Here is a 55,879-nt window from a genome sequence, read left to right as displayed (position 1 = left end):
TACACGGACCCCAGCGGCCTCGACAAGACCACCGTGTCGACCGCCGAGGACCTGGTGAAGCTCGGCCGGGTGGCGATGGAGAACCAGACGTTCAAGGAGATCGCCCGCCAGCCGAAGTACGAGGACGTCAACGGCGACGAGCAGAAGAACTACTTCGGCCTCGTCCCGACGGTCGCCATCGGCATCAAGACCGGCACCACCACGGCCGCGGGCGGCAACATCCTGTTCGCCGCGGAGAAGAAGGTCGGCGGCAAGACCCAGGTGATCATCGGCGCGGCCCTGGCCCAGTTCGGCAAGCCGGGCGTCGCCAACATCGACCAGGTCACGAACGTCGTGAAGGACCTGATCAGCGGCGGCCAGGACGCGCTCACGGCGAAGACCGTGGTGAAGAAGGGCACGGTCGTCGGCCACGTCGACGACGGCCTCGGCGGCGAGACGCCGGTCGTCACCACCAAGGACGTCACGGCCGTCGGCTGGTCAGGGCTGACCGCGAAGCTGGAGCTCACTGACGGCGGCAAGAAGGTCCCGCACACGGCGAAGAAGGGCACGAAGGTCGGCGTCCTGTCCGTGGGCGACGGCACCGACGGCGCCATCAAGGTGCCGGTGGCCCTGGCGAAGGACCTCGCGGAGCCGGGCCTGGGCGCGAAGCTCACGCGGATCGGCTGACGGAGCGCGGGAGCCCAAGCCGAAGGGGTGGGGGCGAGCCTTGAAGGCTCGCCCCCACCCCTTCGCCGTACTCCGGGTCAGTACGTGCGGGTCAGTCCTTGTCGTCCTCGGGCGCGCAGCGCGGCTGCGGGCCCGAGGGGCCGCTGTAGTTCGAGCCGATGCGCACCTCGCCGGGCTTGGTGACGGTCAGGCGGGTGAAGTCGCCGTCCTTGCGCAGGCAGGCGCCCTCGGCCCACAGCCACGGCGAGTAGGCGACGCGGACGATGACGGAGCCGGGCCGCGGCATCCGGACGGTCATGTTGGCGCCGTCGGCGGCGACCAGGGTGCCGGGCTTGTCGACGAGCGGCACCGGGTCCTTGACCCGGTAGATCCGCCAGTTGTCGTCGTGCCAGACCTCCTTGAGGTAGCTCGGCCCGCTGGTCACGAGGTTGTGCTCGCGCTCGGCGGCGCCGTCCGGCACGCTGTCGCCCTTGTAGAGCACCACGAAGCCGACGGCCCACTGGTTCAGCCACTGGCGGTAGGAGGCGGAGGAGAAGGCGCCCTCCTTCACCTCGGAGACCGGGCGGCCCTCGTAGAAGAGGCGGCCGCGCTCGACGTCGGCCTGGCGGTTCCAGCCGCGCGCCATGTTGATGTACGGCGACAGGACGGCGGCCTCGCGGTGGTCGCGGGCCGGGACGACCTCGACGCGGGTGCGGTCGGCACCGAGCCGCTTGAGCTCCTTGACGACGCCGTCGGTCTTCACGGCCCAAGTCGGCACCTTCGTATAGTCCACTATGTCGGAGGTCGTCTTGATCGACACCCAGATGAGGGACAGGGCGACGGCGCTGATGAGCAGGGCGTGCCGCCAGATCAGGGCGGGCCTGCCGTTGGGCTTGAGCAGCGGGCCGCGCGGGAAGTCGCGGTTCAGGACGGCGGCGAGCACTATGGCCGGGGCCGCGAGCTCCGCGAGCCGCTCGACGTTCGTGCCGATCGGCGTGGGGATGATCCAGGTCAGCACGACGCCGACCGCGTACACGGCGGCACCGAGCTTGAGCAGCCGCCAGGCGGGCGGCGCGGCCAGGATGACGACCAGGCAGAGCAGCACCGGCGGGAAGATCCGGACGAACGCCATCGGCTGCTCGCCCTCGAAGGGGAACAGCCAGGTCGTGAGGCCCACGACGGCGAACGGCGGCAGGATCAGGGCGAGCGCCTTGCCCCACTCCCGCGACAGCAGATAGGCGGCGCCCACCACGACGATGAACAGGCCCGCCACCGGGCTGCCCATGGCCGCGAGCGCCGCGCAGGCCACGGCGGCCGCGAGCCTGCCGCGGCCGACCTTCCCCGAGGCGGCGAGGACGGCCCCGACGCCGAAGGCCACGCCCAGCATGAAGGTGGCGCGCCCGCACACCACCTGGCACCACAGGGAGAAGCCGACGATGATCGCGGGCCACAGGGGCCTGCGGATGCCGACGCGCGTGATGAGCGCGACGGCCATCCAGGTCGAGGCGAGGCCCGAGGCCATCGCCACGGTCCGCACGCCGAAGGCCGCCATGAGGTAGGGCGAGATCACGCTGTAGTTGGCGGTGTGCACTCCGCCGTACCAGAAGAGCCCGTACGCCGAGCCCGGGTAGCGCCGGACGAAGCCCGCCCAGGCCTGCTGCGCCGCGAGGTCGCCGCCGCCCGTCGCGAAGACCGTCCACCACAGCGCGTAGAGCGGCAGTAGACCCAGCGTGATCATCAGCGGCAAGCGGTAGCGCCAGTACCAGGGCTCCCTCATGTCACTCCCCTGATGGGTCCGGGAGAGTGTCGGCGGAGACAGTTCGGCAGAGGCCACGGGCGGCGATCCGTTCGGCTGGCGGGGTCAACTCCTTCGGAGTAGACGCTAACCGCTGCGGAATGGTTGGCGGACGGCGACCCCGGGGCCAGGTATCCGCCAGTATGCGACCGATCGCGGACGGTCGCAGTACATCCATGTCAGAAGCGTCCCGGCCTGTGCGGGAGCGGGTGGAGGGGCCTTGTGGAGGGGGTGCCGACGGCCCTGCTATTTGCGCACGTGTATTTGCTCACAAAGGGTGTCCGCGAGGTGCGGGAGGGTGGGCGGCGTGCGGAGGAGGGCGCGGTCAGCGCACGGGATAGGCCACGTCGCACACCTCGTCCTCGGGCCCGGCCGCGTCCCAGTCCGCGAAGTACACCTCCCGGCACGGCCCGGTGCAGACGAGCCCCTCGCGGGTGATCCACTCCTCCACCGTGTCGAACGCGGCGAGGATCTGCGGATAGGCCACCTGCGCCTTGGTGATGCGGACGTACGCCATCCGGTACGCGGGCTCCACCCGGGCGGTGAGGCCCTGGGCCCGGCCCCGCTCCCTGACCCAGGCGCGGGCCGCCTCCAGGTCGGCGACGGGCACGCAGGCCTCGGCGGGCCCGTCGCTCTCCTCGCTGACGGCGGAGTGGTAGATCACGAACGGTGCCCCGGTGATCCCGCCGCACTCCTCGGCGGCGGCCCGTTCCAGGCGGCCGAGCGAGGCGCCGATCCACACCGGCAGCTCGTCGCTGACCAGGTGCCGGGTCTCGCTGAGGACGGGGGTGCCGGGCACCTCGACGATCTTGACCTCGAACGTTCCTGGCAAGGCGGTACTCCTTCCGGACAGGCGGCCGCGGAGGTATCCCACCAGGGTGCGCTGGGCGGCGTGCCGCTCCTCGACGCCCGCCCAGTAGCCGTCGAGCGCCGACGCGGCCCGCTCGCCGTCGAGCCGGACCACCGCCGCGATGTCCGCGAGCGGCATGTCCAGACGCCGCAGGAGCGCGACGGTCCTGGCCTGCTCGACCTGCTCGGGCAGGTAGGAGCGGTAGCCGGTCGCCGCGTCCACGTGCGCGGGCGTGAGCAGGCCCTGCCGGTCGTAGAGCCGCAGCGCCTTCGCCGAGAGCCGGGTGCGGCGGGCGAAGGTGCCGATGCTCAGCAGCCCGGCGGGCCTGCCGGAGCAGGGGCTTTCGGCGTCGTCCGTGCTGGCGGTGCCGTCCGTCCTGGCGGTGCTGACGGTGGGGTCCATGGGGGCCATCCTCGATGACCGTGAACGGGTCAGGGGGTGTCCGGGGCGGGCGCCCCGGCCCCGCCGACTCTGGACCCTGCCCCAGGGGCAAGGTCAATGCCGCGAAGGGCGTCCGTCCAGACGCGCTCGACCAGGGCGTTCCCGTACCGCGACCCCTTGCCGCCGACGCCGGACAGCGGCTGGAGCAGCGGGTCGCCCTTGCGCATCCTAAACAGCGTGACGGCCGTGGACACCTCGGGCGTGTACCCGGCGAACCAGGCGGAGCGCAGCCGGTCCCGGTCGGTGGTGCGGCCCGCCGCGACCGGGCGGCCGCGGGTGCTGGACACCCGGCCCAGGCTGTGGGTCGCCGCCCCGCGCAGCGCGTCGGCGACCTGCCCCGCGACCCGGGAGTCCAGGGCCCGCCGGGTGGGCGGCCGCTCCAGGCCCTCGATCTCCTCGCCGTCCTTCGTCACGGAGGTCACCGAGTACGGGTCGTGCTGGAGCCCGCCGCGCGCCAGCGTGCCGTACGCGCCCGCGAGCCGGATGGCGCTCGGCGTGGAGGTGCCGATGGCGAACATGTCCTCCTTCGGGCCCATGCTGGCGGGCAGCATCCCCGCGTCCACGGCGACCTCCCGCATCCGCTCCCAGCCGACCTGCTTGCCCAGGTGCAGATAGGTGGCGTGGCCGCCCTCGATCAGGGCCTGGCGCGGGGTCATCCCGGTGGCGCCCTTGCCGGTGTCGACGCCGTCCTGGAGGGCGGCGGCCAGGACGAACGGCTTGAACGCCGAGCCCGCGGGGACGCCGGAGGTGTCGGCGTTGTTGCTGAAGTGCCGGGTGGCGTCGGCGCCGCCGTACAGGGCGAGCACGGCCCCGTCCGAGGTCCGCACCGAGGCCGCGCCGATCTCCACACCGCGGTCCTGCTCGCGCCGCTCGGGGGCGAGGTCGCGGCGGGCCACGCCCTGCGCGGCCCGGGCGAGCTGGCGCACCCGGCGCTCGTCGAAGGTGGTGCGGATGCGGTAGCCGCCGCGGGCCAGGTCCTTGTCGGTGAGGCCGGTGCGCTGGCGGACGTATTTGTTGGCGATGTCGACGAGGTACCCGGCCTGCCCGTTGTGGGCGTTGAGGCTGGTGGAGCGCGAGCGCGCGAGCGGCTCGGGGAACGTGCGGTACCGCGCGCGCTCGGCCCTGCTCATCCGCCCGACCTCCACCTGCCGGTCCAGGATCCAGGCCCAGCGCGCCTTCGCCCGGCGGTGGTGGGCCGCGCTCACCGACGGGTCGTACAGCTCGGCGCCCTTCAACAGGGCGGCGAGGAAGGCGCCCTGGCTGGGGTTCAGCTTCCGCGCGGGGATGCCGTAGTAGGCGTGCGCGGCGGCCTCGATGCCGTACGCGCCGCGGCCGAACCAGCTGCTGTTCAAGTACCCCTGGAGGATCTCGTCCTTGCTCTTGCTCCGGTCCACCTTCAGGGAGATGACGAACTCCCTGACCTTGCGCGTCACCGTCTGGTCCTGCGAGAGGTAGGTGTTCTTCACGTACTGCTGCGTGATGGTGGAGCCGCCCTGCGTGTCGCCGCCGCTCGCCATGGACCCCACGGCCCGTAGCAGGCCCTTGGGGGAGACGCCCGAGTCGCTGTAGAAGCTGGCGTTCTCCGCGGCGATGGCGGCGTTGCGGACCGCCACGGGCACCTCGTCCAGCGGGATGTTCTGCCGGTTGACGTCCCCGGTGCTGACCAGCTGCGTGCCGTCGGCCCAGTAGTACACGTTGGCCTCCTGCTGCGCCGCCGCGTTCTCGTCGGGGATGTCGACGGCCGCGTAGACGTAGGCGAAGAGCCCGCCGATGGCGCCGCCGCACAGGCCGAACGCGCTGAGCCACTGCCGCCAGGAGGGCAGCCAGCGGCGCACCCCCCGCCGTCCGCGCCGCGGATAGTCGATGAGCCGACGCCGCCGCCGGTCCTTGGCGCCGCGCGCCGAGTGTGTGCCCATGCTTGAGGAGAAGTGAAAAACCTGTGTGAGGTTGACCGACGAGCTGTCAGCTCTTCGTAACAAGCCGCAGGTCAGGGCGTGTTGGCAGCAAACGGACGAATGGCGTCCGATGGGGCGAGCCGGTTTCTGTGCCCTGCCGCGCGGGCGGGTGGGCGCCGGGTGGGCGCCGGGTCTGGCCAGGCCCCTGCCGGACGCGGGGAGTTACGGTGAGAGTGACGTGACCTCGTCGGACTGAGCCGGACTGAGCCGGACCGAGTCGGGACTGAGCAAGGGGGAGCCGTGGGCGGCGCTGGGGCGGACCGGAGGAGCGGACGGCGGCCGTGGGGCGCCCTGGGCGCGGGCGCCGCGCCCCTGCTCCTGCTCCTCGCGCTGCCGCTCGCGGCGGCCCACCGGCTCCCCGACCGCCTCGCCACGCACTGGAGCGGCGGCTCCGCGCGCCCCGACGGCGCGATGCCGCTGTGGGCGGCGACGCTGTTCCCCGCGCTGAGCTGGACGGTCCTCGCCGGGGGCGCGCTGCTCGCGGGCCGCCGCGCCGACACCTGGCGCGCGGCCGTGCTGCTGCCCGCGGGCGTGGCCCTCGTCGGCGGACAGGCGGCGATCGTCCGGGCCAACGTGGACCACGCCGACTGGCGCGACGCGGAATCGGCGCCCGTGTGGGGCGTGGCCGTGGCGGTGGCCGCCGTGGCGGCAGCGGGCCTGGGCGTGCTGCTCGCTCGCCGTCGGCCGCCGGACGCCCCGGCGCGGGCCGCCGCCCCGCACGCGGAGCTCGCGCCCGGCGAGCCCGTCGACTGGGCGTCCCGCACGTCGAGCCCCTGGATGCACGCGCTCGCCGCGGTCTTCGGCGCGGGGGCGGTGGCCGCGGCCGTGGTGACGGTGGCCGGGCTCACCGACCCGCTGTGGCCGCTGGCCGCGCCCCTCGCCCTGGTCGCCGTCACCTGCCTGGCCTGCGCCTCCGTCGAGGCGGCCGTCACCGACGAGGGCCTGCGGGTCACGTTCGGCCCGCTCGGCTGGCCCGTGCGCCGGTGGGCCCCGCAGGCCATCGAGACCGCGTACGCGGAGCACCGCACGCCCGGCCAGGTCGGCGGCTGGGGCTACCGTCTGAGCGGCCTCGGCACGACGGTGATGTTGCGCGGTGGCGAGTGCCTGGTCGTACGGGCCAAGGGGAAGGCCTTCGCGGTGTCGGTGGACGACGCGGAGCGCGGCGCGGCGCTCCTGAACGCGATGACCGCGCGAACGCACTGAACGCGCTGGGCACGCGCCGTGCGCCGGGCGCGCGCAACCCCTGACGGCACCGCAGGCACCCTTGACAGGGTGCGTACTGCTTCGCCAGGTTTGAGCAGCGTCGGAACGGTTGGAGGACCGTCCGCCGGAGGGGCATGACGCGCACAGCGCCATGGGGGATTTGGGGGGAGGGGTCGCCCGTGCGATCCGTCAGGAAGGCTCCGCGCGCCCCGGGAACCCGGGCCGGGGCCAAGCGAATCCGGGCCGGGGCCGAGGGACTCCGGGCCGGTTCCGCAGGGCCGCCGCCCGCGGCCCGAGGCGCCGCCCCCGCGCGGCACCGCCCCCGCGTCCAGCACGTCGCCCGCGAGGCCGCACCGGCGCAGAAGGGCGGTTGACCGACGTGGACATCGAGATCCACAGACCCGAGAAGCTGACCGACTCCCTGCGCGCGGCCTGGTACCGGGCCATGGACGAGTCGCCCGACTACGCCAACCCCTTCCTGGCCCCGCAGTTCGCGGCGGGCATCGGCGGGCACCGGGGCGGGGCGCGGGTCGCGGTCCTGCGCGAGGCCGGCGAGGCCGTCGGCTTCTTCCCGTACGAGCGCAACGCCGTCGGCGTGGGCCGGGCCGTCGGCCTCGGCCTGTCCGACTGCCAGGCCCTCGTGCACCGCCCCGGAGTCACCTGGAACGCCCAGGAGCTGCTGCGCGCCTGCCGCCTCTCCGCCTTCGAGTTCGACCACCTGGTGGAGGAGCAGAAGCCCTTCGGCCGGTACGTCACGGGGATGTTCGACTCGCCCGTGATCGACCTGAAGGACGGCGACGACGACGTCGGCTACCCCGAGTGGCTGCGCGGCGCGTACCCGGGCATCGCCAAGACGACCCTGAAGAAGGAGCGCCGCCTGGGGCGCGACGCGGGCGAGATGCGCTTCGTCTTCGACGAGCGCGACCCCGCCCCGCTGCGTCAGCTCATGCGCTGGAAGTCCGCCCAGTACCGCAGGACGGGGCGCATGGACCGCTTCGCGCGGCCCTGGATAGTCGACCTGGTGCGGCACTTCTCCCAGGTCAGGGACGAGCACTTCACCGGCGTCCTCTCCGTCCTCTACGCGGGCGACCGCCCGGTGGCCGCGCACTTCGGGCCGCGGTCGCGCACGGTCTTCGCGTGCTGGTTCACCGCGTACGACCCCGACTTCCGCTACTACTCGCCCGGCCTGATCATGCATCTGCGCCTGGCCGAGGCGGCGCGCAGGGACGGGGTGCGGCTCATGGACCTGGGGCGCGGCGACAAGGAGTACAAGGACTGGCTCAAGACCCGCGAGCTGCGCGTCGGCGAGGGCTTCGCGACGCGCCCGCACCCGGTGGCCGCGGCGTACCGCCTGTGGCGCAGACCGGTGCGCGGGCTGCGGAACACGGTCCTGGCCCACCCCCGCCTCCGGGACCCGGCGGACCGCCTCCTGAAGACGGCGGGCGCCCTGCGCACGGGCGCGCCGGACCCCCGGCGAAGCCCCGAACGGAACGCACCCCAGGCACCACAGGCATCTCAAGCACCCCAGGCACCTCCTCAGCGCGACCCCCAACAGGCTCCTCGACGAAAGAGGTGACGATGCCGTACGGCTCACGGCTCGCCGCGACGATGACGCGGCGACTGGGACGCGAATGCGTCTACACGCCCTCGGCACGCCTGGCCCTCTACCTCGCGCTGCGGCGCTGGTGCAGGCCCGGCGCCCGGGTGCTGATGTCACCGGTGAACGACGACGTGATCCTCTTCGTCGTCCTCGCGGCGGGCCTGCGCCCGGTGCAGGCCCCGGTCTCCCCCTGGACGGGGAACATCGACCCGGCCGCCGTACCCGACGCCACCTGGGCATCCGTGGACGCGGTCCTCACCACGAACCTCTACGGCATGCCCGACCGCGTCGTCGAACTCAAGGCGCGCTGCGACGAACTGGGCATCCCGCTCTTCGAGGACGCCGCCCACGCGATCGGCACGCACGTGGACGGCCAGCCCGTCGGCACCTTCGGGAAGGCGGCGGCCTTCAGCCTGTCCAAGCACGTGGCGGGGATGGCGGGCGGATTCCTCGCCGTCGAGGACGCGCGCACCCGCCGTGAGCTCGAAGTGCTCCGCGACGACCTGCTGGTCCCCGGCCGCCTGCGCGAGGACGTGTACACGACCGTGCGTCCCCTCGCGCGTTCGGCCGTCCGCGGACTGCACCTGGTGCGCCCGGTGTGGCGCACCCTCCAGCGCCTCGGCCTCCTCGAACGCGACTCCTTCCGCATGCCCCTGCACGCGCCCCGCCTCTCCGGCTGCGCGCACCGGGCGCCGAACCTGTCCGCGTACGAGCCGTGGGTCCGGGTGGATCTGCACGGCTACCGGGCCCGCCACGGGGCCCTGGTGCGGGGGCAGTTGGAGCTGCGCATGGCCGGGCTCGACGCCGGGCTCACCCGGCGCAGGGCGGGGGTCGCCGAGCTCTCGGGGACCATCTGGGCCACGCCGGAGCTCCGCGCCCGCGCCACCGACGACGGCCCTCCGGCGCTCTTCCGCGCGCCCCTCCTGGTCCGCGACCGCGACGCGCTCGTGGACCGCCTGGTCCGGCGTGGCGTGGTCTGCGGCTACATCTACGACCCGCCGCTCGACGACTACGCGGGCGCCGAGTTCGTCGACCCGTCCCCCGACCCGACGGCCGCCCGCTGGTTCGCCTCCCACGTCCTGCCCGCCGACCCCCTCCTCGCCCACCACATCGCCACGGCCCTCACCAGGGAATCCGCCGCCCCGGCCCGCTACCCGACCCCGACGAGGGCCCGCCCGGCACCCGCGATCAACTGAGCCCCTGGGCGGCGCGGCCACGCGGCGGCTCGGTCCGCCCGACCCGCACCCAGCGCATGCGCGGCGGCTGAGCCACCCCGACGTCCTCGACGAGCTGGTGCCGCAGCTCGCTGGCACACCTGCGGACGGCCTCGGAGTCCGCGGCCGACACGGGGGAGTCCCCGGACTCCCCCGGCCCCGTCCGCAGGGCCTCGAACAACGCGTTCTGCAGGTCGAGATACAGCGCCTTCGCGGCGGGCGTGAGGTACATGCCCCCGGCCCGCTCGCCGAAGTACCAGTCGTGGAACTCCCGGCGGAAGCGCGCGAGATCGGCCCGCGAGGGCTCCTCTCCCCGCGGCCAGTACCGCGGCACGCACCGGGACACGTGGAACAGCTGCTCGTACCGTTCGAGCCGCCGGTCGCGCAGCGTCACGTCGTACGCGTGCTCCAACTGCATCAGCAGACCGGAGCGCGTCGTCACATAGCTCCCGACGGCACCGAGGAGACCGCCGAGGACCACGCCGACCAGCCCGATGACCACCGTCACGCGGACTCCCTTGGGCCGGGGCGAGCGGGGTGGCGCGGCGTCACGCGTCCTCCGGGGCGGCCAGTTCCTGGAGGCGTTCGGCGATGTCGTCCGCCCACTCCTGGGCCCACCGGCGGAGGGCGTCGACGGCCCCGGTGTCGAGGCCGCAGGAGGTGAACTCCCCGTCGTCGATCCACTCCGTGCCGCCCAGGCGGGCGTGGAGGTCGGTGAGGTCGAAGGCGTCGCGGGCGTGCCGACGGCCGAGTTCCTCCAGCTCGACGCGGCTCCAGCGGTCCGCGGCGGCCCGGACGTCGACGAGGTCGCGGGCGAGGCCGCGGTCGGCGAGGGCACGCACCTTGGTGCCGACCGTGTCCTCCAGGGACAGCACGAGGCCGTACGCGCTCAGCACCGGCGGCCGCCAGAAGGCCTCCTTCTGGACGTAGACCTCGCACTCACCCCCGCCGACCGGATCGGCCACGGCCATCCGCGCGGACAGCGGATCCGTCTCCCACCCCCACACGTCCCACCCGCGCCCCTCGATCCCCGTACACACCAGAGCGACGATGCCGTCCATCCCCTCAGGACTCTCGGTGGCGAACTCAAGCCCCCCACCGCACTCCCCGACGAGCCCGTGCGCCCGCACGGCACCCCCACCCGCGAGCACGAGCGGATAACGAGGCTCCCACCTCCAGCACATCCCCGACGAGCCGGAGCCGCGGGTCGGCGGGGCTCATGCGTGGCCTGCCAGCCGCTGCCGCGCGGCGTCGAGCGCGGCGTCCCACGGGTGGTCCGTCGCCGCGTCGGGGGTGAAGGCGTCCTCGCCGTGCAGGACCGTGACCCCTTGCTCCCGCAACTCTCCTATGCTCCGCTCCAGTTGCCGATGGCGGCCGTACGCGGCGCTGACGCACGGCACCGTCACCGTCGGAACACCCTTGCCGATGGCCTCGGCGGCGGTCCCCACCACGAAGTTCTGAGTGAGCCCGAGGGCCCAGGAGTTGATGCTGTTGAAGGTCGCGGGCGCGAAGAGGATCACATCAGCCCCGGGCCAGACGTCCGGCTCACCGGGAAGCGCGTACGCGCTGCGCACCGGGTGCCCGGTCAGCACGGCGAGCCCGTCCAGACTCCCCTCCAGCCACCGCGCCGCCGTCGGCGTCAGGCCGAGGCAGACGTCCCACCCATCGGCCTGCGCCGCCTCGATCACCTTCGCCACATCGAAGAGCGGCGGCGCGGCCGAGCCGAACAAGTACAGAGTCGGAGGGGTCATACACCCATCCCACCCCGACCAACGGATCATGCGCAACAGCCCCCGCGACCGCGGCTCCGGTGACGAGGATCAGCGCAGGCTCCGGGCGAAGTGGGCGGCTGCTGTGTCGGCGGCGAGGGTGACCTGGGGCTCGGCGTCGTAGAAGTCGAACTGCGTGCCCTGCGTCCACAGGATGTCCTTGGGGCCTGCGAGGCCGGAGTGGAAGCGGCGGGCTCCCTGCGGGATGGCGGCGCCCTCGCTGTGGACCAGCAGCGTCGGCTGGTGGATGCGCGGGGCGAGCGCGATGGAGTCGTAGGTGAGCCAGTCGGCCCAGGACATGACGGCGAAGCGGTTGGGCCAGGCGGGGATGGAGCCGCGCTCGGGGTTGAGGTAGAAGTCGATGTCGTACGGCATGGCGGCGCGTTCGTCGGTGGCGGAGACCACCGGAACGTAGTCGACCTCGCCGGTCTCGTCGTAGCGGGCGCGGGCCTCGCGGCCGGTCTTGATCTTCTCGGCGACCGCCGCCGCGCCGCCGTAGGCCTCCTCGACGACGGCGGCGTCGTGCAGCCACGGCGCCACGAGGGCCAGCGAGCGGACCCGGGGGTCGTGGGCGGCGTTGTCGGACATGTACATCGCGGCCGCGCAGATGCCGAGGGCGCCGAGCCGGTCGCCGTCGACCGCCTCGTGGGCGGCCAGGAAGGTCAGCGCGTGGTGGATGTCGCGGACCTTGCGGGCCGGGTCCTCCACGTCGCGCGGTTCGCCCCCGGACTCGCCGAAGCCGGTGAAGTCGAAGGACAGGGCGGCGTAGCCGCGGTCAGCGAGGCGTGCGGCGTACCGGTCGGCCATCAGCTCCTTGACGCTGGTCCAGGTTCCGGCGACGACGACGCCGGGCAGCGGGCCCGTGGCGTCGGCGCCTTGTGGCAGGAAGAGGTTTCCGGTGAGGGGGGCGCCCTCGCTGTCGAAGGTGACCTTGGTGGTGCGCGTCATGCGTACTCCAACGTGGCTGTGGTGATCGGTCCATCGGCGATGCCGAAGCGGTGGCGGGCGCGCGGTTTCCTCAGCGCTCGCCGTCGCTCCAGACCGCGGTCATCACCACGCCCGTGATGCGCCATCCGGCGCCGGTGCGGGCGAGGTCGAAGCGGTAGGTGCCGCCGAGCGTCCACAGGGAGTCGTCGGTCTTGCGGTGGGTGGCCTGGAAGGCCGCGGTGCACACCGCGCTGTCGCCGTCGACGGTGACGAGGTGGTTGCCGAGGAGGTGCTGGGTGGCGGCGTACGCGCCGAGGCCGGTCCGCCAGCCGTCGATGATCTGCGCCGGGGTGAGGGTGACGGGCTCGCCGCCGTTGAGGCTGGTGTAGTCCAGGGTCGCCTTGTCGGCGAACACCTCGGCCAGCTTGTCCCATGCGCGCTGGTCGGCGTACCAGGCCATGCGGGTGCAGGTGTCGATGACATCCAGTCGGTCCATGTGGATCATCATCGCCACGGGCACCGCCGCCCCACCCGGGGGAAACGCTGCACGGTCGGCTGCAGGATCCTGCACCGCGGCCCCTCACAACCAGCCCCGGTCCTTGGCGCGTTCGGCGAGCTGGAAGCGGGACGCGGCGCCCAGGCGGTCCATCAGATCGGCCACGTGCGCGCGGAACTTGCGTACGGAGATGTGGAGCGAGCGGGCCGCCGCCGCGTCGGTGCCGTGCCGGGTGAGGGCGTGCAGGACCTGCTGTTCGATGGGTGAGGGGGAGCGGTCGTCCAGGTCCCGGGCCCGTAACCACATGCCGTCGAAGACCTCCGCGAGCAGGGTGACGAGGCCGGGCTGACGGATGTGGAGGGCACCGGCGTACGGGTCGGCCGCGTCGGCCTGGACGAAGGCGACCTGGCGGTTGACGACGGCCAGGTACCGGACGGGTTCCGTCGTGACGCGGTGGAGGTGGCCCTGGGCGTGCAGCGTGCGCGCGTGGGCCTCCTGTTCGGGGTGGCGCAGGGCAGCGGCCGCGAGCAGGGTGCGGCTGCGCAGTCCTGCGGCAGGTGTACTCCGGTACGGCGTCGGCTCGTACGGGGCCGGGGCGTGGCCGGTGGGCTCGCGGTGGCCGGTGGGCTCGCGGTGGCCGTAGGGCCGCACGCACATGAACTCGCCCGGCTCGTCGGCGAGGAGGGCCCATACCCGGCGATTGACGGCGGCGGCGCTCTCGATGTTCTCGACCACCTGGACCGGTCGGCCGACGCGCTGCTCCTCCGAGAGTTCCACGACCACGTCCCAGGCCAGGGTGAGCCGGGCGAGCTGGAGCCGGGTCTGCTCGATGTGCCGCTGCACCAGCAGACCCACGGCGGCGGCAGGGCTCACGGCGGCCCCCTCGCCGTCCACCAGGCCGAGCTCCCGCAGCCGGGCGAGGGCGGGCCCGTCGGCGGCGGGGTCCGGCGGGGCGTGCGGAGCACGCAGGAGGCGGCGGTAGAGCCGTTCCTGTTCGTCGGTGAGGCCGAGGGTGGACAGGCCGCCGGTCATGCGTCTTCGGGCGTGGGACGGTGCGCCTGGCTGGTGCGCGGCACCGTGGCGGCGCGGGAGATCGAGGTGGTGGCGTTCGTCATGGCTTGCTCTCCTTCACATCTGCCTGGCTGGTGTCTTCACCGCACGGACGGACGGGGCAAGATGTGACATCCGGTCGGTTCCCACGCCAGGACGCGCGCGGTCTGCCGGTGCGCCGCGTCGAGGGGAGCCGCCGTTGTGCTCCGCGCGCCGTTGAGCGGCGCGCCACCGAGGATGCCGGGCCTTCGTCCGGCGTTGTTGCCGTTCCGTCCACGCCTTTCTTGGCGCTGCGTCTACAACTCCCCAGTCAGGGACCGGTGCCGGTGCTCCCTCGGCGACACCCCGTACGCGGCGCGGAAGGCGCGGGTGAAGGCGGAGGCGCGGGGCATGCCCCAGCGGGCGGCGATCTCCCGGATCGGCGTGGTGAGCAGCAACGGGTCCGCCAAGTCACGGTGGGCCAGCTCAAGGCGCCGGGCGCGGATCCAGGCGGCGACCGTCTCTCCGTCGGACTGCCGGGTGAAGACGCGGTGCAGATAGCTGAGCGAGACGCGGTGGGCGTCGGCGATCACGCCCGGCGTCAGCTCCGGGTCGTGCAGGTTCTCCCGGATGAACGCCCGGATCCGCTCCGCCAGGGCCTGTTGACACGCGTCCTCCGGCAGACCGGCCTCGGCGTCAAGCAGCTGGGCGAGCCAGACCGACACCAGGTCCAGTACGACCGTACCCAGGCGGGGCGCGTCGGACGGACGGAGGGACGGGGCCTGCCGCACGAGGCCCGTGAGGAAGTCGGCGAGCACCGCTCCCATGCCCTCCCGCCCCGACAACCCGCGCCCGAGCAGCTCCCGCACCCGGTGCGGCGGCAGCGGGAGCAGCACCTTGGGAAAGTCGACGGCCACGCCCTCGACGCGGTCCTCCGCGCCCCCCGCCGACTCGACCCGCTGCGACGACCGGACGTCGTAGGGCCGCGAGCCGTCCATCACACAGAGACCGCGGGGGCCGACCGTGGACGTCCGGCTCGTACTCCGGTTCAGCGCAAGGCCTCCCTTCAGCATGAGGGTGAGGTGGTAGAGCTCGGAGTCGGACCGACGTGCCATGCTCGCGCTCCTCAGGAAGCGCGTCGACGGGATGGACGTCCGCCATACGGTCACCGGCCCCAGCTCCAAGAGCCGCAGCTCAGCGCGGTAGTCCGCGGCATGCGCGCTGATCACATCGCACCTGCGCGTCCGGACAGCGAGCTCTCGCCAGCAGTCGAACCTGTCCTGCGCGGGCACGTCCTCGCTACGGAACACGGTCTGGATCACTGCCTCACTCCCCCCTCCGCCGAGCACCCGAACGACGGCCGATCATGATCCCTCCCCTCATTGAACCGACGGGAGCGGCGTCATGCGACACCTGAGGGCCGTCGGCGGTGGAGGGGCGGATGCCCACCTGGCTCGTTCAACTCCCGAAGTTATGCATCGACTCGTGCGACACATCTTGTCAACTCTCAAACGGACTCTTACAGTCCAGCGACAACGTGGAGCGCAGGATCGTTCCCGCGCCCCTTCTTTCATCCAAGCAATGGAGCTGCGATGACCCCCCACCTCGCCAGGCCGAGCCGCAGACGCATACTCGGTGCCGCACTGGCCGTGCCCCCCGCGCTGATGCTGGGCGCGCCGAGCGCAAGCGCCGCTTCCTGGGGCTCCCCCGTGACCGTCAACTCCTGGAACAAGATCAACGCCAGGTGGACCGCCAACAACGAGTTGCAGACGTACCGGCCGGACTGCGTCTGGTACGAGGGCAACACGCTGGTGATCAAGGCGTACAACGCCGGGGGCGGGGTCTACCACTCAGGCCGTGTGGAGTCGACGGCGCTGTACGGGTACGGCACGTACAGCTTCACCGCGAACATGCCCAACGGACGGGGACTGCTGCCAGCGGTATGGGCGGCGTACCTGAATCCGTGGCTGCCCGAGTTCGACGCCGCTGAAATCGTGGGACAGAACCCGGGGGTCGTCTACCAGACGTCCCACGACGTCAACAACGTCCAGCAGCAGTTCTCGAAGACGAACCCCTCCGGCTGGACGAACTCGTACCACCGGTATTCGTTCAGCTGGTTCCCGGACCACATCGACTTCGCCGTGGACGGCGCCATCACGGGCACCACCTGGTACCGGGCACCGTCCGGGACGGGCCTGCGCTTCATCGCCAACATCGCGGTCGGCGGCGACTGGCCCGGCAACCCGGACCCCTCCACCTGGGCCACCGCTGACGGCGCACGCTACCTCAGGATCTCCTCCATCACGCACACGCCGTACCACCCGTGAGGTGAACCCGCCTGCTCCGCCCATGAGGAGCTGACGCGATTTCAGCGTACTGGGGTGTCGAAGGGGGCGTCGAAGCGCTTCACTACGGTCACCACCCGGCCGCATCGGATTCCAGAAAGGGCACCGTCATGTCCCGGAAGTCCACCAAGCGAAGCGTCAGAGATGTACTGGTAACCCTGCTGATGGCGATCTCGCCCCTGATCGCGGCGCTCGTACTGACCGGCACCTCGGCCACCACCGCGTCGGCCGCGTCACTGACCGAGGTGACCAACTTCGGCAGCAACCCCGGAAACCTGCGGATGTACGTCTACAAGCCCGACAGCGCTCCGGCACGCCCGGCGGTCCTTGTGGCGGTGCACTACTGCACCGGCACGGGGCCCGCCTTCTACTCCAACACGGAGTTCGCCCGCCTGGCCGACCGGCACGGGTTCATCGTCGTCTACCCGGACGCGAACGTCAGCGGGCAGTGCTTCGACGTCTCCTCGCCCCAGGCGCTCAAGCACGACGGGGGCAGTGACCCCACGAGCATCGCCTCGATGGTCCGATACACCCTGCGGAACATGAACGCCGACCCCGGCCGGGTCTACGTCACCGGTGCCTCGTCCGGCGCGATGACGACGAATGTCCTGCTCGGCGACTACCCCGACCTGTTCAAGGCCGGTGCGGCGTTCGCGGGCGTACCGTTCGGCTGCTTCGCCACCACCGACGGCTCCGGCTGGAACAGCGCCTGCGCCAACGGCCGGATCACCAAGACCCCGCAGGAGTGGGGCGACCTCGTCCGGAACGCCTACCCGGGGTACACCGGCCCCCGGCCGCGGATGCAGCTGTGGCACGGTACCGAGGACGCCACGCTGCGTTACCCGAACTTCGGTGAAGAGATCAAGCAGTGGACCAACGCGCTCGGGGTCAGCCGGACCCCGGTCTCCACCGACTCCCCGCAGTCCGGCTGGACCCGCACCCGATACGGCTCCGCCACCGCGCAGGCACCGGTCGAGGCGATCAGCGTCCAGGGCGTCGGACACACCCTGCCCACCAGCGGCATGGCGGCCCGGGCCATCACCTTCTTCGGCCTCGACCGCTCCGGCGGGGGCACCACGGGTCCGGTCCACGCCACCGGTTCCGGCAAGTGCCTGGACGCGCCCGGCTCTTCACGGACCAACGGCACCCAGACGCAGATCCGGAACTGCAACGGCGGCACCAACCAGGCCCGGACCAGCACGTCGACTAGGCAGCTCACCATCTACGGCGGCGCGAAGCGCCTCGACGCGACCGGCACCGCGGCCGGCGCCAAAGCCGCGATATGGGACTGCAACGGCGGTGCCAACCAGCAGTGGCACCTCGGCTGACACCACGGCCTCACACTGCGCCCGAAGGTCCGCTCGTGCAAACGGCCCCCCGGACGAGGAGTCCCGGGCGCGAGTGGAGCCGTCCCTGGGAAGAGCTGTACGCGTGGTGCTCCCGGCAGGATTCGAACCTGCGACACCTGCTTTAGGAGCGGGATTGGATCCTTGCCGGGAGGACTGGCCGTTCTGTGCGGTGCCGTTTCCCTTGGTCAGAACCGCGCGGCGAGCCACTTGATCCGGATTATGCCGTCGTGTGTCGGGCCGTCCGCTCACGCATCGTCACGCGCTGCCAACTGCTGAGCAGCGCGTGGGTCAGATCTGGCCGAGGTCGATCTCCGCCGGGAAGGGGGGCCGATTGGTCTGGGTCTCCGCGGTCGGACCCGGACGGACCTCGGAGATCACCGCTTGCCGTCATGACAAGCTCACGCAGAAGTTGCGGGCGGCCGGGCTCGGCGCGATCGCCGACCTGAGATTCTTCGGGCTCGACGACAGTGATCCCGGCGCCGACCGCCGCCTGCAAGGCCGCCGGGAACGGCCTCTGACACGAGGGCAGAAGCTGTCCAACAAGGCACTGGCGGTCCGTCCGGGCATTGGGCGATCACGGATTCGCTGGCCTGAAGAACTGCGGCGTCCTGGGCAAGATCCGCACGTAGGCGACCGCGCTGCTGAGGGCAGCAGTTGGTTGTGCAGATCGGCTGCCGACTGATGGGCACCTTCCGTACCATAATCCGGTGACGCAACGGCAAGCGCTACTCATCGGTGTGCCGCAATGTGATGACACGACATTCTCTCCCATCTCGCAGGTGGTGCGGAACGACCTCGAGAAGATGCGGTCGGCACTGACACTGTCTTCCTACTCGGTCGATTCAATCGGTGAGGACACGCTGGATCCGAGCGGGAACCGTATTCGGGCTGCCATAAGGAAGGCCTGTGCTGGAGCCCCGGAGGGCAGTGTGCTGCTCCTCTACTTCTCTGGACACGGCGTCAGCATCGACGGTGTCGACTACCTGGTTCCCAGCGACGCCTTCCGCGAGGGCGGGGAGCTCGTCCTGGACAGCCTTGTGCACGTGATTCCCGACTTGAGCAACTGCCGGGCGAAGCTCGTGGTGTTCTTCGTCGATGCGTGCCGAGACTCTCCGGCCGGCCTCCCTTCGGAAGGGGGCGGGGGAGGTGTGCTCCACTACCCGGCGGGGGGCTCGCAGGTGATGGTGGCGGGATGCGCGCCCGGGCAGGTCTGCCACTACGGCGAGGACGGCAGCTTATTCACGAGAACACTCGCCCGGGTGCTCGACCGACGCCATCCGGCGCGCACACTGTCCGCGGTACTCAATGAGGTTACCAAGGAGATGCGCAGGACTACGGGGCGAGGAGACGACCGCTCCCAGGTTCCAAACGCCTACCCGGTGACGATGTTGCGGGATGCCGCGGACCAGGTGATCTGTGAGGGTGACGAGCTTGTTTCCGCGTGGCGCCGCGTCGCCGCGGACAACCGTCTCTGGGGCCTGACCTCCGGAATCACGGATGAGATACGGGGACATGTGACGGGGATCGCGGAGGACTGTGCGCGCGCACATCTGGAGGTCTCCAACCTGCTCCGTGAGAAGACGGGGATGACTGACCACTGGTTTGACCAGAACTATCCGGCCAGAACCATCGACTTCACCGCGGAAATCCTCACCGAGGGCCCCCCGATCCTGCCGGAAGAGGCAGCGGTGATGATTGCAGCACCCTTCATGCGTGAGGCGGTTCTCGCGGAAGGAGTGCGAAAGGCCGCTGTGATTCGGCCAGGTGACTTCAAGCGTTGCTACGAGCGAGGCAACCGAACAGACCTTGAGCTCACCCACGAGATGTACCCCCAGGTGACCCGTCGGGTCGAGGGACTGACCCGCCGACACGAGACGGAAGCGGCGGAGACCCTCGTCATGTGGCTGGTCCACCGCTGGCTTGATGGCTTCACTGGTCTGTGGAAGCTCCAGCGATCACAGGTCTGTGCTGATCGAGGGGCGTACCTGATCCGCGGGACTGTGGCCGATCTAAGCCAGGGTGAGTGCCGCCGTCTGGTACAGACGTTGATCCGCGCGGTTGCCGCGGGGCCGGCCGATGGACGACTGGAGGAGAGACTCGCTGCGCTGCCGGACGACTGGCGGGGGAGGACTGGAGTTCTATGGCTTGCGGGGACCCTGGCGGCCGATCCACGCCGCCTGCCCGCAGTGATCGCCGATCACATCGGCACCGGCCTTGAGTTGTCCCTTGCCTCGGTCAAGGACGCCGCCGATCTGCTTCGTATGCAGAGACGCAAGGGGGACCTCGATCTGGCACTGATCTGCACTCATCCCGCCCAGCAGGATGCCTTTCAGGCAGTGGCCAAAGCCGGGCAGCATGTCTTGAGTCGTCTGCATGGACTCGGGCGGTTGGGCCCGGTCGCCGACGCACTGCCCTTCCGGATCACTCATGACGGAGTGCGGCCCGACCGTCCGGGCCCGGACGGCACCGCAGTGTACGAGGTGCCCCTCACCCGGTTCCGGCTCTCCGAGGACAAGATCCGCGAACTGCTGATGGGGCGACAACTCTACGACGACCCCGCACTTGCGATCCGTGAGCTCTACCAGAACTCTCTGGACGCCTGCCGATACCGGGATACTCGTCTCGAAGGGCTACGGAGGAAAGGGCGGCGTCCCGCGCCGTGGACTGGAGAGATCGGCTTCCGGCAGGGCTTGGACGACGACCGAGAATACATCGAATGCGAGGACAACGGCGTAGGTATGACCCGGGAAGTGCTGGAGCACGTCTTTTCTCGCGCCGGGGAGAGATTCGTCTACTCGCAGGACTATCGTGCCGAACACGCCGTCTGGCAGGAACTCGATCCACCACTGCGTATGGTCTCCAACAGTCAGTTCGGTGTTGGAGTCTTCAGCTATTTCATGATTGCGGACGAGATTATTCTGTACACGCGCCCCGTGGATCAGCAGGGTATCCCCTCCTCTGAGGGATTTGCAGTCCGGATTGCCAGCAGTGGCAGCCTGATGCAGGTGACTCCCTCGGAAGAAATGCTGCAAGGTGGAACCAAGATCAGGCTCTACCTCACTGGATACGAAGAGTCCGACAAGAAGATCTCCCTTCTGCAGACGCTTCGCCGCCTGCTGTGGATCGCCGACTACAGGGTTGTTGCCGCCGAGCATGACTCGGTCCCGGAGGAATGGCAGCCCCACCAGCTGCGATATCAGGATGATTCGGCTGAATCGCTCAAATTTGATCGTGATCTTTGGTGGGTGTCGGGCGTAGGTGGTCTGGCGGCGGATGGTCTGCGTACCAACGAGAAGATTTATGGGTTGATCTTTAATCTGCGCGACGAGCACCGCCCTCAATTCACCGTCGACCGAAAGAAGCTTCGCACCTGGCATGAAGACTGGGTTTATGGAAAAGTCGATGACTCACTGCCTGCCCTGAACGCATGGCCGGGGTTGACGCTATCCTGGCTGTGGGAAGTTACTGATTCGTCGGCAGAGGTGGCTGAGCGCATTTTTGAACATCTCGTCGAAGCTGGATTCGAGATACCGATTGGTGGCGGCTGGGGCCAGAGTGCCAGTGTTCCACTGGCGGAGGTTGGTTGCGTTCCCCAGGACAAGGAGCTCTTCGACCCAAAGAGCAGAAGCAACTATTTTTTCCCTCGATGGTTCACGATCTGGCGGTCCGGCGCCTGGAAGGGAAGGGCCAGTACTCAGCGAAACTTCCGTCGCATACCTCAGGCGCTGTCTGTCGAGGGTTTTCCCCTGGCCGATCCCATTGACGGAGCTCTCTTGGCCCGGCTTCGTCGCCGATATGGCGAGGACAGCCCCGTTCTGCTCGATGATATTCTCGACGCAACCGCGCATGAGAAGCAGACGGTTGCGGAACTTCTCCGTCGATTGCGAAAATTCGCAATAACGGGTCTGGACTTGCGCCATCTGCACCGCTGCGCCTCTGTCAACCTGACGTTCAAGGAGGAGGACGCCGCGCTTGCCGGGGCGCTTGCGGCATGGGCTCCACCTAGTCTGTCGCCTTCTTCAGGCACTGCTGGGAGTCTGGTCAAGGCATCCGTGCGACTTGACCAGCCGCTGCGCGAGGTCGTGCGCAGGGCGGCCGCGGCAGCGCCCGCAGGATGGGCCGGGCCGTGTGCAGAACTTGGTCAGCTTGGAGACCATATATGCACGGTGGCTGAGATGAGGATTCTGTCAGTTCGACTCGGCACCCTTCCTCCCTGGACGTCTGGGGCGCTGCAGCCCGCCCATATCGCCCACGCAGCGGGTGAACTCGGCCGGGACATCTCGCAGATCCTTGAGATGTGCGAACGATTTTCCCCTCTGGGGGTGAGTGTGGCTGGACGTGAGCTGTACCCGGCGTCGCTCAGCCAGGTGCAGGTGGAGGCGCTGCGGCATCTGGAGGTGGTTGGCAGTGCTCTGACACCCATTCAGCTGATTCATATCGCTGGGCTGGCTGGAACGAGCTATCAAGAAGTTAGGTCGGAACTCGGGGCGCTGGAAGAGTGCGGACTCCTTCGACTGCCGGAGACCAACGGTGTGGAGGATCTGGTGCCCGATGCCGACACCATCGGATTCATCGGCCAAGCGCTGCAGGTCATAGATCCTGGCACAGGCCGACGGGTATTCTTGCACCGCCCCGCTTCTTTGGCAGTGGCGGCGACATTGTCTGGCCGCTATATGCGGCGCGGTGTGACGACCCAGGTGGAAGAACTGACCGTTTTCACAGTCCCGAACGTGGCGATCACCGAACCGGAGCTGGTTTCTCTAGCGTCAATGATTATCGGATCGATTGGAGAAGCCCGAGAGTGCTTCTCCGGGACCTATCCCGAGGCCCAGCTCCCTGAGATCGCTCAAAGCGCCGAGGGGCTCCAACCTTGGTTGCTTCAGGAATATTTGATCACTCCACGCTGGGCCGTGGAACCTGTGGACTGGACCCTCGGTGTCGGGCAGATCATTTCCGGTGCCCTCGACTTCGGGTTCACTGTCGGCGAGTTCCTCAACACCGTCGCCCCCTATCGAGTACTGGGTGCGCCTCTCCCGGAGCTTTCGAAGAAGGACGCCGAGGAGTTGAGCGCTTGGCATCCGGATCTTTACGACCATGAATTGCTCGTAATCCCTCGGGAAACAGCCACCTTCGGTATGCACGACGTCTACTTGACGGAAGTAGACTCCCTGCGCCTGGTGCAAATCGCCGGACGGCTCGGCATGTCACTGCAGGAGACCCACCAGCGGCTCACCCGGATGGCTCCGCTTGGTCTGCGTCTCGTATACGCGGCCGACGCGGTCCCAGAGGGCATCGTGCACTGGCGTGATCTGCTTGCGTTGACTGTCCATCTGGACGGGCAAAAGCCGGAACTCAGGGGTCGCGTGGGCCCGGACCATTTCACACGGGCGGCCGAAGCGACGGGGGAACCAGCCGCAGACGTTCTGAAAAGGGTGCGAGTTTACGCCCGCCTGTTCTCCCTGGACCTCTCGCAGGAGCCTTTTGATGATTGATCACGACGGCGTCACCTTTGCCGAAGTGGAGTTCCCTCTCCAGACAGGCTTCGCTGTGGTGCAAGACGAGGACGGACTCACTGTCGCGGGACTGTGTCCTCAATGCGCGGCCCGCACCGAGATGACGTTCGTGTTCGGCACTCCTCAAGGTGCAAAGGGCCTTTCCCGGCGGGCTCGGCAGACGCAGCTGAGGAGGGTGACGATGTACTGCGAATGCGGCTACTGGCACGGGGACAGGCCTCCCGAGTCACCGGATACGGGATGCGGCGCCTACTGGTCGGTCGACATCGGATGAGTATCGAGCACAAGCGGTGGGCTCAGCGTGCCCAGGAGCTGCGGCTTGAGCAGTTGTCGACCGCACGCAAGCAGGCGGAGGCATGGCGGGCCGGGCTGGCCAGTATGACTGCACTGCTGGGGGTCGTGTTGGTCGTGAAGGGGCGCGAGACCGTGGGTGATCTGGTCCCCTGGGCAAGGGTGACTGTCGCCGTGCTGCTCGTCACGACGTTCGGAGGCCTCCTCGCGGCGACGGTCTTCGCCGTCCGAGCGGCTGCCGGGACCCCCGGCCAGGAAATCCTCTTGACCGGCGAGGGACTTCGCGAATGGACCAGGAATGAGGTCAGGGCCAGCGCGCGGCGGATCTGGTGCGCGGCTCTCCTGACCCTAGCGGCGCTTTCGCTCCTGGTGACCGCTCTCGGCTTCACCTGGTTCGGTCCGGCTTCGGACCCCGCAAAACCGATGGTTCGGGTGGTTACTCGGGGTGAGAGCATGTGCGGTGAACTTGTGGGAACTGCTGGAGATGACGTGGTCGTGAAGGGGGAGATCCTGAGGAAAGCGCCGATTAACTGGATCGTCTCCATCGAGCCCGTGAAGATTTGTAGCCGACCTTGATGGAACATCGGGATGGAACTGTAGCCATGCCCAATGGCGGCGGCGGTGCGCCATGACGGGTCTTCGAAGTTGAGCGGTGTGCGCGTACATTACAGCCGTTGACGGGAGTGCTGGCGCAGCTCTGCGTCTGTGCGGCAACTGCCCGGAGTGGCTCCTGGTCTACGGTCGCCGAGATGGCATGGCCATGTTGCATCGCTTAACTTCGAAGACCCGCTTTTCCAGCCCCAGCACAGACGATGGTGTTCGCCCAAGTGCCGCGCGGCCTTGTGGCGTCGGCGGCCGAACGTACTCAGGTGATGTACGCGATTCACAGTCTGGTGATCATCGATCCCCGGAACTATGAGCAGATCCATGGGAAGCGACGACCACCCCGATGTCGAGGTTCGACAGATCTCCGAGGAGAAGCTGATCCAGTCTCTTGACGGGCGTGTGTCAGAGAAGTCCAACCGGCGTCATGCGACCACGCGCTACGCCCCTTCCCGGTGGTGGTGTGGACGCCGGAGCACACCGGCCTGTTCCTCGACCACATCGCCGAGGACCGCCTGTAAGCGCTGTTCCACCTGATTGCCTTCCGCGGGCTGCGGCGGGGCGAGGCATGCGGGCAGAAGTGGACGGACGCCAATCTGGACGCCGGGCTCATCACCGTCGCCAAGCAACTTGTCGTGAACGGTTGGGAGGTGTACGAGGACGATCCCAAGACCGACGCCGGCGCGCGGACCATCGCGCTGGACCCGGACACGGTACAGGCCCTCAATCGGCACCGCGCCCAGCAGGACAAGGACCGCGAGGAGCGGGTGAGCGCCTGGGCGGAGACCGGACGCGTCTTCACCAAGCAAAGCGGCGAGATGCTCCATCCCGCCAACGTCACACGACAGTTCATCGAGCTGTACGAGGAGATCGGATTTCCGTCGCTCCGCCTCCACGACCTCGGTCATGGTGCTGACGCTCGCCCACGGGGCCGGGGCCGACCTGAAGGACATCCAGGCGATGCTCGGCCACTCCCCGATCACCATCACGACCGATACGTACACGAGTCTGCTCCCCGAGGCCGATCGGGCGATCGCCGAGGCCGCAGCCCGGCTGGTACCGCGCGCACGTGCTACCTCCGAGAACCCCGCTCCCGAAGGGGAGTCCAAGCCTGGCGAAGCGGAGAAGTCCGGCCCAGAGTCCGTGCCGGATTATGCCGTTCCATCAGGCGATATCCGGGACATCAACTCCCTGGCCCGGGACGAGGAGCCCGAGGCCGGGTGGAGCCCTCCCTGGGAAGAAGCCCCAGGGACGGGCGGTATCGCGTTGTGCCCCCGGCAGGATTCGAACCTGCGACACCCGCTTTAGGAGTTTCCCTGATCACGGCACTGACCTGCGTAAATGTCTGCCGTAGTGCATCTGGCCTGGGAAAACTCCTCTCCGTAGTTCTCGCGTGTTCGCGGGGTTTCCCGGCCTCATGTGTGCTGAATGTGTTCGAGATGGGCCTGTCTGGCGAATAGCGTTTGTAGCCGCTGTCTTCACCGGCGGGGTGCCCGACGGCCTACAGGCGTGGTGCTCGCTGGTGCGTGCGTGACCACCTGTGCCAGCGGCCCGTGGTGAGCCGTTCAGTGATCATCAGCAGTGCCAAGTCGCCCACGAGGAGTCCGAGACTTTGGAAGAACGGGACCGTGAATCCGTCACTGTGGAAGAGCAGGGCGGTGGCCAGGCCAAGGACTACGAAGGCGAGGACCAGCGCCAGCTGCAGCAGTCGGACGAACGGTGCTAGTGCAGCCCTCCTGTACGACACCGGCGCGGAGTCTGGCTGCACGTGAACAGTCACATGCTGGTCGCCACCAGCTTGATACACACGCCCCTCGCCCTTGGCTTGGGCGTACATATGCCACCGAGGGTGTTCTTCATCGCTGCGGCCTTTGCCCTTCATCGCTGGCTTCTCCTGATGGTGGTGGACAGCAAGCACTTGCTTGGGGCGGGCTCACAAAGGGCCGACCTTACGAGCAAGCCATAGGCCGATGTCCTCGATGAACTTGAGTGGGACCCCGGCAGGGTCCCGGATGGCGTAGTAGAGGAAGGCGCCGATGCTCACGGGTACGTACAGCCAGAAGAGTCTGTCGATCAGGTGCGACCTGTAGGACAGGCGTTCGCGAAGGATGACGAAGCCTGTCGCACCGACCACGGCGGCGCCCAGCGTGTAAAGCACAGACCACCAAGTCGATGGGGCGGACTTGTCGGTCCATACGGCGCGCGTGCTGGCACCCGCGATTGCGAGTGGAAGCAGTGGGGCCAAGGCAAGAAGGACGCTCAGTACCGTCTCTCCGGTTCTGTCCCAGAAAGTGCCTCCTGTCTCGTAGTAGTCCCAGTCGTCGACCTCATCCTCGTCGTCATCGTCGTCCGTGTCGGGCACCGAGCTGTGAAAGTGGTACTCCGTGATGTGCTGGTCGCGGCCCGCTTGGTAAACGCGGCCCTCGTCCTCGGCGCTGGCACGCATGTGCCAAGGAATGTCGTCTTCGTTGTCCCAATGCCCCGCGTTCATCGCTCGTTGATGAACTGGCTCCCGCCTGCTTGGTAAACGCGACCGTGATCGCGGGCTTCGGCATGGAAGCTGGTGTTCATTCGGCGTGAGCAGACATCCTCGAGCCTCGACAGCAGGGCTTCGAACTCTGCGGCAGCCGCCGGATCTTCCAGGAAGAGAGTTAGCATTCGCCCTTGCCAGGCGGACTGGAGAGCTTGTCGGACCTGCTCAGCATCGCTGGCCGGGGTCGCGAGAAGAGTCGATCGGGTCGTGTCGAGGTCTCGTTCCAGTTCACCAGCCGAGTCGGGGCGAAACTGTCGCCACAGAGTGACGACACCAGATCGAAGCGTGTTCCATCCGTCCGTTGCCATGGCCGACACCACGGCGGTACCACCTGCGCTGGCCAAGGCAATGAGCGTTGGGTCCACGGTGCCTTCTCCCCGTTTGTATCCGACGTTTGAGGGCCAGTGAATCAGTAACTCCGGCATATCGCCTGGCACTTCAGGCAAGTGGGCAACGACCCGAAGGGCTTACGTCATGCACCGTCATGCGCCCATGCATGGCCGGTCTGGCGGTACTCCTCCACGGGGATCGGCTCGACTCCGGGCAGCATCCGGGCTGTGTAGAGAAGGCCGCCGAGGTGGTCGATCTCGTGGTGGATGAGGCGGGCGACGCCGTGTTCGTAGACGGTGGTGACGGTCTCGCCGGTCAGGGTCGTGTCCTCCACCGTGAGCTTCAGGGGGCGGGGTACAAGTCCGCGTACGTCGAAGAAGCTGAGGCAACCTTCGTACTGCTCGTCCATTTCGTCGGAGCGGTCGGTGATCCGTGGGTTGAGCAGGATGACGGCGGGTGCGACGCCGGACGGCTGGACGACGGCTGCGGTCCGGCCGATGCCGATCTGTGGGGCGGCGATGCCCATGCCCTTGGCGAAAGGGTGGACCTGGCTGATCCGGTCCATCGCGGCGAACAGCTCATCGGTGATGCGCTCGGCCTCGTCGCGCTCGGCGGGCAGGTCGAAGGGGCGGGCCGGTTCGGCGAGGATGCCGGCGCCGTGCTGCACGACTCCGAGGTCTCGCATTCGCTGGCTGGGCCGCACGTCAATCACCTGAACTCCCCTTGATCTGTGTCGCGTTCGGGCCGGGCCCGGAACCGCCACTCCAGACGGTACCGAGCGTGTAGGGCGGGCGTGGTCGTGATCCATGTGAATCGCCGTAGCTCGCCGTCGTCGCTGCGGACGGGCGGGGTACGCAGCGGGGAGGCTTCGGCAGTCATGGAGGTCTCGGTGCCCCACACGACGGGATCGAGGTCGGCTGGGAAGACGAGCTGGACTTCGAGCTGTTCGGTGGGCAGGCGTACGGCTCGCTGGAACCAGTGGCCCCATTTGTCGTCGCCGACGGTGTAGGCGTACTCGATCCACACGGACTCGCCGGGGTAGAGCGGGAAGCGGCCGTGTTCGTTGTCGAACAGCAGCCAGACCTCCTTGAAGGCGTCGCGGTCGTGCTTGGCTTCCCACCGCATCGTCTCGCCCCGGCAGGTGGCCATCAGTGCGAGTTCGTCCCAGGTCAACGGGTGTGCTCTGTAATGGACGTTGGATCGCTCGGGGTCGCCGGGGTAACGGTCGACGGGGATGCGGATCAGATGGCGGGTGACCGGTTCGTCGCCGGTGTTTCGCAGGCGTCGGCGCATGGTGAGCCGGTAGTTGCTGCCGTCGTACCGGAGCCGTGCTGCGTCGTGCTCAACGACGAGGGCGGAGTCGGTCGCGTACGGCTGCTCGGGGCGGCGTTGGGCGGGCGGTGACGCCACTGACCGCCGGGTACGGGCCATGGCCTGCTCGTAGTCGCACCATTGCCGCCGGATCGATCTCCCAGCGTTCAGTGCCTCGTCGGCGAGCCGTGAGAACTCCTCGCTGGGCTACCCGGGGTCCACGATGCCGAGCCTTGGTCCGGCGCGGGTAGTGGCGGCGAACTGGGCGAGCGGGCCTTCGTGCAGCGCGCGTTGGGCGGTGGTGAGCCTGACGCGGGGGTCTGCGCCGCGTCCTGCCCACAGGGCGCGGATGTCCTCGTTCACGGCCGCAGCAGGGCGCACGGCGGCCCGGGGGCTGGGGGTGGGGGACATGCCTGCCAGCGTACGCCGTAGCACTGACACCGCCGAGATTGTGAGGGCCGTTAGGCACCTAAGACGTCCATCAGGTGGTCATCGAGATCAGTAACCCAACTCTCCCGGCGCCACGGACGCAGCTCGCGCCGCGCCCGCCGAAGGCGAATCGCTGGCACGCGACCCCCTGTAGCGGACGCGGCGGCGACGCACCGGTGCAGCAACTCCACCGCGTCGTGAGGCTCACCGAGGCGGATGCGGGCGAGCGCCTGGTCGGTCGTGACGATGGCTCTCTGCACCTGTTCCCGCGGCGCTGACAACGCCTCCACCGACCGGGCGAACCGATCGTGCGCCGCTACCGGATCACCGACGTACAGCTCGCATACGCCTTCGAAGCCACGCAGGTGCCCCGGCGAGAACGAGGTGGGCGCCGGATCGTTGGCGTGATCGGCTTCGATGTCGTACCAGGCGAGCCCCAGCGCGGCCTGTGACTGCCGCTCTTGTCCGGCCCGCGCGGCCAGCTCCGCCTGAAGAGCATGGGCCCGCGCGCGGGTCAACGTGCTTTCCCCAGTGCGGGCTGTTCGCACGGCCTGGTCAACCAGGCGCCGCGCGCCGTCGAGACCGTCCGTCGAGTAGAGGGTGACGAGGGCGTGGCTCATGTGCACGCTGGCCTGTCGCCACGGCTGCTGAAGCAGGCATGCCTCGCGGGTAGCCTCGGCGTACAGGGCCCGGGAGGCGGCATCGTCTCGCGTCTCGAAGGCGAGTCGACCGCCGAGCGTCGCGGCCGCGACTACGACCTCCCGCAGGTGGGGCACGAGCGGGGCGGGTGCCGGGCCCGCAAGCAAGCGCCGCGCAGCCTCGGCTGCCGGAGCGAGGAGTAGTTGGAGGCGCACCATCGGCAGTGAGCCCACCTCGGCGTTGACGTCAGCCACGACTGCAGCCAGCCCGGCCACGGCCGCCTCGTCCGCCTGAGACGGCTCTGCGAGCGCTGTGTTGAGGTCGGCCTGCGTGCTCGGGGCGAGGAGGGCGAGCAGCCCGGCGCCCGTGTCGGTGGCCGCGCGCAGGACGAGGCTGCGGAGTTCGGCTATCCGGTGCTCGCTCTCACCAAGGAGGGCGAGCGCGTGTAGGTACTCGGCGAAGTCGGAGCCTCTGCCGAGGGAGACGTCGCCTGCGGGGGTGCGCGCGTAGAGGTGAGCGAGCAGGAGCTGATACCGATCGTCCGGCATGGTCGGCCGTCTCGCCTCCCAGCGGGCGACGGAGCGCTGCACGCTGGCCACTGCGGGCAGGGCTGGCTGGTGCAGGTCCTCGGCAAGGGCGACGAGCGCACGGGCAACGTCGGCGAGGGACAGTCCGCGGCGGTGCCGCAGCTCCTTCAGGCATGCCGCCCCCGCGGCTCGATCCTCCATATCGTCATAGTGGCGCCCCCAGGACTTACACGGGCACGATCAGGCGCGGTTTCCCCTGATCGCGTGTGTAGTTGAGGGTCTGCCACGTGCCTGAGGACTCTTCGGCGTGATGCGGGAAGCCGATCGTCATGCTTGCGCGGTCCACCATCCACCGGTTGCGCGCGTGGTAGGCGGGCGCTTTCAGCTCCGAGGCTCCCAGCTCGACGATCTCCTTGATGCGCTCGCGTGTGCGGGCGATGGCCTGCCGGGCTTCGGCAGGCTGCTGGTCGATCCGACCCGGAACGACGATCGTGATGGCCGCGGGCGTGTTGCCAGCCAGCCAGATCAGGGACATGGAGTCGATGCCCTTGGCGCCCCCGATATAGAAGTGCGCGTCTGGGGCGGCGAACGGCCCGAGGTAGTCCCGGAACAGACCCGCGTACTCGTCGAGGCGGCGGTGCCCCGTGCTCCTCGTGCCGGTCACAGCCACCGCACGCATGATCAACTCCGTGTCATGGGTTGTCATATCCCGCTCCTGCCTGCCTCGTTGAGATCGTCAACGTGTGGACACCAACGACCTTGAGCAGCTCTCCAGTTACCTGAAGAATCGCGGGCTACTGATCAAAGTGAACGAATCCGCGATGCGGATCACCGTCACCAACCCCCTGAACAGTCGCCTGTCTGAGGAGATTCTCGCCATCGGGGACCGGTACGTCACCGGTTTCGACTACGAGGTGGGAGTGCAGGGAGCAGAGCAGGAGTGCGCCGATCGCATCTCGCGCATCCTTGCCGTCAACGGGAATCTTGGACTCACGCGATGATCAGGCATCGCGGCAGTGACGGCTCCCTCGGGGCGGTGGGGCGATGATGACCGCCGACGAGACCCGTCTGAAGGACCTGGTCGAGCTCGCCTTCGGCGCGCTCGCCGACCCGCCCGCGCCCGAGAACACCGCCGTGCTGCACCGGCGCATCGTCGCGGAGATCCTCCGCCGTCTCCCTCAGGCAGAGGAGGCCGCCGCGGCCGAGCGTGTGCGCAGTGACGCCTGGTACAGACACCAGCGGGTGATCGACCGGACCCGCGACACCCTGGCGATGGAGGGCGAGGAGCCGAACCCGGGCGACGGCCCGACCGGCGCGGTGCTGCGCGTCGTCATGCTCGCCCGCAGACTGCGGGCCCTGTCGGTGTACCCGGCCAGCGCCGAAGGGCACGCCTGCCCGCCGAGGCGCCAGTGAGCGCGCCCGGCGTCGCCGAGAGTCTGCTGCTGGCCATCGTCGAGCGCGGCCCCGCCCTCACTGTCCAGCAGGCCCAGGGCAACGTGTGCCTGTGGTGCCCCACGGCCCTGCGCCCCGGCGACGGCGTCGACATCTGCGGCGGCCACGGCGCCGACTGGGATTGGTGGCCGCACGCCTGCAAGGCCTGCTACGCGAACAATCTCCGGTCTGTGGCGACGTACGTCGACTGGAACGACCACCTGCTCGGCTGCGCGGCCTGCTGCCAGCACGCGCCGTGCTCCACCGTGGGGACCCTGCGCACCGCACACATACACGCGCGGATCCGCATCCGGCGGCCAGCCGTCTGGTGCATGAACTGCCTGAACATCATGCGGCCCGACGACCTATGGCAGCCGCACCTCTGGCAGGGCCCGCGCGGGATGGAACTCAGCTACCGGCACACCGGCGCCTGCCCGCAGTAGGCGGGCGACGATCAGCCCTGCGGCTCTGGTGCCGCAGGAACAGGCGCGCCCTCGTGTCCGATGGGGTGGTCAGAATGGCAACAAAAAGGCCCAGGTCCGGAGTTCATACCCCGTGACCTGGGCCTTTGGTCGCCTGACCTGGTGCCCCCGGCAGGATTCGAACCTGCGACACCCGCTTTAGGAGAGCGGTGCTCTATCCCCTGAGCTACGAAGGCGTGCCGTCCGTGAGGGCGGCTTTGGACAGGGTAGCCGATGGGGGGCCGGGAGTGCCCGGAGGGAGTGGGGTGGGGCTGGGGGCGGGCGGCGACCACCAGCGGCGCTACTGGGGGTGGGCGGCGGGCACCAGCGGCGCTACTGGGGGCGGGCGGCGGCCACCGGCGGTGCCGCTGGGGGCGGGCGGCGGCCGTCAGTGGCGCGTGGCTACTGTCCGGTGATGGACCTCCACTGATCGTGTGCGTCACGATGGCACCCCCGGTGGTGGCGGAAGAGGTGGTCTCGGTGGCGCGGGTCGTGGTGGTCGGGGGCGGGGTCATGGGGGCCTCCGTGGCCTTTCACCTCGCCGAGGCGGGCGTGCGGGACGTCGTGGTCGTGGAGCGCGGCGCCCTCGGGAGCGGGAGCTCGGGCAAGCCGATCGGCGGGGTGCGGGCGCAGTTCTCCGACCCGGTGAACATCGCCCTGGGTGCGCGGAGCCTGCGGGCTTTCCGTGACTTCGCGGCACGGCCGGGCGGTGACATCGGCCTGGAGACGGTGGGCTATCTGTTCCTGCTCGACCGGCCGGAGGACGTCGACGCCTTCGAGGAGAGCGTCCGCGTACAGGAGCGGATGGGGGTGCGCGGCCGGATGGTCGGGCCGCGGGAGGCGCACGAGCTGTGCCCGTACGTCCGGCCCGAGGGGCTGCTCGCCGCCGCGTACTCGCCCGACGACGGGCACGCCCGGCCCGGCGCCGTCGTCGCCGGGTACGCGCGGGCCGCCGCCGCGGCCGGGGTCTCCTTCGTCACCGGGACCTCCGTGACCGGAATGGACGTGACCGGCGGGCGCGTCACCGCCGTGCGGACCGACCGCGGGGTGATCACCTGCGACGCCGTGGTGTGCGCCGCGGGCGCCTGGTCCGCGGGGGTCGGTGCGATGGCGGGGGTGGAGCTGCCGGTGCGGCCGCTGCGGCGGCAGATCGCGTTCACGGCCCCGCTCGTGCCGCCCCCGCCCCGCACCCCGTTCACCATCGACTTCTCCTCCACGGCGTACTTCCACACCAGCGACCAGGGGCTGCTGTTCGGGCTCGCCGACCCGGGGCAGGAGGAGGGTTTCGACACGACGTGGACCGAGGAGTGGGTGGAGCTGTTCCGGGCCGTGATGCGGCGGCGCGCGCCCGCCCTCGCGGACCTCGACGTCGTGGGCGGCTGGGCCGGGCTCTACGAGGTCACGCCCGACCGCAACGCCCTCGTCGGGCGGGCCCCGGACGTGCCCAACTTCCTGTACGCCACCGGGTTCTCCGGGCACGGCTTCCTCCAGGCCCCGGCCGTCGGCGAGGTCGTACGCGATCTGTATCTGGAGCGCGAGCCGTGCGTGGACGTGGCGTCGCTGAGCGCCGAGCGGTTCCGCGTCGGGGCGGGCGGCAGGCCCGAGGCGCATGTGGTGTGAGTGACCTCTGGGCGGGCCCCTCCCGATGCCGCCCCCCGCCCGTACGTCCCGCCGAGAGGAGCCCCATGAACCCCCCGTACGCCCCCTGGCAGCTCCGTGCCGCCTTCGCCGCGCGGCTCTCCGACATGTACGGGCGCGAAGTGCCCGCGTACACCACCCTCGTCGACGTCACCCGCGCGGTGAACGAGGACGTCCTGCGCGAGCGCGGCGCCGCCGCCGAGCGGCTCGGGTCCATCGGCCGGGTCACGGCCGAGCGGCACGGCGCGATCCGGGTCGGCACCCCGGCCGAACTCGGCCAGGTGGCGCGGGTCTTCGGGGCGCTGGGGATGCGGCCCGTCGGGTTCTACGACCTGCGCGAGGCCGCCGCGAGCGCCGTGCCCGTGGTGTCCACCGCGTTCCGGCCCGTCGACGCGGACGAGCTGGCCCGGAACCCGTTCCGGGTGTTCACCTCGCTGCTCACCCCCGCCGACCCGCGGTTCTTCGACGACGGGCTGCGCAAGCGGCTTGAGGGCTTCCTCGCCGCGCGCGAGCTGTTCCCGCCCGAGCTGCTCGCGCTCGCCGACCGGGCCGAGGCCGAGGGCGGGCTCGTCGGGGCCGATGCCGAGCGGTTCCTCCAACTCGCCGTCGCCGCCTTCGAGTTGTCGCGCGAGCCGATCGACAAGGCCTGGTACGAGGAGCTGGAGCGGGTCTCCGCCGTGGCCGCCGACATCGGCGGCGTACGCGGCACGCACATCAACCACCTCACGCCCCGCGTCCTCGACATCGACGAGCTGTACCGCAGGATGACCGCCCGCGGCGTCCGGATGATCGACACCGTGCAGGGGCCGCCCGCGTGGGACGGGCCCGACGTGCTGCTGCGGCAGACGTCGTTCCGGGCGCTCGACGAGCCGCGCGCGCTGCGCCTGGCCGACGGCAGCGTCACCAGCGGGATGCTGCGGGTGCGGTTCGGGGAGGTGGAGGCCCGGGGGATCGCCCTCACGCGGGCGGGGCGCGCCCTGTACGACGAGCTCCTCACTCGCGTCGACGACCGCCTCGCCCGGGGTGAGCGGCACGGCCCGGCCACCCCGGCCGAGCGCGCGGAGGCCGCCCGCGCGGTGTGGTCGGCCGCGCTGCCCCGCACCGAACGCGAGCTGGCCGCGCGGGGGCTCGGCCACTTCACGTACCACGTGGTGGCGGACCGGCCCCGCGACGGCGCCCCGCCGCCCCCGGCGCTCGACGACCTCCTCGACGCGGGGTGGGTGCGGGCCGAGCCCCTCGTGTACGAGGACTTCCTGCCCCGCTCCGCCGCCGGGATCTTCCAGTCGAACCTGGAGGCGGCCGGGGTGCGGGACGACACGGTCGCGGGGGCCGCGTACGACAGCGCCTGGCTGTCGGGGGCCATGGGGCGCGAGGTCCTGGATCCGTTCGACCTGTACGAGGCGCGGCAGCGGGCTTCCCTGGCCGTGGTCGCGCGGCAGCTCCGCATCCCCGGCCCCGGTGCCCCCGCTGGGGGCTGCGCCCCCTAGACCCCCGCATCGCGCTCCGCGCTCGTCCTCAAACGCCGGACGGGCTGATTCCCCTCCCCTCGCCTCCCCTCGTCCTCTCCGAAGGAGTCCCGTGACGCCCACCCTCCCCACCACCGAGTCCCTCCGCCACCGCGCCCGCGCCGCCCTCTCCCGCGTCGGTGCCGAGATCCCCGAGGGGCGGGGGTGTCAGGCCCGTACGCCGATCACCGGTGAGGGGCTCTTCGCGCTCGCCGGGGCCGGGGCCGCCGCCGTCGACGAGGCCGTCGCCGCCGCGCACGAGGCGTTCCTCCAGTGGCGGGCGGTGCCCCCGCCGCGCCGGGGGGAACTGGTGCGCCGCCTGGGCGAGTTGCTGCGGGAGCACCAGGGGGACGTCGCCGATCTGATTACCATCGAGGCGGGCAAGATCCGCTCGGAGGCGCTCGGCGAGGTCCAGGAGATGATCGACATCTGCGACTTCGCGGTGGGCCTCTCGCGCCAGCTGTACGGGCGGACCATCGCGTCCGAGCGGCCGGGGCACCGGCTCGCGGAGACCTGGCATCCGCTCGGGGTCGTCGGGGTGATCTCCGCGTTCAACTTCCCGGCGGCCGTCTGGTCCTGGAACACCGCCGTCGCCCTGGCCTGCGGCGACACCGTGGTGTGGAAGCCGTCCGAGCTGACGCCGCTGGTCTCGCTCGCGTGCGCGCGGCTGCTCGACCGGGCCGCCGACGACGTGGGCGCCCCGGCCGGGGTGCACCGGCTGCTGCTCGGCGACCGGGCCGTGGGGGAGCGGCTCGTGGACGATCCGCGGGTGGCGCTCGTCAGCGCCACCGGGTCCACGCGCATGGGCCGCGAGGTCGGGCCGAGGGTCGCCGCCCGCTTCGGGCGCTCGCTGCTCGAACTCGGCGGCAACAACGCCGCCGTGGTCGCGCCCTCCGCGGACCTCGACCTCGCCGTGCGGAGCGTCGTGTTCGCCGCGGCGGGCACGGCGGGCCAGCGGTGCACGACGCTGCGCCGCCTCATCGTGCACGAGGACGTGGTGGACGCGCTGGTGGGGCGGCTCGCGGGCGCGTACCGGAAGCTGCCCATCGGGAACCCCTTCGACACGGCGACGCTCGTCGGGCCGCTGGTCTCACCGGCCGCGCTCGACCGCATGCAGGAGGCGCTCGCCCGCGCCCAGGCCGAGGGCGGCAAGGTCCTCGCGGGCGGTCAGCGGCGCCTGGCCGACATCGCGCCCGACGCGGCGTACGTGGAGCCCGTCCTGGTGCGCGTGGGCGCGCAGAAGGGCGTGGTGAAGGAGGAGACCTTCGCGCCGATCCTGTACGTGCTGACGTACGACACCTTCGAGGAGGCGATCGCGCTGCACAACGACGTGCCGCAGGGCCTTTCGTCGAGCGTCTTCACGCGCGACCAGCGCGAGGCCGAGCTGTTCCTGTCCGCCGAGGGCTCCGACTGCGGCATCGTGAACGTCAACATCGGCACGTCGGGCGCGGAGATCGGCGGGGCCTTCGGCGGCGAGAAGGAGACCGGCGGCGGGCGCGAGTCCGGGTCCGACGCGTGGCGCGCGTACATGCGGTCCGCCACGAACACCGTCAACTACTCGGGCGGGCTCGCGCTCGCGCAGAACGTCAGCTTCCTCTGAAGCTTCCGCTGACCGCCGGATCCGCTGACTGCCGGATCCGTTGGCCGTCGGATCCGTCAGGCGCCCGGCGCGCGGTCCGCCGGGCGGACGTCCGGCCCGGTCAGGTCGCGGACGTAGGTGATCCCGGGGCGGCCGTCGAGGACGGTCTCCCCGGTGGGCACGAAGCCGGTGCGGGCGAGCACGGCCTGCGAGCCGGGGTTGTCGGTGGTGGTCTCGGCCCGCAGCGATGTCAGGCCGTACTCGGTGGCGGCGAGGACGCACACCTGCCGCACCACCGACGTGGCGAGCCCCTGGTTGGTGGCCTTCTTGGCGATGCGGTAGCCCAGTTCGGCCGAGCCGTCCGCCACGTCGACCAGGTTGACCCGGCCGAGGATCTCGCCGTCACCGCCGACCACGACGTGGAAGTGGCAGGCTCCCGTGTCCTGTTCGGCGAGCAGCGCGCGGTGGCGCTCGTCGAACGCCGCGAAGTAGGCGTCGCCGCGGTCCGGGACCGCCGCGGCGAAGTAGGCGCGGTTCTCCCGCTCGAAGGCGAGCAGGGCCGGGGCGTGGTCTGCGCGCAGGCGCTGGAGTTCGGGCATGGGCCAACCGTACGTCGTGATGGGCCGTCAGCCGCCCTGCTTAACGGCCCGTGAACAGGCGACTTTTAGAGATCGCGGGCTCCGGAAGCAGGTCTTCCGGAGCCGCTTGTCCCGCGGCCGGAGGCGTCAGCCGTCCCGCGGCCGGAGGCTTCAGCCCCGCCGCGTGATGTCGAAGCCGAACGCCAGCGTGCCCGGGTCGACCGCCGTCACGCCGCCGTCGACCGTGAGGGTGGCGCCGTTGACGAACGACGCCGCGGGCGAGAGCAGCCAGGCGATGGCCTCGGCGACCTCCTCCGGGGTGCCGGGGCGGCCCGCGGGGATCAGCCGCGTCCCCTGCTCGTACGCGGCGTCGAGCCCTTCCTCGCCGTCGCCGAGCCCGGCGGACCGCGCGAACGCGCCCATGCGCCGGTCGGCCATCTCCGTGCGCACCCAGCTCGGGCAGACGGTGTTGGCCCGCACGCCGAGCGCGCCGTAGTCGACGGCGACGGAGCGGCAGAGCTGGAGCAGCGCCGCCTTGGACGTGGCGTACGCGGCGTTGCCGACGCCGTTGCGCAGCGCGGAGACCGAGGCGACGGCGACCACCGAGCCGCGGCTTTCGAGCAGGTGCGGCAGCGCGGTGCGCAGCAGGTGGAAGGGGCCGGTGAGGTTGGTGCTGAGGACGGTCTCCCAGTCCTCGGGGGTCACGTCGCCGACGGCTCCCGGGCGGCCGGTGCCCGCGTTCAGGACGACGCCGTCGAGCCGTCCGTACGCCTTCACGGTCGCCGCGACGAGACCGGCGACGGCCTCGGGGTCGGCCGCGTCGGCGGGGTGGGCGAGCGCGCCGGTCTCCTCGGCGATCTGGTGCAGCGGCTCCGGGCGCCGCCCGGAGACGACCACGTGGTGCCCGGCCGCGCGCAACTGCCGGGCGGTGGCGGCGCCGATGCCCGTTCCGCCGCCGGTGACGAGGACAACGCGGGTATCCGTCATGGTCGTTCGGCCTCCTGTGCCCCTCGGGTGTCCGGACCCTCCAGGGTCGCACGCGGACCGCGCCGCGCCGCGTGCGCCCCTGGCGGGTCAGTCGACGTAGACGCTGGTGCCGAACTCGAAGACCGCCGACTCGCCGGGAGCGACCAGTGCGAGGAGGGCGCCGGTGCAGTCGGGGCCGGAGAAGACGAGGGCGACCTCGTCGGTGTGGTTGTCGACGGTGAGCGGCCGGATGTCCGTGTCGTAGCAGCCTTCGGGGTCGACGTACTCGACGCCGCCGACGATCAGCACCCCCTCGGCCGCGAGGGCGGAGCCCGGCAGTGCCAGGGCCAGCGTTCCGGCCGCGACGAGGGAGCCGAGGGCGAGGGCGATACGGCGCATGAGCGGTTCTCCTGTCTGCCGGGGCCGCCGAGCGCGGCCCGCGAGGTAACCGAACGTACGCGATCACACGCGGACGGTCACCGGCGCGCGGAAGCTCAAGATCCCGTGCACGGACGGCCGCGCACGCCAGGTCGTGTGCTACGGTGCGAGCAGCACGTGTGTACGCCCCTTCTGGGCGCCGTGCCTTCCTTCTCCGACCCGGCGCACTCTTCGCCCGGTCCGGACTCCCGTTTCCACCAGCCCGTCGTACGAGGCCACGAGCCGTCGCTGTCCGGTGTGCACGGCACCCGGTGTGCACGGCCCCTCGCGACCGGCCTTCTCCGCGCAGCTCGCGCACGTCCCGCGTTGTCGCGAAAGGACCACCCACCCCATGAACCCCACCCAGACCATCCAGACCACCCAGTCCACTCAGGCCACCCACACCTTCTCAGCCATCCCGTCCCCGGCCCCCGCGACCGGCCTGCGGATTCACAGCGGTGTCCTGGACATCGCGAAGGCCGACGGGCACCTGCGCGCCGAAGGCTGCCTGCCCGGGCCCGCCGACGTGCTCGTCCCCGCCGCCCTCGTGCGCCGACTCGGCCTGCGTACGGGCGACTTCGTCGAGGGCACCTGCGGCGGCAGGGCGCGCGTCCTCGCCGAGGTCACCCGGGTCAACGGCCGCGCCCCCCAAGGCCTGCGCGACCGGCCCCGGTTCGGCGACCTCACCCCGCTGCACCCGCGCGAGCGGCTGCGCCTGGAGACGCCGGGCGGCTCCCTCGCGCCGCGCCTCGTCGACCTGGTGGCGCCCGTCGGCAAGGGCCAGCGCGGACTGATCGTCGCCCCGCCGCGCGCGGGCAAGACCGTGCTGCTGCGCCAGCTCGCGGACGCCGTGGCCGCCAACCACCCCGAGTGCCACGTCATGGTCGTCCTGCTCGACGAGCGGCCCGAAGAGGTCACCGAGATGCGCCGCGCCGTGCGCGGCGAGGTGCTCGCCTCCACCTTCGACCGGGCCCCCAGGGCGCACATCGCGCTCGCCGAACTCGCCGTCGAGCGCGCCAAGCGGCTCGTCGAGGACGGCAAGGACGTCGTCATGCTCTTCGACTCGCTGACCCGGCTGTGCCGCGCGTACAACAACACCGCGGCGAGCGGCGGCCGTACGCTCAGCGGCGGCGTCGACGCGGCCTCCGTGCAGGGCCCCAAGCGGCTCTTCGGCGCCGCCCGCCTGGCCGAGGAGGGCGGCTCCCTGACGATGCTCGCCACCGTCCTGGTGGAGACGGGCTCGCGCGCCGACGAGTACTACTTCGAGGAGCTCAAGTCCACCGGCAACATGGAGCTGCGCCTGGACCGGACCCTGTCCGACCGCCGGGTCTTCCCGGCCGTCGACGTCACCCCGTCCGGGACCCGGCGCGAGGAACTGCTCGTCCCCGCCGAGGAGTTGGCGGCCGTGCGCGGGCTGCGGCGGGCGCTGGCGCGGCGCGACGGGCGCGAGGGGTTCGAGGCGCTCCTCGACCAGCTCCGCAAGGCGCCCTCCAACGCCGCCTTCCTGCGGCAGGTGCGCCTGTCCGTGCCGGGGGCCGTGGCGGAGGCGTGAGGGGGTCCGCCGCCTCAGGTGCGGGTCACCAGGACGCGGTAGTTGCCGTCCAGGTCCACGCCCGCCACCTTCACCCGCACCCCCGTCTTGCGGTCCGTGAAGGTCTCGCCGAGGGCGAACGGCGCGTCCGAGAGCTCCGCGTGCACGTTGGGGCTGCGGGTGCAGCCGCCGCTGTCGCGGGTCGCGTCGGTGACCGTGATGGGGCCGTGGCCGGTGTCGACGTCCGCGTCCACGCGGTACACGAGCACGCCGGGGCGGCACACCGCCTCGTCGTTGCCCGCGCGGGTGCGCAGCTCCACGGCGTACCCCGTCTTCGCGTCGACGGGCACGAACACCAGCTTCGTGCCGCCGCGCCCGGCGAGCGGGGTGAGCAGGTGCTCCGTGGTGCCGTGCGCCGGGGCGCAGTCGACCTGGGTGTCGTCCAGCCAGCCGAGCTTCCACTTGTGCCAGCCGAGCAGGTCGTTGTTGGCGCCCCAGTCCTCGCTCATGATGTCCCAGTGGCCGACCGCGCCGCCGCCGTCGCGCGTGTACAGGTCCGGCAGGCCGAAGACGTGGCCGTTCTCGTGCGGCAGCACCCGGTAGCCGGTCCGGTCGTAGCTGCCCGAGCCGTCGTCCTGGCGGCTGTACACGAAGGAGGCGTTGGCGATCGGCACGCCGTCCGCCACCGGTGCCTCGTGGTTGCCCGCGAACGTCACCGACAGGACGGTGTCGAGGGCCGAGGGCCCCGCGTTCGGCGTGATGAGGACGTTGAGCAGGTCGTACGCGCGGAAGTCCACCGCCGGGTCGGCGGCGGCCACGATGTCCCGGACCAGGTCGCGGTAGCCCGGGTCGAAGGGGGCGCCGCGCGCTATCCCGTACTTCTTGAACGGCTTCGGCATCCGCAGCCAGTCGGGGACCGGCACCTCGGAGCGGTAGTCGAGACGGCCGTAGGAGCTGGTGCGGAACCAGTCGGAGGTCTGCGGGAAGAACTCCCCGAGCCGGTCGAGCGCCGAGCCCTCGCCCGGGGCGTCGGAGAAGTCGATCATCAGGTTCAGGGCGCGCACGGTGCCGGTGGAGCGGGTGTAGCCGGGGCCCGTCGGGATGCCCTCCGACATCTGTACGCCGAGCTCGCCGCTGATCATGCAGGGGCCGAGCGCCGTGGAGCGGGCCTGCGAGACCGGGCCCGCGGCCGAGGGGGTGTCCGCGAGGAGGCGGCCGGTGCTCGCGGACGTGGTGACGGCGAGCACCACCGCGGCGGCCGAGCCGAGGGCCACGGCCCTGGCGACCCGGTTCCGGCGCGGCCGCCTTGGCCCCCGGGTCCCCGTGCCGCGGCCCCGGCCTATGCCCTTCCACCTCGGCTGCTGCATGCGTGGGCCCTCCGCTCCGCGGCAGCCGCCGGGTCCGGCTGCGCCCTGTGCGATCACCCTGTGCCGGAGGGTGCGCGGGCGCGCGCTGAGCGCGACCGATCGTGGGTTTCTCGGAAAGTTCCGGGGGAGCGGGGCCGGGGGTGTGACGCGGGCTCCGGGGTCTTCCCGGGATGTGACGCAGGTCACGCGAGAGCGGGGAAATATCCGGGGACGGTCTCCCCGTTTAGACCGGTGTCCGAGTGAAACGGGGATCCACTCCCCGGATCGCGCACCTCAGCTCCCGCCGGGAAATTCGTTGGACCCGCCACCCGGGACCCTGCGAACCTGAGGCCTTTGACCGCTTCGAGGAGACTCCGCCGTGTCCACCGCCACCGCCGCGCAGCGCACCGCACCGCGACCGCGGGCCGACGCCCTGCGCAACCGGGAGCGGATCGTCGCCGCCGCGCGCGACATGTTCGTGCAGCACGGCGCCGACGTACCGCTCGACGAGATCGCGCGCCGCGCGGGCGTCGGCAACGCCACGGTCTACCGTCACTTCCCCGACCGCGGCGAGCTGGTGCACCACGTCCTGCTCTTCGTCACCGACCGCGTCTCGGTCCTGGCCGAGGAGGCCATCGTGGCCGTCGACGCGGAGCCGGACAGCGCCTTCGAGGCGCTGCGCGGCTTCGCGCACGCCGCGGTGGACGAGCGCATCGGCGCCCTGTGCCCGATCGTCTCCGAGGCCCTCGACCCCGAGCACCCCGAACTGCACGCGGCCCGGCTGCGCGTGGAGAGCGCGGTGCAGGGGCTCATGGACCGTGCCCGCGCGGTCGGCCAGCTGCGTCCCGACATCGGTGTCGCGGACGTGGTGATCGCCCTGTCGCAGCTCACCCGGCCGCTGCCGGGGTCCGGCGGCTGCCTCCTCGACTTCGACCGGTTCGTGCACCGCCATCTCCAGCTGTTCCTGGACGGCCTCATGGCACCGGCACGCTCCCAGCTCCCCGGACACCCCGCGACCTTGGAGGACCTACGCCAGAAGGCCGACTGACCAGGTGACGGCCGTCCGCGGCCCCGGCTCTCCACCGCCCCGTTCCACGGACCGGGGACCAAGGGACGAGTCGGCCTCACGCCCGCGGCCCATGTGCCGTCCCGACCGCCCGGTGTCTCCTGGGGCCGTGCCAGCACTCCGTGCCCGAACCCCGTGACCGTGCCCGACTCCGTGACCACGTCTGAATCAGCATTCGCCGACTACGCCTGAATCAGCACTCGCCTCGTTCACTCCTGCGTCTCTAGGTGGCTTCACCCATGTCTGCATCACCCGTCACATCACTCGCTCCGGACCCAAAGCGCTGGAAGGCCCTGGTCTTCATCGCGCTCGCCCAGCTGATGGTCGTCCTCGACGCGACCATCGTGAACATCGCGCTGCCCTCCGCCCAGGAGGACCTCGGCATATCCGAGGGCAACAAGCAGTGGGTCATCACCGCCTACGCCCTCGCCTTCGGTGGCCTGCTGCTCTTCGGCGGCCGCATCGCCGACCTCTGGGGCCGTAAGCGCACCTTCGTCACCGGCCTCATCGGCTTCGCCGCGGCCTCCGCGCTCGGCGGCGCCGCGACCGGCGAGGCGATGATGCTCGGCGCCCGCGCCCTCCAGGGCGTGTTCGGCGCGCTGCTCGCGCCCGCCGCGCTCTCCCTGCTCGCGGTGATGTTCACCGAGGCCAAGGAGCGCGCCAAGGCGTTCGGCATCTACGGCGCGATCGCCGGTGGCGGTGGCGCCGTCGGCCTGATCCTCGGCGGCTTCCTCACCGAGTACCTGAACTGGCGCTGGACGTTCTTCGTGAACATCCCCTTCGCGATCGTCGCCGCCGCCGGTGCCTACTTCGTGATCCGTGAGCCCGAGGGCGGCCGCAACCGCTCGCCGCTGGACATCCCCGGCGTGTTCCTGTCGACGCTCGGCCTGGTCGCGCTCGTCTACGGCTTCACCCGCGCCGAGTCCGAGGGCTGGTCGGACGGCGTGACCATCGCGATGTTCGTCGCGTCCGTCGTGCTGCTCGCCGCCTTCGTCCTCACCGAGGCCAAGGTCAAGCACCCGCTGCTCCCGCTGCGCGTCCTGACCGAGCGCAACCGCGGCGGCGTCTACCTGTCGCTCGGCCTCGCGATCATCTCGATGTTCGGCCTGTTCCTGTTCCTCACGTACTACCTGCAGATCGTGAAGGGCTACTCGCCGGTCAAGACGGGCTTCGCGTTCCTGCCGATGATCGCGGGCATGATCACGGGTTCCACGCAGATCGGCACCCGCCTGATGATCCGCGTGCCCCCGCGCTTCCTGATGGCCCCGGGCTTCCTGGTCGCCGCCGTCGGCATGCTGCTCCTGACGCAGCTGGAGGTCGACACCTCGTACGCCGGTCTGATCATGCCCGCGCAGCTGCTGCTCGGCCTCGGCATGGGTACGGCGTTCATGCCCGCCATGTCGCTCGCCACGCACGGCGTCGAGCCGCGTGACGCCGGTGTCGCCTCCGCGATGGTCAACACCTCGCAGCAGGTCGGCGGCGCCATCGGCACGGCCCTGCTGAACACCATCGCGGCCTCCGCGACCACGGCGTACATCGAGGACCACGCGGCCTCCGCGACCACCCCGGCGGCGCAGAAGCTGCTCGCCGCGCAGTCCATGGTGGAGGGCTACACCGCCGCCATCTGGTGGGCGGTCGGCATCCTCGCCGCGTCCGCGGTGATCGCCGCCGTGCTCATCAACACCGGCGCCCAGAACGGCCAGACGGCCTCCGGCGACGGCGTCGAGGACGAGGTGAAGATCCCGGTGGTGGCGCACTGACGCCCCCGCGCGGGGTCTGAACCGCCCTGGCGTCCGCACCCCGGCCGGGGTCAGCGGAGCCAGGGCAGGTCCGCCCCCGCCTCCTTCGGCTGAAGTCCCTCGGCGACGATCCGCATGATCTCGCCGAGGGACTTCTGCTGTTCCGTGGTGAGCCGGTCGAAGAGCGCCTGGCGCACCGCCTCCACATGGCCGGGCGCGGTCTGCCGCAGCACCTCCTGGCCCTCCTCGGTCAGGATCGCGAACTGCCCGCGCTTGTCGGTCGGGCAGTTCTCGCGCCGCACCCAGCCGCCGCGCTCCAGGCGCGCGATCGCGTGCGAGAGCCGGGACCGGGTGATCTTGGAGTCGCGGGCCAGCTCCGTCATCCGCATCCGGCGCCGCGGCGCGGCCGAGAGCTGCACCAGGAGCCCGTAGTAGAGATGGGGCATGCCCGCGTCGCGCTGGAGCTGCCGGTCGAGGTAGTCCTCCAGGAGCGTGGAGGCGTGGATGTACGCGAGCCAGGTGCGCTGCTCCTCGTCGTCGAGCCAGCGCGGCCCGGCGGCGGGCTCCCCGGCGGCGTCCCGTGCCTCGGTGGATGGCCTGTCCATGTAACCCACTGTACGAGCCTTTCCTGTGCCCCCGGCAAGGGTGTCCGCTGCCGGGGCGTGGCGAACGCGCTCAGAGGGCGGGCGGGTTGAGCTCCACGCCCCGCAGCGCGGCCGCGCGCGCCCGCTCGTCGCCGACGTCCAGGGCGGTGTCCGCGAACTTGATCGTGTGGTCGTCGCCGTGCGCCGCGGCCCGCGCGAAGACCTCGTCGAAGGTGCTGCGCCCGGCCTCGCGATACGCGGCGCGCAGCTCGTCGGCGGGCGCCGGGGCCGCCGGGCCGTAGGCGGCGGTGACGGCGGCGCTCGCCGCCCAGGCCGCCTCCAGGGACGCGGGCCACAGGGCGCGGGGGAGCGCGGGCAGAGTGCGCAGGACGGCGTTCGGCGCGGTCGCCGCGTGCACCAGCATGATCGGGTCGGCGTGGCCGTGGGTGGCGTACCGGTGCACGGCCGCGGTGACCAGGTCGGCGAGGCGGGCGCGCGCCGCGTCCGGGTCGGTGGCCGGGACCGCGGGCCACTCCGGTACGGAGGCCAGCTGCGCGAAGCGGTCCGGAAGCCCCCCGTCCTGGACCGGGACGCGCTCCACGGCGGCGAGCGCGGCGGCGGCGTCGGCCGCCGTCGGCAGGGCGCGGGGGGCGCGCGGCGGCAGCGGGGTGTGCCGGGCCGCCCAGTAGCCGAGGCCGTGCGCCAGCTCGGCGACGCGGGGCGCGGTCTGACCGCCCGGCGCGGTGAGGCCGCGCACGGCGTGCCCGACGCGGATCACCGGGTGCGTGGAGCCGCCCGCGATGCCGGGAAGCAGCACCGGCCACCAGGCGGCGAGCACCTCGCGCCAGGGCCGCTCGGCCAGGGCGCGGGCGAAGTGGTCGATCCAGTCGGCGGCCCGGCGCGGGTCGCCGAGGGCCGCGCGCCAGTCGTCGTCGCCGATGGGGGCCACGCGCGCGGGCATGTCCTCCAGCTTGTGGCGGTAGTGGTCGAGCCAGCGGTGCACGGTGTGGGCCTGGCCGTTGTGGACCAGGGACTCCACGGCCATCGGGCCGTGGTTGGTGAGGCGCACGACCCGCTCGGGGCCGCTCGCGTGCAGGCGCTGGAGGGCTTCGTCGAGGACGCCGCCGGAGTCGGGGCCGGAACCGGAACGGGAGCCGGAGCCGGGGGAGGGCGCGCCGGAGGTGCCGCTGATCTCGTTCATGGCGGCACGCTAGGCGCGCCGACCGGCCACCAGGAACGGTCTGCGGAACTAGTCCCTTGGCCCTAGGGGCAGCTCGTACCAGGCCACGTCCCAGTAGCGGTGAAACTTCCGGCCGACTTCCGCGTACGTACCGATGTGCCGGAAGCCGAACCGTTCGTGCAGCCGCACCGATGCCGCGTTGGGCAGCGCGATGCCCGCGTACGCCCGGTGCAGGTCCTCGCCCTCCAGGGCGGCGAAGAGGGCGCGGTAGAGCAGGGTGCCGACGCCGCGCCCGGCCGCCCGCGGGTCGCAGTAGACGCTGACCTCCACGGAGGTGGAGTACGCGGGCTTGGCGCGCAGCGGCCCCGACGTGGCATAGCCGAGAATGTCAGGTTTCCCCGAATTGCCAGTCTGGGCAACCATCAGGCGGTGCGGGCCGTCTTTGGGGTGGGAGAGCAGCCAACGGCGTCTCTCTTCCGGCAGAAACGGGACGGTGTCGAATGTGACGGCCGTCTCACGGACGTAGTGGTTGTAGATCTCCGTGAGGGCCTCGATGTCCGCCTCTTCGCCCGGCCTGACCTGCACCTCTACGGGTTCCTGCGGCATCCGGCCTCCTCGTGTGGCGGCACAGGGTACTGCATGATCAGGAAAATGGACGCGCGGGTTGGGAATTCTGTCCGGATTCCAGTCGTTGTATCCATCGGATGCGGGGCACCTGGGAGGGTGTGCCGTCCACCACAGGTCCATACCGGACCGCCCGGCCCGCCCGCCACCACGGGTCACCGCCGGACCGACCAGTGACAACCACGCAAGGGAGCACGCATGGCAACCCGTGCCGTCGCCCGTCGCAAGTCCGCCGACACCGGCGAGACCGACGCGGCACGCAGTGTTCGCGCTTCAGGCGGCGAGATCGCCGACCGCGACCTGGTCGGCATGTACCTCGACGAGATAGCGCGCACACCCCTGCTCGACGCCGCGAAGGAAGTCGAGCTGTCCCAGATCATCGAGGCGGGTGTCTACGCCGAGAAGATCCTCGCGGGCGAGGTCGAGGAGAAGTCGGCCGTGACCGCCTCCGAGGCGGAGCTGCGCGCCCTCGTCGCCGACGGCGAGCGCGCCAAGGACGTCTTCATCCGGTCGAACCTCCGCCTGGTGGTCGCCGTCGCCCGCCGCTATCCGCGCAGCGGCCTGCCCCTGCTCGACCTCATCCAGGAGGGCAACGCGGGCCTGGTCCGCGCGGTCGAGAAGTTCGACTACGCCAAGGGCTTCAAGTTCTCCACGTACGCGACCTGGTGGATCCGCCAGGCCATCACCCGCTCCATCGCCGACCAGTCCCGCACCATCCGGCTGCCCGTGCACCTGGTGGAGGAGCTCGGCCGGATCCGCCGCGTGCAGCGCGAGTTCAACCGCGAGCACGGCCGTGAGCCGGAGGCCACCGAGATCGCCGCCGAGCTGGCGTCGACCCCCGAGCGCGTCACGGACGTCCTCGACTGGGCCCGCGACCCCGTCTCGCTGAACATGCCGGTGGACGACCAGGGCGAGACCCAGTTCGGCGACCTCCTGGAGGACACCTCGGCGGTCTCCCCCGAGCAGTCCGTCCTCACGCTCCTGCGCAGTGAGGAGCTCGACGACCTCATCGGCCGCCTCGACCAGCGCACCGCCTCCATCATCAAGATGCGGTACGGCATCGACGACGGCCGCGAGCGCACGCTCACGGAGGTCGGCAAGGAGCACGGCCTGACCCGCGAGCGCATCCGCCAGATAGAGAAGCACGCCCTGCTCGAACTGAAGAAGCTGGCGCGCGACACGGGCTTCGACGCGGCGGCCTAACCCGGGGCCCCGCCGCCGAGCGGCACCGGGCGGGCCCGGCCCGCCCGCGCCCGGCCCTGCTCGGCCCTGGCCCTGCTCGGCCCTGGCCCTGCTCGGCCCTGGCTCTGCTCGGCCCCGGCCCTGCTCGGCCCCGGCCCGGCGCCGAGCCCCGGCGTCAGGTCCGGTCCACCGCCGCACCGAACCGACGCCCCAAGTCCCGTACGCGGGACACCAACTGCTCCGGCCCGCGCACGGTGAAGTCGCACTCGACCCAGACGAGGCGGCCCGCCACCCACTCCACGGGCTCGGTCACCGTCCCGCGCAGCCGACAGCGGTCGTCGCCGACCGCGGCCAGCTCACCGAGGGCGGCGGGCAGCCGCCCCCGCACCCGGTCCAGCGGGGCGTGGAACTCCACGTCCACCTCGTACGCCGAGGACTCCGGCCGCCGCGCGAGCACGCTGCGGCGCACATAGGCGTCCGCGCTCCCGCCCGGCAGCATCCGCGGAGCGAACCGCACCGCCGTGGGGAACGGCTCCGACACCCGGTCCACGCGGAACGTACGCCAGTCCTGCCGCTCCAGGTCGAACGCCACCAGGTACCAGCGCCGCCCCGTGGACACCAGGCGGTGCGGCTCGGTCAGGCGCCTCGACGGGGTGCCGTCCTTGGCCTCGTAGGCGAACCGCAGCTGTTCGTGCGCGGCCGTCGCCGACGCGATCACCGTCAGCGTCTCCGGTGCGATGCGCGCCCCGTCCCCGCTGGTCAGCGACATCGTCGCGGCGCCGAGGGCGGACACCCGGTGGCGCAGCCGGGACGGCAGGACCTGCTCCAGTTTGGCGAGGGCCCGCACCGACGCCTCCTCGACGCCCTCGACGGCGTGCCCGGCCCCGGCGCGCAGCCCCACCGCGATGGCCACGGCCTCCTCGTCGTCCAGGACGAGGGGCGGCATGGCCTTGCCCGCGACGAGCCGGTAGCCGCCGCTGGAGCCCTGCGTGGCCCGCACGGGATAGCCGAGCTCTCGCAGCCGGTCGACGTCCCTGCGCACCGTGCGGCGCGAGACCCCGAGGCGCCCCGCCAGCTCGCCGCCGGGCCATTCGCGCGGGGTCTGGAGCAGCGAGAGCAGCTGAAGGAGCCGTGCCGGTGTGTCCGTGGTCATGGGGTCTCCCGCCGCCGTGGTCGTGCGTTCACCGGGAACCGTCTGCCGGGAACGTGCTCTCATGGTCCCGGAGAACTAGGTCATGAGCTGACCTATATGACCTCTAGCCTCACGGCATGACTTCTCCCAGCACCCCCGCCGCGGCTGCTCCGTCCCCGGAGACACCGTCCGACCGCCGTCGGTGGTTCGCCCTCGCGATCGTGATGACGGCCGCCTTCATGGACCTCGTCGACGTGACGATCGTGAACATCGCGATCCCCTCCATCCAGCGCGACGCGGGCGCCACGTTCAGCCAGATCCAGTGGATCACCGCCGGATACGCGCTCGCGCTCGGCGCGGGCCTCATCACCGGCGGACGGCTCGGCGACATCTACGGCCGCAAGAAGATATTCCTCATCGGCATCACGGGCTTCACCGTCGCCTCGGCGCTGTGCGGCTTCGCCGCGAACCCGGAGATGCTGGTCGCGTCCCGCATCCTCCAGGGCTCGATGGCCGCGCTGATGGTGCCGCAGGTCCTCTCGATCGTGCACGCCACGTTCCCCGCGCACGAGCGCGGCAAGGTCTTCGGCCTGTTCGGCATGGTGGTGGGTCTCGGCGCGGTGTCCGGGCCGCTGCTCGGCGCGCTCCTGACGGAGTGGAACCTCTTCGGTCTCGAATGGCGCCCGATCTTCCTGATCAACCTGCCGGTCGGCATCGCGGGCCTGCTGCTCGGGCGGAAGTTCATCACCGAGTCCAAGGCGCCGCGCGCGCTGCGGCTCGACCTCGTCGGCGTCGTCCTGGTCACCGCCGGTCTGCTGATGCTCCTGTACCCGCTGACGCGCGGCCGCGAGCTGGGCTGGCCGCTGTGGGGCTACGCGATGATGGCGGGCGCGGTCGTCGTGTTCGGCGTGCTCGTCGCCTACGAGCGGCGCAAGGCCGCCAGGGACGGTTCGCCGCTCGTGGAGCTGTCCCTGTTCAAGGTGCGCAGCTTCGCCGCGGGCATCGCCGTGCAGACCGTGTTCGGCGTCTCGCTGGGCATCTTCTTCCTCGTCTGGACCATGTACATGCAGGTCGGCCTCGGCTGGAGTGAGCTGCGCGCGGGTCTGACCGGGGTGCCCTTCTCCATCGCCGTGTCCGCCGCCGCGGGCATCTCCGTGCAGAAGCTGGTGCCGCGCTTCGGCCGCAAGGTCCTCCAGGCGGGTGCCCTCGCCATGGCCGCGGGCGTCCTCATCTACATCTGGGAGGCCGGTCGGTACGGCGCGGACATCGCGCCCTGGCAGATGGCGCTTCCCCTGGTGGTGATGGGCGTCGGCATGGGCCTCATCGTGGCCCCGCTGACGGACGCGGTGCTCTCCGAGGTCCCGCGCGAGCACGCGGGCTCCGCGTCCGGCCTCATCAACACCGTGCAGCAGATGGGCAACGCGCTCGGGCTCGGCCTGGTGTCCGTGGTCTTCTTCGGCGTCATGGACGAGAACGTGGTGCCGCAGCGGGTCGCCGCGGAGTTCGCCCACGGCTTCCAGAACGCCCTGTGGTGGGTCTTCGGCGTCCTCGCCGTCATCTTCGTGCTGATGCTGGGGCTGCCGCGAAAGCCTGCCCAACACGTGGAGGGCGCCGAGTCCCTCGACGCGCCGGAGGCCCCCCAGGCCTCCGACCGTGAGCCGGTGCTCACCTCCTGAGCCGCGGGGCGGGTGGGCCTCTCTCCCACCCGCCCGCCCGTGACTCCCCGGCTTCCGCCAGGCACGGCCCCGACGCGAAGTGCCTTGCCTGGCGTCCCCACTGCCCGTCGCCACCGCGGCGGGTTCTTTCTTGCCCGCCCATCTCTCCGGGTTCGTCGGACTGGGTGGGGGCGGGTGGGTGGGCCCGCCCGGCCGCGCGTGGCGCGGCGTCGCGGTCCGCCGGGGCCGGGCTTCCGGCTGTGCCCAGGTGCCGGGCAACCGTTTCAACCGAGGCCCCGCCAAGGCCCCCGCCCCGGGGCCAGGCGGGGCCCGTTTGTGTCCAGGTGGTGCCCGATCCTGTTTACTTCCGCCCGGAGAGCCCATACGATCCAAGAGAACCCACACACCCGGGCACAAGCAGGAGGCCCCGAGCCATGTACGCGCCAGAGCGCCAGCAGGAGATCCTGCGCCTGGCGAGGGAGGGCGGCCGCGTCGACGTCCTCTCGCTCGCCGCCGAGTTCCAGGTCACCGCCGAGACCATCCGCCGCGACCTGAAGGCCCTGGACCGCGCGGGCCTGCTCCGCCGCGTGCACGGCGGCGCGATCCCGGCGGGCCGCCTGGACTTCGAGCCGGACCTCGCGGAGCGCGAGGGCACCGCCGCCGACGAGAAGGACCGCATCGCCCGCGCCGCCCTCACCGAGCTCCCCGCCGACGGCACCGGCACGGTCATCCTCGACGCGGGCTCCACCGTCGCCCGCCTGGCCGCCCAGCTCCCCCTGGAGTCCGCCCTCACCGCGGTCACCCACAGCCTGCCCACCGCCGCCCGCCTCGCCGACCACCCGGGCATCCAGCTCCACCTGGTCGGCGGCCGCGTGCGGCACCGCACCCGCGCCGCCGTGGACGCCTGGTCCCTGCGCGCGTACGCGGAGATCCGCGCCGACGTCCTCTTCCTGGCCGCGAACGGCTTCTCGGCCGCGCACGGCCTGACCACCCCCGACCTCGCCGAGGCCGCCGTCAAGCGCGCCGCCGTCGCCGCCGCCCGCCGCGTCGTCCTGCTCGCCGACAGCGGCAAGTACGGCCAGGAGCACTTCGCCCGCTTTGGCGACCTCGCCGACGTGGACCTGCTGATCACGGACACGGGCCTCAGCCCCGACGACGCCGCCGCCATCGAGCGCGCGGGCACGGAAGTGGTGCGCGCATGATCCTCACCGTCACCCCGAACCCCTCCCTCGACCGTGCCTACGACGTCCCCGCCCTCACCCGCGGCGCCGTCGTCCGCGCCACCGGCGACCGCATGGACCCGGGCGGCAAGGGGGTCAACGTCTCCCGCGCGGTCGCCGCCGCGGGCGTGCCCACCCTCGCCGTCCTCCCGCTCGGCGGCGCCCCCGGCGCCCTCGTCGCCCAGCTCCTCGACGAGCAGGGCATCGACCTCGCCCCGGTCCCGGTCACCGGCGCCACCCGTTCGAACATCTCCGTGGCCGAACCGGACGGCACCCTCACGAAGATCAACGCCCCCGGCCCCGAGCTCACCGCGGCGGAGAGCGAGGCCCTGCTCGCCGCCGTCGCCGCGCACTCCGCCCGCGCCGACTGGATCGCCTGCTGCGGCAGCCTCCCGCGCGGCCTTCCCCCGTCCTGGTACGCGGACCTGGCCGACCGCTGCCACGCCGCCGGGGCCCGGATCGCCCTCGACACCTCGGGCCCGGCCCTCCTCGCCGCCCTCGCGGGACGCCCGGACGTCGTCAAGCCGAACGCCGCGGAGCTCGCCGAAGCCGTCGGCCGCCCCCTCGCCACCGTCGGCGACGCCCTCAAGGCCGCCGACGAGCTGCGCGAGCGCGGCGCCCGCGCCGTCCTCGCCAGCCTCGGCGCCGACGGCCAACTCCTCGTCGACGACTCGGGCGCGTACTTCGGGCACGCCCGCGTCGACGCCGTACGCAGCGACGTGGGCGCGGGCGACAGCTCCCTCGCCGGTCTCCTCGTCGCGGGCGGCACCGGGCCGCGCGCCCTCGCCGCCGCCGTCGCGCACGGCGCCGCCGCGGTCCAGCTGCCCGGCAGCCTCATGCCCACCCCGTCCGACCTCGCCCCGGACGCCGTCACCGTCACCGACCAGGTGCCGCTCGACCTCGCCCTGACCGAGCCCGCCGCCTGACCCCGTCCCGTCCTGACCCCGCCCTGACCGGGCCCGCCGCCTGACCCCGTCCCGTCCTGACCCCGCCCTGACCGGGCCCGCCGCCCGTCCCCTTCCTCGCCCGTGTCCCCGGGCCGTCCGCGCGCAAAGGAGCCCGCGATGAGCGAGAACCACGCCATGATCACCGCGGAGTTGGTCGATCTCGACCTCGACAGGACCGCCACCACCAAGGAGGCGGCGGCCCGCGCCCTCGCCGAGCGCATGGTGGCCCTCGGCCGCGTCACCGACCTGGACGGCTTCCTCGTCGACGTGGCCGCCCGCGAGGCCCAGATGCCCACCGGCCTCGACGGCGGCATCGGCATCCCGCACTGCCGCAGCGCCCACGTCACCGAGCCCACCCTGGCCTTCGGCCGCAGCACGGCGGGCATCGACTTCGGCGCCCCCGACGGCCCCGCCGACCTCGTCTTCCTCATCGCGGCCCCCACCGGCGCGGACGATGCCCATCTGACGATCCTGTCCTCCTTGGCACGGCAGTTGATGGACGCGGAGTTCACGGCGGCCCTGCGCGCGGTGACCTCGGCGGCGGACGCGGCGGCGCTGATCCGGGGCGACCGGGCCCCCACAGCCGCCGACGCCGAGCACCCGGACACCACCGAGGCCCAGACGGACGAGGCCCCGGCGGACGCGCCCCCGGCGGGTGAGCCCAGGGTGGACGAGCCCAAGGCGGGCGAGCCCCCGGCAGGTGAGCCCAAGGCGGGCGAGCCCCCGGCGGAGGGCGGGACCGAGCGCTTCCGTATCGTCGCCGTCACCTCCTGCCCCACCGGCATCGCCCACACCTACATGGCCGCCGAGGCGCTGGAGAACGCCGCCCGCGCGGCAGGCGTCGAGCTCACCGTCGAGACCCAGGGCTCCGCGGGCTTCACCCGCCTCGACCCCGCGACCGTCGAGCGGGCCGACGCGGTGATCTTCGCCCACGACGTCCCCGTACGGGACAAGCCCCGCTTCGCGGGCAAGCCCACCGTCGACGTCGGCGTCAAGGCGGGCATCAACCGCCCCGCCGAACTCATCGCGGAAGCACGGGAGAAGGCCGCCCGCGGTGAGGTCGCGGCCCCGGCCCGCCCGAGCCCGGTCGAGGGCGCGGGCGACAGCGGCGACAGCTACGCCACCAAGCTGCGCAAGTGGCTGATGTCCGGCGTCAGCTACATGGTGCCGTTCGTCGCCGCGGGCGGCCTCCTCATCGCGCTCGGCTTCGCCATCGGCGGCTGGAAGATCGACAAGGCCCCGTCGGTCGCGGAGCACTTCGCCTGGACCGACCACACCAGCTGGGCGGCCCTGCTCTTCCAGACCGGCGGCCTCGCCTTCGCCTTCCTGGTGCCCGTCCTCGCGGGCTACATCGCGTACGGCATGGCCGACCGGCCGGGCCTCGTCCCTGGCTTCGTCGGCGGTTCGGTCGCCGTCACCATCAAGGCGGGCTTCCTCGGCGGCATCGCGGCCGGGCTGCTCGCGGGCGCCGTGGTCATGGGCATCCAGCGGATCCGCATCCCCGCCGTGCTGCGCGGCATCATGCCGGTGGTGGTGATCCCGCTGGTCTCCGCCGCGGTCGTCGGCTTCCTGATGTTCCTCGTCGTCGGCAAGCCCATCGCCTCGCTGCAGAGTGCCCTGACCGACTGGCTGGAGGGCCTGTCCGGCGCCAACGCCGTCATCCTGGGCGTGATCCTCGGCCTGATGATGTGCTTCGACCTCGGCGGCCCGCTCAACAAGGTCGCGTACGCCTTCGCCGTCGGCGGCCTCACCCACCCCACCGACGGCTCGCTGAAGGTGATGGCCGCCGTGATGGCCGCGGGCATGGTGCCGCCGCTCGCGATGGCGCTCGCGACGACCCTCCGGGGCCGCCTGTTCACCCCGGCCGAGCGGGAGAACGGCAAGGCGGCCTGGTTCCTCGGCGCCTCCTTCATCACCGAGGGCGCGATCCCCTTCGCGGCCGCGGACCCGCTGCGGGTCATCCCCGCCTCCATGGCGGGCGGCGCGGTCACGGGCGCCCTGTCGATGGCGTTCGGCTGTACGCTGCGCGCCCCGCACGGCGGTGTCTTCGTGGTGCCGCTGATCGGCCGACCGCTGCTGTACGTGCTCGCGATCGCCGCGGGCGTCTGCGTGTCGACGGCCGTGGTGGTGCTGCTCAAGAGCGCCCGGAGGACGGCCGCCGCTCCCGAGCGGGACACGGCGGACGAGCCGCGGGTTCCGGTCGCCGTCTGACCGGACGTTCCCCGGCCCCCCTCGCGTGGGCATACTGCTGGTACTGCGGCATGGGCGCCCGGGCACGGGCCACACCCGTGGGGGCCACCGTGAGTCAGCTTCAGCAGAGCCACCTCAGCAGCCTGCTCGGCATGGTCACCGAACTCACCGAGCAGGCCCGGGCCGGCCTCCACCGGCCCACGGAGAGCGACCGCGTCTTCCTCGCCGTCTACTCCGGCTTCCTCATCGAGACCGGCGCGGGCATTCGCTGGCTGCTCGAACCCTCCCTGATCGAGTACGCCGCGCACGCCGTCCGCCGCCAGGCCCCCGCCGCCAGCCCGGCCCGCGCCGACGTCGCCGCCCGACTGCTCGCAACGCTGTGGGCGTCCTGCCTGCTCGCGGGCGTCGACACCGAGGACTGGGACCTGGAGGCCCCCGAACTCCCCGCGATCTGCGTACGCATGGCGGGCCTGGTCACCGGCGAGCGCGAACCGGAATCCTGACGCCCGGATCCACCCCGCCCAATGGGAGATGCGTCACTTCAAGGCCAAAGTCCCATAAACGCCCCTGTTGTTAGGCTGGCGGCTGTTGTCTACTGAGCGGCATGTTCGACGGTGCTTCGATCGTTCAGCAGACAAGTGTGGCGCTGTTCGCCGCCGTGACCACCCTCTGGGCCGTGACCTTCCTGCGGCTGCGCCGCGGCCGGGAGGCCGGACCCCAGGTCTCGGGCGCGGGCGGCCCCGCGCTGCGCTCACTGCCCGTCCAGTCGGGTCCGCCGGGCGCGGAGTCCGTGCAGCTGACGGCGGCCGAGCGGGCCGCTTTCGCCGGTCTGGTACGGCAGTTCGGCAAGGGGCGCGACTAAGCACGGCTCGGGTGCGGGTGTGCCCGAGCGGCTAGCGGCTGCGCGTCACCGGGAACGCCCGGGCCCGCCGCTCCATCGCCGCGCGGGCCGCGCGCTCGCTCACATACACCTCGCACATGTGGCGGCCGTCGGTCGTCGCCGTGTGCTCGACCTCCCACAGGCTGACTTCCGAGCCGTCGAAGAGCAGGAAGGCGTGCTCGTACAGCGAGAAGCCGAGCCGGGCCTCGCCGGTGAGGCCGGAGCGGCCGAAGG

The 55,879-nt window shown here is 71.3% G+C and carries 52 protein-coding genes, 2 tRNA genes and 1 pseudogene (2 of these 55 running past the window's edge); 25 read left to right on the top strand and 30 right to left on the bottom strand.

Going from position 1 to position 55,879, the window contains the following annotated elements:
• On the top strand, positions 1-666 hold the 3' end of the coding sequence (locus ACIG3E_RS13855) for a D-alanyl-D-alanine carboxypeptidase (RefSeq protein ID WP_399615271.1). It extends 1,941 nt beyond the left edge of the window; only the last 666 of its 2,607 coding nucleotides appear in the window; its start codon lies off the left edge, out of view; its stop codon occupies positions 664-666.
• Between the two features lie 91 nt (positions 667-757).
• On the opposite strand, the gene ACIG3E_RS13850 is transcribed toward ACIG3E_RS13855, so the two are convergent.
• From ACIG3E_RS13850 to ACIG3E_RS13840, 3 genes are all read right to left on the bottom strand, one after another.
• Positions 758-2,422 carry a hypothetical protein gene (locus tag ACIG3E_RS13850; RefSeq protein WP_399615269.1) on the bottom strand — a complete coding sequence of 555 codons (1,665 nt, stop codon included), beginning with the start codon at positions 2,420-2,422 and terminating at the stop codon, positions 758-760.
• A 343-nt stretch (positions 2,423-2,765) separates the two neighbouring features.
• Positions 2,766-3,692 carry a MerR family transcriptional regulator gene (locus tag ACIG3E_RS13845; RefSeq protein WP_399615267.1) on the bottom strand — a complete coding sequence of 309 codons (927 nt, stop codon included), beginning with the start codon at positions 3,690-3,692 and terminating at the stop codon, positions 2,766-2,768.
• Positions 3,693-3,721: 29 nt separating this feature from the next.
• Positions 3,722-5,647, bottom strand: coding sequence for a transglycosylase domain-containing protein (locus ACIG3E_RS13840; RefSeq protein WP_399615265.1), 1,926 nt, complete (start codon positions 5,645-5,647; stop codon positions 3,722-3,724).
• A gap of 279 nt (positions 5,648-5,926) precedes the next feature.
• Here ACIG3E_RS13840 and ACIG3E_RS13835 point away from each other — a divergent pair, with 279 nt between their 5' ends.
• The 3 genes from ACIG3E_RS13835 (at position 5,927) to ACIG3E_RS13825 (ending at position 9,685) form a co-directional block, all read left to right on the top strand.
• Complete coding sequence (locus ACIG3E_RS13835) at positions 5,927-6,889, top strand: DUF1648 domain-containing protein (RefSeq protein ID WP_399615263.1); 963 nt, start codon at positions 5,927-5,929, stop codon at positions 6,887-6,889.
• A gap of 379 nt (positions 6,890-7,268) precedes the next feature.
• Positions 7,269-8,465, top strand: coding sequence for a GNAT family N-acetyltransferase (locus ACIG3E_RS13830; RefSeq protein WP_399615800.1), 1,197 nt, complete (start codon positions 7,269-7,271; stop codon positions 8,463-8,465).
• A gap of 2 nt (positions 8,466-8,467) precedes the next feature.
• Complete coding sequence (locus ACIG3E_RS13825) at positions 8,468-9,685, top strand: DegT/DnrJ/EryC1/StrS family aminotransferase (protein WP_399615261.1); 1,218 nt, start codon at positions 8,468-8,470, stop codon at positions 9,683-9,685.
• Here the strand turns inward: ACIG3E_RS13825 and ACIG3E_RS13820 are convergent.
• From ACIG3E_RS13820 to ACIG3E_RS13790, 7 genes and pseudogenes are all read right to left on the bottom strand, one after another.
• Positions 9,678-10,211, bottom strand: coding sequence for a hypothetical protein (locus ACIG3E_RS13820; RefSeq protein ID WP_399615259.1), 534 nt, complete (start codon positions 10,209-10,211; stop codon positions 9,678-9,680). The genes ACIG3E_RS13825 and ACIG3E_RS13820 overlap by 8 nt on opposite strands.
• A gap of 40 nt (positions 10,212-10,251) precedes the next feature.
• Positions 10,252-10,924, bottom strand: a pseudogene (locus ACIG3E_RS13815) (nucleotidyl transferase AbiEii/AbiGii toxin family protein).
• Positions 10,921-11,454, bottom strand: a complete 534-nt coding sequence (locus ACIG3E_RS13810; protein WP_399615257.1) for a flavoprotein — start codon at positions 11,452-11,454, stop codon at positions 10,921-10,923. Before ACIG3E_RS13810 ends, ACIG3E_RS13815 begins: the two are co-directional and overlap by 4 nt.
• Positions 11,455-11,523: 69 nt before the next feature.
• The gene (locus ACIG3E_RS13805; protein WP_399615255.1) at positions 11,524-12,420 is read right to left on the bottom strand and encodes an alpha/beta hydrolase; all 897 of its coding nucleotides are present in this window, start codon (positions 12,418-12,420) and stop codon (positions 11,524-11,526) included.
• A 70-nt stretch (positions 12,421-12,490) separates the two neighbouring features.
• On the bottom strand, positions 12,491-12,895 hold the full coding sequence (locus ACIG3E_RS13800) for a nuclear transport factor 2 family protein (RefSeq protein ID WP_399615253.1): 405 nt from the start codon (positions 12,893-12,895) through the stop codon (positions 12,491-12,493).
• 84 nt (positions 12,896-12,979) lie between these two features.
• Positions 12,980-13,927, bottom strand: coding sequence for a hypothetical protein (locus ACIG3E_RS13795; RefSeq protein ID WP_399615251.1), 948 nt, complete (start codon positions 13,925-13,927; stop codon positions 12,980-12,982).
• 314 nt (positions 13,928-14,241) lie between these two features.
• Positions 14,242-15,246 carry an AraC family transcriptional regulator gene (locus ACIG3E_RS13790; protein ID WP_399615249.1) on the bottom strand — a complete coding sequence of 335 codons (1,005 nt, stop codon included), beginning with the start codon at positions 15,244-15,246 and terminating at the stop codon, positions 14,242-14,244.
• A gap of 270 nt (positions 15,247-15,516) precedes the next feature.
• On the opposite strand from ACIG3E_RS13790, the gene ACIG3E_RS13785 reads away from it, so the two are divergent.
• From ACIG3E_RS13785 to ACIG3E_RS13765, 5 genes are all read left to right on the top strand, one after another.
• Positions 15,517-16,251: a family 16 glycosylhydrolase gene (locus ACIG3E_RS13785; RefSeq protein ID WP_399615247.1), complete on the top strand. Its 735-nt coding sequence runs from the start codon at positions 15,517-15,519 to the stop codon at positions 16,249-16,251.
• A 182-nt stretch (positions 16,252-16,433) separates the two neighbouring features.
• Entirely contained in the window at positions 16,434-17,597 is a 1,164-nt protein-coding gene (locus tag ACIG3E_RS13780; protein ID WP_399615245.1) for a PHB depolymerase family esterase, read from the top strand.
• Positions 17,598-18,325: 728 nt separating this feature from the next.
• Positions 18,326-23,110: a caspase family protein gene (locus ACIG3E_RS13775; RefSeq protein WP_399615243.1), complete on the top strand. Its 4,785-nt coding sequence runs from the start codon at positions 18,326-18,328 to the stop codon at positions 23,108-23,110.
• Positions 23,103-23,405 (top strand): hypothetical protein, encoded by a 303-nt coding sequence (locus ACIG3E_RS13770; protein ID WP_399615241.1) that lies wholly within the window; start codon positions 23,103-23,105, stop codon positions 23,403-23,405. Before ACIG3E_RS13775 ends, ACIG3E_RS13770 begins: the two co-directional genes overlap by 8 nt.
• 104 nt (positions 23,406-23,509) lie before the next feature.
• Entirely contained in the window at positions 23,510-23,998 is a 489-nt protein-coding gene (locus ACIG3E_RS13765; RefSeq protein WP_399615239.1) for a hypothetical protein, read from the top strand.
• Positions 23,999-24,465: 467 nt separating this feature from the next.
• Here ACIG3E_RS13765 and ACIG3E_RS13760 read toward each other — a convergent pair whose 3' ends face one another.
• The 10 genes from ACIG3E_RS13760 to ACIG3E_RS13715 all read right to left on the bottom strand — a co-directional run bounded on the left by ACIG3E_RS13760 (position 24,466) and on the right by ACIG3E_RS13715 (position 30,500).
• On the bottom strand, positions 24,466-24,933 hold the full coding sequence (locus tag ACIG3E_RS13760; protein WP_399615237.1) for a hypothetical protein: 468 nt from the start codon (positions 24,931-24,933) through the stop codon (positions 24,466-24,468).
• Between the two features lie 361 nt (positions 24,934-25,294).
• Positions 25,295-25,352 (bottom strand) — tRNA-Ser (locus ACIG3E_RS13755).
• Positions 25,353-25,526: 174 nt separating this feature from the next.
• Positions 25,527-25,907 (bottom strand): hypothetical protein, encoded by a 381-nt coding sequence (locus ACIG3E_RS13750; protein ID WP_399615236.1) that lies wholly within the window; start codon positions 25,905-25,907, stop codon positions 25,527-25,529.
• Between the two features lie 51 nt (positions 25,908-25,958).
• Entirely contained in the window at positions 25,959-26,471 is a 513-nt protein-coding gene (locus tag ACIG3E_RS13745; protein WP_399615234.1) for a hypothetical protein, read from the bottom strand.
• A gap of 41 nt (positions 26,472-26,512) precedes the next feature.
• Positions 26,513-26,923 (bottom strand): hypothetical protein, encoded by a 411-nt coding sequence (locus tag ACIG3E_RS13740; protein ID WP_399615232.1) that lies wholly within the window; start codon positions 26,921-26,923, stop codon positions 26,513-26,515.
• Between the two features lie 107 nt (positions 26,924-27,030).
• The gene (locus ACIG3E_RS13735) at positions 27,031-27,555 is read right to left on the bottom strand and encodes a peptide deformylase (protein ID WP_399615230.1); all 525 of its coding nucleotides are present in this window, start codon (positions 27,553-27,555) and stop codon (positions 27,031-27,033) included.
• Positions 27,556-27,596: 41 nt separating this feature from the next.
• Positions 27,597-28,319, bottom strand: a complete 723-nt coding sequence (locus tag ACIG3E_RS13730) for an XRE family transcriptional regulator (protein WP_399615228.1) — start codon at positions 28,317-28,319, stop codon at positions 27,597-27,599.
• Between the two features lie 87 nt (positions 28,320-28,406).
• Positions 28,407-28,610, bottom strand: a complete 204-nt coding sequence (locus tag ACIG3E_RS13725; protein ID WP_399615226.1) for a hypothetical protein — start codon at positions 28,608-28,610, stop codon at positions 28,407-28,409.
• A 50-nt stretch (positions 28,611-28,660) separates the two neighbouring features.
• Positions 28,661-29,995 (bottom strand): hypothetical protein, encoded by a 1,335-nt coding sequence (locus tag ACIG3E_RS13720; protein WP_399615224.1) that lies wholly within the window; start codon positions 29,993-29,995, stop codon positions 28,661-28,663.
• Between the two features lie 25 nt (positions 29,996-30,020).
• A complete protein-coding gene (locus ACIG3E_RS13715) occupies positions 30,021-30,500 on the bottom strand; it encodes a hypothetical protein (protein ID WP_399615222.1) in 480 nt (159 codons plus the stop codon).
• Positions 30,501-30,537: 37 nt separating this feature from the next.
• Between ACIG3E_RS13715 and ACIG3E_RS13710 the strand changes: the two genes are divergently transcribed.
• The 3 genes from ACIG3E_RS13710 to ACIG3E_RS13700 are packed head-to-tail and all read left to right on the top strand — an operon-like array spanning position 30,538 to position 31,668.
• Complete coding sequence (locus ACIG3E_RS13710) at positions 30,538-30,795, top strand: hypothetical protein (protein ID WP_399615221.1); 258 nt, start codon at positions 30,538-30,540, stop codon at positions 30,793-30,795.
• A 46-nt stretch (positions 30,796-30,841) separates the two neighbouring features.
• Positions 30,842-31,207 carry a DUF6415 family natural product biosynthesis protein gene (locus ACIG3E_RS13705; protein ID WP_399615219.1) on the top strand — a complete coding sequence of 122 codons (366 nt, stop codon included), beginning with the start codon at positions 30,842-30,844 and terminating at the stop codon, positions 31,205-31,207.
• Positions 31,204-31,668: a hypothetical protein gene (locus ACIG3E_RS13700; protein WP_399615217.1), complete on the top strand. Its 465-nt coding sequence runs from the start codon at positions 31,204-31,206 to the stop codon at positions 31,666-31,668. The genes ACIG3E_RS13705 and ACIG3E_RS13700 overlap by 4 nt, the downstream gene beginning before the upstream one ends.
• Before the next feature lie 139 nt (positions 31,669-31,807).
• Here the strand turns inward: ACIG3E_RS13700 and ACIG3E_RS13695 are convergent.
• Positions 31,808-31,883 (bottom strand) — tRNA-Arg (locus tag ACIG3E_RS13695).
• A 316-nt stretch (positions 31,884-32,199) separates the two neighbouring features.
• Here ACIG3E_RS13695 and ACIG3E_RS13690 point away from each other — a divergent pair.
• The 3 genes from ACIG3E_RS13690 to ACIG3E_RS13680 all read left to right on the top strand — a co-directional run bounded on the left by ACIG3E_RS13690 (position 32,200) and on the right by ACIG3E_RS13680 (position 36,429).
• Positions 32,200-33,306 (top strand): NAD(P)/FAD-dependent oxidoreductase, encoded by a 1,107-nt coding sequence (locus ACIG3E_RS13690; RefSeq protein WP_399615798.1) that lies wholly within the window; start codon positions 32,200-32,202, stop codon positions 33,304-33,306.
• Positions 33,307-33,371: 65 nt separating this feature from the next.
• Entirely contained in the window at positions 33,372-34,811 is a 1,440-nt protein-coding gene (locus ACIG3E_RS13685; RefSeq protein ID WP_399615215.1) for a 2-oxoadipate dioxygenase/decarboxylase family protein, read from the top strand.
• A gap of 91 nt (positions 34,812-34,902) precedes the next feature.
• The gene (locus tag ACIG3E_RS13680; protein ID WP_399615213.1) at positions 34,903-36,429 is read left to right on the top strand and encodes an aldehyde dehydrogenase family protein; all 1,527 of its coding nucleotides are present in this window, start codon (positions 34,903-34,905) and stop codon (positions 36,427-36,429) included.
• Positions 36,430-36,485: 56 nt separating this feature from the next.
• Here the strand turns inward: ACIG3E_RS13680 and ACIG3E_RS13675 are convergent, their stop codons facing one another.
• The 3 genes from ACIG3E_RS13675 to ACIG3E_RS13665 all read right to left on the bottom strand — a co-directional run bounded on the left by ACIG3E_RS13675 (position 36,486) and on the right by ACIG3E_RS13665 (position 38,351).
• Positions 36,486-37,007 carry a GNAT family N-acetyltransferase gene (locus ACIG3E_RS13675; RefSeq protein WP_399615211.1) on the bottom strand — a complete coding sequence of 174 codons (522 nt, stop codon included), beginning with the start codon at positions 37,005-37,007 and terminating at the stop codon, positions 36,486-36,488.
• Positions 37,008-37,157: 150 nt separating this feature from the next.
• Positions 37,158-37,973 carry an SDR family NAD(P)-dependent oxidoreductase gene (locus tag ACIG3E_RS13670; RefSeq protein WP_399615209.1) on the bottom strand — a complete coding sequence of 272 codons (816 nt, stop codon included), beginning with the start codon at positions 37,971-37,973 and terminating at the stop codon, positions 37,158-37,160.
• A gap of 87 nt (positions 37,974-38,060) precedes the next feature.
• On the bottom strand, positions 38,061-38,351 hold the full coding sequence (locus ACIG3E_RS13665) for a hypothetical protein (protein ID WP_399615207.1): 291 nt from the start codon (positions 38,349-38,351) through the stop codon (positions 38,061-38,063).
• A 370-nt stretch (positions 38,352-38,721) separates the two neighbouring features.
• On the opposite strand from ACIG3E_RS13665, the gene rho reads away from it, so the two are divergent.
• Positions 38,722-39,921 carry a transcription termination factor Rho gene (gene rho, locus ACIG3E_RS13660; RefSeq protein ID WP_399615205.1) on the top strand — a complete coding sequence of 400 codons (1,200 nt, stop codon included), beginning with the start codon at positions 38,722-38,724 and terminating at the stop codon, positions 39,919-39,921.
• Between the two features lie 14 nt (positions 39,922-39,935).
• Here rho and ACIG3E_RS13655 read toward each other — a convergent pair whose 3' ends face one another.
• Positions 39,936-41,267 carry a M6 family metalloprotease domain-containing protein gene (locus tag ACIG3E_RS13655; protein WP_399615203.1) on the bottom strand — a complete coding sequence of 444 codons (1,332 nt, stop codon included), beginning with the start codon at positions 41,265-41,267 and terminating at the stop codon, positions 39,936-39,938.
• A 358-nt stretch (positions 41,268-41,625) separates the two neighbouring features.
• Between ACIG3E_RS13655 and ACIG3E_RS13650 the strand changes: the two genes are divergently transcribed.
• Positions 41,626-42,294 carry a TetR/AcrR family transcriptional regulator gene (locus tag ACIG3E_RS13650; protein WP_399615202.1) on the top strand — a complete coding sequence of 223 codons (669 nt, stop codon included), beginning with the start codon at positions 41,626-41,628 and terminating at the stop codon, positions 42,292-42,294.
• Between the two features lie 257 nt (positions 42,295-42,551).
• Entirely contained in the window at positions 42,552-44,072 is a 1,521-nt protein-coding gene (locus ACIG3E_RS13645; protein ID WP_399615200.1) for an MFS transporter, read from the top strand.
• 50 nt (positions 44,073-44,122) lie between these two features.
• On the opposite strand, the gene ACIG3E_RS13640 is transcribed toward ACIG3E_RS13645, so the two are convergent.
• The 3 genes from ACIG3E_RS13640 to ACIG3E_RS13630 all read right to left on the bottom strand — a co-directional run bounded on the left by ACIG3E_RS13640 (position 44,123) and on the right by ACIG3E_RS13630 (position 46,421).
• Complete coding sequence (locus ACIG3E_RS13640) at positions 44,123-44,656, bottom strand: MarR family winged helix-turn-helix transcriptional regulator (protein WP_399615197.1); 534 nt, start codon at positions 44,654-44,656, stop codon at positions 44,123-44,125.
• 70 nt (positions 44,657-44,726) lie between these two features.
• Positions 44,727-45,836 carry a questin oxidase family protein gene (locus ACIG3E_RS13635; RefSeq protein WP_399615195.1) on the bottom strand — a complete coding sequence of 370 codons (1,110 nt, stop codon included), beginning with the start codon at positions 45,834-45,836 and terminating at the stop codon, positions 44,727-44,729.
• Between the two features lie 48 nt (positions 45,837-45,884).
• Positions 45,885-46,421 (bottom strand): GNAT family N-acetyltransferase, encoded by a 537-nt coding sequence (locus tag ACIG3E_RS13630; RefSeq protein WP_399615194.1) that lies wholly within the window; start codon positions 46,419-46,421, stop codon positions 45,885-45,887.
• A gap of 216 nt (positions 46,422-46,637) precedes the next feature.
• Between ACIG3E_RS13630 and ACIG3E_RS13625 the strand changes: the two genes are divergently transcribed.
• The gene (locus ACIG3E_RS13625; protein WP_399615193.1) at positions 46,638-47,642 is read left to right on the top strand and encodes an RNA polymerase sigma factor RpoD/SigA; all 1,005 of its coding nucleotides are present in this window, start codon (positions 46,638-46,640) and stop codon (positions 47,640-47,642) included.
• Positions 47,643-47,796: 154 nt separating this feature from the next.
• Here the strand turns inward: ACIG3E_RS13625 and ACIG3E_RS13620 are convergent, their stop codons facing one another.
• The gene (locus ACIG3E_RS13620) at positions 47,797-48,774 is read right to left on the bottom strand and encodes a helix-turn-helix transcriptional regulator (protein ID WP_399615191.1); all 978 of its coding nucleotides are present in this window, start codon (positions 48,772-48,774) and stop codon (positions 47,797-47,799) included.
• Between the two features lie 116 nt (positions 48,775-48,890).
• On the opposite strand from ACIG3E_RS13620, the gene ACIG3E_RS13615 reads away from it, so the two are divergent.
• From ACIG3E_RS13615 to ACIG3E_RS13590, 6 genes are all read left to right on the top strand, one after another.
• Positions 48,891-50,429: an MFS transporter gene (locus ACIG3E_RS13615; RefSeq protein WP_399615189.1), complete on the top strand. Its 1,539-nt coding sequence runs from the start codon at positions 48,891-48,893 to the stop codon at positions 50,427-50,429.
• Positions 50,430-50,842: 413 nt separating this feature from the next.
• Positions 50,843-51,610: a DeoR/GlpR family DNA-binding transcription regulator gene (locus ACIG3E_RS13610; protein ID WP_399615187.1), complete on the top strand. Its 768-nt coding sequence runs from the start codon at positions 50,843-50,845 to the stop codon at positions 51,608-51,610.
• Positions 51,607-52,554, top strand: coding sequence for a 1-phosphofructokinase (gene pfkB, locus ACIG3E_RS13605; protein WP_399615185.1), 948 nt, complete (start codon positions 51,607-51,609; stop codon positions 52,552-52,554). Before ACIG3E_RS13610 ends, pfkB begins: the two co-directional genes overlap by 4 nt.
• A gap of 138 nt (positions 52,555-52,692) precedes the next feature.
• Entirely contained in the window at positions 52,693-54,786 is a 2,094-nt protein-coding gene (locus ACIG3E_RS13600) for a fructose-specific PTS transporter subunit EIIC (protein ID WP_399615183.1), read from the top strand.
• Positions 54,787-54,875: 89 nt separating this feature from the next.
• Positions 54,876-55,268, top strand: coding sequence for a hypothetical protein (locus ACIG3E_RS13595; protein ID WP_399615181.1), 393 nt, complete (start codon positions 54,876-54,878; stop codon positions 55,266-55,268).
• 101 nt (positions 55,269-55,369) lie between these two features.
• Entirely contained in the window at positions 55,370-55,627 is a 258-nt protein-coding gene (locus tag ACIG3E_RS13590; RefSeq protein WP_399615179.1) for a hypothetical protein, read from the top strand.
• A gap of 31 nt (positions 55,628-55,658) precedes the next feature.
• On the opposite strand, the gene ACIG3E_RS13585 is transcribed toward ACIG3E_RS13590, so the two are convergent.
• Positions 55,659-55,879 carry the end of a DUF6227 family protein gene (locus ACIG3E_RS13585; protein ID WP_399615177.1) on the bottom strand. It continues 553 nt past the right edge of the window, so only the last 221 of its 774 coding nucleotides appear in the window; its start codon lies beyond the right edge, outside the window; the stop codon is at positions 55,659-55,661.

The sequence above is a fragment of the Streptomyces sp. NPDC053474 genome, assembly GCF_044544845.1.
Lineage (GTDB): Bacteria > Actinomycetota > Actinomycetes > Streptomycetales > Streptomycetaceae > Streptomyces.
The sequence above is the reverse complement of the archived record's forward strand: the minus strand, read 5'-3'. Positions and strand labels throughout refer to the sequence as shown.

Bases quoted from the DNA above. Each gene is read 5' to 3' on its own strand.
- ACIG3E_RS13760 (WP_399615237.1), bottom strand. From the start codon at position 24,933: ATGACCGAGGTCGTGGAGGCGGAGCGACGGAAATCCGATCTCCTCGTA.
- ACIG3E_RS13795 (WP_399615251.1), bottom strand. From the start codon at position 13,927: ATGACCGGCGGCCTGTCCACCCTCGGCCTCACCGACGAACAGGAACGG.
- ACIG3E_RS13825 (WP_399615261.1), top strand. From the start codon at position 8,468: ATGCCGTACGGCTCACGGCTCGCCGCGACGATGACGCGGCGACTGGGA.
- ACIG3E_RS13805 (WP_399615255.1), bottom strand. From the start codon at position 12,420: ATGACGCGCACCACCAAGGTCACCTTCGACAGCGAGGGCGCCCCCCTC.
- ACIG3E_RS13840 (WP_399615265.1), bottom strand. From the start codon at position 5,647: ATGGGCACACACTCGGCGCGCGGCGCCAAGGACCGGCGGCGGCGTCGG.
- ACIG3E_RS13800 (WP_399615253.1), bottom strand. From the start codon at position 12,895: ATGGACCGACTGGATGTCATCGACACCTGCACCCGCATGGCCTGGTAC.
- ACIG3E_RS13640 (WP_399615197.1), bottom strand. From the start codon at position 44,656: ATGGACAGGCCATCCACCGAGGCACGGGACGCCGCCGGGGAGCCCGCC.
- ACIG3E_RS13665 (WP_399615207.1), bottom strand. From the start codon at position 38,351: ATGCGCCGTATCGCCCTCGCCCTCGGCTCCCTCGTCGCGGCCGGAACG.
- ACIG3E_RS13685 (WP_399615215.1), top strand. From the start codon at position 33,372: ATGAACCCCCCGTACGCCCCCTGGCAGCTCCGTGCCGCCTTCGCCGCG.
- ACIG3E_RS13785 (WP_399615247.1), top strand. From the start codon at position 15,517: ATGACCCCCCACCTCGCCAGGCCGAGCCGCAGACGCATACTCGGTGCC.
- ACIG3E_RS13705 (WP_399615219.1), top strand. From the start codon at position 30,842: ATGACCGCCGACGAGACCCGTCTGAAGGACCTGGTCGAGCTCGCCTTC.
- ACIG3E_RS13625 (WP_399615193.1), top strand. From the start codon at position 46,638: ATGGCAACCCGTGCCGTCGCCCGTCGCAAGTCCGCCGACACCGGCGAG.
- ACIG3E_RS13845 (WP_399615267.1), bottom strand. From the start codon at position 3,692: ATGGACCCCACCGTCAGCACCGCCAGGACGGACGGCACCGCCAGCACG.
- ACIG3E_RS13645 (WP_399615200.1), top strand. From the start codon at position 42,552: ATGTCTGCATCACCCGTCACATCACTCGCTCCGGACCCAAAGCGCTGG.
- ACIG3E_RS13715 (WP_399615222.1), bottom strand. From the start codon at position 30,500: ATGACAACCCATGACACGGAGTTGATCATGCGTGCGGTGGCTGTGACC.
- ACIG3E_RS13670 (WP_399615209.1), bottom strand. From the start codon at position 37,973: ATGACGGATACCCGCGTTGTCCTCGTCACCGGCGGCGGAACGGGCATC.
- ACIG3E_RS13770 (WP_399615241.1), top strand. From the start codon at position 23,103: ATGATTGATCACGACGGCGTCACCTTTGCCGAAGTGGAGTTCCCTCTC.
- ACIG3E_RS13630 (WP_399615194.1), bottom strand. From the start codon at position 46,421: ATGCCGCAGGAACCCGTAGAGGTGCAGGTCAGGCCGGGCGAAGAGGCG.
- ACIG3E_RS13615 (WP_399615189.1), top strand. From the start codon at position 48,891: ATGACTTCTCCCAGCACCCCCGCCGCGGCTGCTCCGTCCCCGGAGACA.
- ACIG3E_RS13745 (WP_399615234.1), bottom strand. From the start codon at position 26,471: ATGCGTGCCAGCGCCGAGGACGAGGGCCGCGTTTACCAAGCGGGCCGC.
- pfkB (WP_399615185.1), top strand. From the start codon at position 51,607: ATGATCCTCACCGTCACCCCGAACCCCTCCCTCGACCGTGCCTACGAC.
- ACIG3E_RS13765 (WP_399615239.1), top strand. From the start codon at position 23,510: ATGACTGCACTGCTGGGGGTCGTGTTGGTCGTGAAGGGGCGCGAGACC.
- ACIG3E_RS13675 (WP_399615211.1), bottom strand. From the start codon at position 37,007: ATGCCCGAACTCCAGCGCCTGCGCGCAGACCACGCCCCGGCCCTGCTC.
- ACIG3E_RS13725 (WP_399615226.1), bottom strand. From the start codon at position 28,610: ATGTCCCCCACCCCCAGCCCCCGGGCCGCCGTGCGCCCTGCTGCGGCC.
- ACIG3E_RS13750 (WP_399615236.1), bottom strand. From the start codon at position 25,907: ATGAAGGGCAAAGGCCGCAGCGATGAAGAACACCCTCGGTGGCATATG.
- ACIG3E_RS13655 (WP_399615203.1), bottom strand. From the start codon at position 41,267: ATGCAGCAGCCGAGGTGGAAGGGCATAGGCCGGGGCCGCGGCACGGGG.
- ACIG3E_RS13610 (WP_399615187.1), top strand. From the start codon at position 50,843: ATGTACGCGCCAGAGCGCCAGCAGGAGATCCTGCGCCTGGCGAGGGAG.
- ACIG3E_RS13590 (WP_399615179.1), top strand. From the start codon at position 55,370: ATGTTCGACGGTGCTTCGATCGTTCAGCAGACAAGTGTGGCGCTGTTC.
- ACIG3E_RS13635 (WP_399615195.1), bottom strand. From the start codon at position 45,836: ATGAACGAGATCAGCGGCACCTCCGGCGCGCCCTCCCCCGGCTCCGGC.
- rho (WP_399615205.1), top strand. From the start codon at position 38,722: ATGAACCCCACCCAGACCATCCAGACCACCCAGTCCACTCAGGCCACC.
- ACIG3E_RS13780 (WP_399615245.1), top strand. From the start codon at position 16,434: ATGGCGATCTCGCCCCTGATCGCGGCGCTCGTACTGACCGGCACCTCG.
- ACIG3E_RS13810 (WP_399615257.1), bottom strand. From the start codon at position 11,454: ATGACCCCTCCGACTCTGTACTTGTTCGGCTCGGCCGCGCCGCCGCTC.
- ACIG3E_RS13600 (WP_399615183.1), top strand. From the start codon at position 52,693: ATGAGCGAGAACCACGCCATGATCACCGCGGAGTTGGTCGATCTCGAC.
- ACIG3E_RS13850 (WP_399615269.1), bottom strand. From the start codon at position 2,422: ATGAGGGAGCCCTGGTACTGGCGCTACCGCTTGCCGCTGATGATCACG.
- ACIG3E_RS13720 (WP_399615224.1), bottom strand. From the start codon at position 29,995: ATGGAGGATCGAGCCGCGGGGGCGGCATGCCTGAAGGAGCTGCGGCAC.
- ACIG3E_RS13620 (WP_399615191.1), bottom strand. From the start codon at position 48,774: ATGACCACGGACACACCGGCACGGCTCCTTCAGCTGCTCTCGCTGCTC.
- ACIG3E_RS13690 (WP_399615798.1), top strand. From the start codon at position 32,200: ATGGGGGCCTCCGTGGCCTTTCACCTCGCCGAGGCGGGCGTGCGGGAC.
- ACIG3E_RS13730 (WP_399615228.1), bottom strand. From the start codon at position 28,319: ATGGCCCGTACCCGGCGGTCAGTGGCGTCACCGCCCGCCCAACGCCGC.